General features: G+C 65.7%; 62 protein-coding genes, 1 tRNA gene and 2 pseudogenes (1 of these 65 running past the window's edge). 40 read left to right on the plus strand and 25 right to left on the minus strand.

Features of this window, described 5'->3' with window-relative positions; genetic code table 11:
- Nucleotides 1–255: 255 nt before the first annotated feature.
- The 3 genes from ACT53T_RS01905 to ACT53T_RS01915 form a co-directional block, all read right to left on the minus strand.
- Entirely contained in the window at nt 256–2601 is a 2346-nt protein-coding gene (locus tag ACT53T_RS01905; protein ID WP_476159725.1) for a TonB-dependent receptor, read from the minus strand.
- Between the two features lie 229 nt (nt 2602–2830).
- On the minus strand, nt 2831–4135 hold the full coding sequence (locus ACT53T_RS01910; protein ID WP_476159727.1) for a dihydroorotase: 1305 nt from the start codon (nt 4133–4135) through the stop codon (nt 2831–2833).
- Between the two features lie 58 nt (nt 4136–4193).
- Complete coding sequence (locus ACT53T_RS01915; protein ID WP_476159729.1) at nt 4194–4763, minus strand: hypothetical protein; 570 nt, start codon at nt 4761–4763, stop codon at nt 4194–4196.
- A 139-nt stretch (nt 4764–4902) separates the two neighbouring features.
- On the opposite strand from ACT53T_RS01915, the gene ftsE reads away from it, so the two are divergent.
- From ftsE to ACT53T_RS01935, 4 genes are all read left to right on the plus strand, one after another.
- On the plus strand, nt 4903–5565 hold the full coding sequence (gene ftsE, locus ACT53T_RS01920; protein ID WP_018265307.1) for a cell division ATP-binding protein FtsE: 663 nt from the start codon (nt 4903–4905) through the stop codon (nt 5563–5565).
- Complete coding sequence (locus ACT53T_RS01925; RefSeq protein ID WP_476159731.1) at nt 5552–6553, plus strand: cell division protein FtsX; 1002 nt, start codon at nt 5552–5554, stop codon at nt 6551–6553. Before ftsE ends, ACT53T_RS01925 begins: the two co-directional genes overlap by 14 nt.
- Nucleotides 6554–6671: 118 nt before the next feature.
- A complete protein-coding gene (locus tag ACT53T_RS01930; protein WP_476159732.1) occupies nt 6672–7370 on the plus strand; it encodes a YdcF family protein in 699 nt (232 codons plus the stop codon).
- A 122-nt stretch (nt 7371–7492) separates the two neighbouring features.
- A complete protein-coding gene (locus ACT53T_RS01935; RefSeq protein ID WP_476159733.1) occupies nt 7493–8269 on the plus strand; it encodes a lysophospholipid acyltransferase family protein in 777 nt (258 codons plus the stop codon).
- Between the two features lies 1 nt (nt 8270).
- On the opposite strand, the gene thpR is transcribed toward ACT53T_RS01935, so the two are convergent.
- Entirely contained in the window at nt 8271–8855 is a 585-nt protein-coding gene (thpR, locus tag ACT53T_RS01940) for an RNA 2',3'-cyclic phosphodiesterase (protein WP_476159734.1), read from the minus strand.
- 254 nt (nt 8856–9109) lie between these two features.
- Entirely contained in the window at nt 9110–9718 is a 609-nt protein-coding gene (locus ACT53T_RS01945; RefSeq protein ID WP_476159736.1) for an arylesterase, read from the minus strand.
- 172 nt (nt 9719–9890) lie between these two features.
- Between ACT53T_RS01945 and ACT53T_RS01950 the strand changes: the two genes are divergently transcribed.
- From ACT53T_RS01950 to ACT53T_RS01970, 5 genes are all read left to right on the plus strand, one after another.
- Complete coding sequence (locus ACT53T_RS01950) at nt 9891–10577, plus strand: ABC transporter ATP-binding protein (protein ID WP_400767703.1); 687 nt, start codon at nt 9891–9893, stop codon at nt 10575–10577.
- A complete protein-coding gene (locus ACT53T_RS01955) occupies nt 10574–13132 on the plus strand; it encodes an ABC transporter permease (protein WP_476159737.1) in 2559 nt (852 codons plus the stop codon). Before ACT53T_RS01950 ends, ACT53T_RS01955 begins: the two co-directional genes overlap by 4 nt.
- A 165-nt stretch (nt 13133–13297) precedes the next feature.
- Nucleotides 13298–14308, plus strand: a complete 1011-nt coding sequence (locus ACT53T_RS01960) for a DUF2232 domain-containing protein (RefSeq protein ID WP_400767699.1) — start codon at nt 13298–13300, stop codon at nt 14306–14308.
- 44 nt (nt 14309–14352) lie between these two features.
- The gene (rplI, locus tag ACT53T_RS01965; protein WP_400767698.1) at nt 14353–14919 is read left to right on the plus strand and encodes a 50S ribosomal protein L9; all 567 of its coding nucleotides are present in this window, start codon (nt 14353–14355) and stop codon (nt 14917–14919) included.
- 422 nt (nt 14920–15341) lie between these two features.
- On the plus strand, nt 15342–16832 hold the full coding sequence (locus ACT53T_RS01970; protein ID WP_476159739.1) for a replicative DNA helicase: 1491 nt from the start codon (nt 15342–15344) through the stop codon (nt 16830–16832).
- 116 nt (nt 16833–16948) lie between these two features.
- Here the strand turns inward: ACT53T_RS01970 and ACT53T_RS01975 are convergent, their stop codons facing one another.
- The gene (locus ACT53T_RS01975) at nt 16949–17542 is read right to left on the minus strand and encodes a glutathione S-transferase N-terminal domain-containing protein (RefSeq protein ID WP_476159740.1); all 594 of its coding nucleotides are present in this window, start codon (nt 17540–17542) and stop codon (nt 16949–16951) included.
- Nucleotides 17543–17593: 51 nt separating this feature from the next.
- Between ACT53T_RS01975 and ACT53T_RS01980 the strand changes: the two genes are divergently transcribed.
- Nucleotides 17594–18253 (plus strand): class I SAM-dependent methyltransferase, encoded by a 660-nt coding sequence (locus ACT53T_RS01980; RefSeq protein ID WP_476159742.1) that lies wholly within the window; start codon nt 17594–17596, stop codon nt 18251–18253.
- Nucleotides 18254–18292: 39 nt separating this feature from the next.
- Here the strand turns inward: ACT53T_RS01980 and ACT53T_RS01985 are convergent, their stop codons facing one another.
- The 4 genes from ACT53T_RS01985 to ACT53T_RS02000 form a co-directional block, all read right to left on the minus strand.
- The gene (locus ACT53T_RS01985; RefSeq protein ID WP_476159743.1) at nt 18293–18628 is read right to left on the minus strand and encodes a hypothetical protein; all 336 of its coding nucleotides are present in this window, start codon (nt 18626–18628) and stop codon (nt 18293–18295) included.
- Between the two features lie 183 nt (nt 18629–18811).
- Nucleotides 18812–19447 (minus strand): glutathione S-transferase family protein, encoded by a 636-nt coding sequence (locus ACT53T_RS01990; RefSeq protein ID WP_476159744.1) that lies wholly within the window; start codon nt 19445–19447, stop codon nt 18812–18814.
- A gap of 188 nt (nt 19448–19635) precedes the next feature.
- Nucleotides 19636–22383 (minus strand): DNA gyrase subunit A, encoded by a 2748-nt coding sequence (gene gyrA / locus ACT53T_RS01995; protein ID WP_476159746.1) that lies wholly within the window; start codon nt 22381–22383, stop codon nt 19636–19638.
- Between the two features lie 372 nt (nt 22384–22755).
- Nucleotides 22756–23973 (minus strand): hypothetical protein, encoded by a 1218-nt coding sequence (locus ACT53T_RS02000; protein WP_476159748.1) that lies wholly within the window; start codon nt 23971–23973, stop codon nt 22756–22758.
- 174 nt (nt 23974–24147) lie between these two features.
- Between ACT53T_RS02000 and ACT53T_RS02005 the strand changes: the two are divergent.
- The 3 genes and pseudogenes from ACT53T_RS02005 to ACT53T_RS02015 all read left to right on the plus strand — a co-directional run.
- A pseudogene (locus tag ACT53T_RS02005) lies at nt 24148–24411 on the plus strand (GCG_CRPN prefix-to-repeats domain-containing protein); the annotation flags it as partial.
- Nucleotides 24412–24438: 27 nt separating this feature from the next.
- Nucleotides 24439–24498 (plus strand): annotated as a pseudogene (locus ACT53T_RS02010) (GCG_CRPN prefix-to-repeats domain-containing protein); the annotation flags it as partial.
- 158 nt (nt 24499–24656) lie between these two features.
- Nucleotides 24657–24730 (plus strand) — tRNA-Cys (locus ACT53T_RS02015).
- Between the two features lie 4 nt (nt 24731–24734).
- On the opposite strand, the gene ACT53T_RS02020 is transcribed toward ACT53T_RS02015, so the two are convergent.
- The 14 genes from ACT53T_RS02020 to ACT53T_RS02085 form a co-directional block, all read right to left on the minus strand.
- Nucleotides 24735–25673: a tyrosine-type recombinase/integrase gene (locus tag ACT53T_RS02020; protein WP_476159749.1), complete on the minus strand. Its 939-nt coding sequence runs from the start codon at nt 25671–25673 to the stop codon at nt 24735–24737.
- Nucleotides 25674–25902: 229 nt separating this feature from the next.
- Nucleotides 25903–26160 (minus strand): helix-turn-helix transcriptional regulator, encoded by a 258-nt coding sequence (locus tag ACT53T_RS02025; RefSeq protein ID WP_476159750.1) that lies wholly within the window; start codon nt 26158–26160, stop codon nt 25903–25905.
- On the minus strand, nt 26157–26600 hold the full coding sequence (locus ACT53T_RS02030; RefSeq protein ID WP_476159751.1) for a hypothetical protein: 444 nt from the start codon (nt 26598–26600) through the stop codon (nt 26157–26159). Before ACT53T_RS02030 ends, ACT53T_RS02025 begins: the two co-directional genes overlap by 4 nt.
- A gap of 21 nt (nt 26601–26621) precedes the next feature.
- Entirely contained in the window at nt 26622–26864 is a 243-nt protein-coding gene (locus ACT53T_RS02035) for a hypothetical protein (protein ID WP_476159752.1), read from the minus strand.
- Nucleotides 26861–27604, minus strand: coding sequence for a twin-arginine translocation signal domain-containing protein (locus ACT53T_RS02040; protein WP_476159754.1), 744 nt, complete (start codon nt 27602–27604; stop codon nt 26861–26863). The genes ACT53T_RS02035 and ACT53T_RS02040 overlap by 4 nt, the downstream gene beginning before the upstream one ends.
- An 11-nt stretch (nt 27605–27615) precedes the next feature.
- On the minus strand, nt 27616–28434 hold the full coding sequence (locus ACT53T_RS02045) for a hypothetical protein (RefSeq protein ID WP_476159755.1): 819 nt from the start codon (nt 28432–28434) through the stop codon (nt 27616–27618).
- Entirely contained in the window at nt 28431–28754 is a 324-nt protein-coding gene (locus ACT53T_RS02050) for a hypothetical protein (protein ID WP_476159756.1), read from the minus strand. Before ACT53T_RS02050 ends, ACT53T_RS02045 begins: the two co-directional genes overlap by 4 nt.
- Nucleotides 28751–31015 (minus strand): ParB/RepB/Spo0J family partition protein, encoded by a 2265-nt coding sequence (locus ACT53T_RS02055; RefSeq protein WP_476159757.1) that lies wholly within the window; start codon nt 31013–31015, stop codon nt 28751–28753. Before ACT53T_RS02055 ends, ACT53T_RS02050 begins: the two co-directional genes overlap by 4 nt.
- The gene (locus tag ACT53T_RS02060) at nt 31012–31251 is read right to left on the minus strand and encodes a hypothetical protein (RefSeq protein WP_476159758.1); all 240 of its coding nucleotides are present in this window, start codon (nt 31249–31251) and stop codon (nt 31012–31014) included. The genes ACT53T_RS02055 and ACT53T_RS02060 overlap by 4 nt, the downstream gene beginning before the upstream one ends.
- Nucleotides 31248–31529: a hypothetical protein gene (locus ACT53T_RS02065; RefSeq protein ID WP_476159759.1), complete on the minus strand. Its 282-nt coding sequence runs from the start codon at nt 31527–31529 to the stop codon at nt 31248–31250. Before ACT53T_RS02065 ends, ACT53T_RS02060 begins: the two co-directional genes overlap by 4 nt.
- A gap of 15 nt (nt 31530–31544) precedes the next feature.
- On the minus strand, nt 31545–32279 hold the full coding sequence (locus tag ACT53T_RS02070; protein ID WP_476159760.1) for a hypothetical protein: 735 nt from the start codon (nt 32277–32279) through the stop codon (nt 31545–31547).
- Nucleotides 32276–32740: a hypothetical protein gene (locus ACT53T_RS02075; protein WP_476159762.1), complete on the minus strand. Its 465-nt coding sequence runs from the start codon at nt 32738–32740 to the stop codon at nt 32276–32278. Before ACT53T_RS02075 ends, ACT53T_RS02070 begins: the two co-directional genes overlap by 4 nt.
- Nucleotides 32741–32845: 105 nt before the next feature.
- Entirely contained in the window at nt 32846–33787 is a 942-nt protein-coding gene (locus ACT53T_RS02080; RefSeq protein WP_476159763.1) for a restriction endonuclease, read from the minus strand.
- Nucleotides 33788–33809: 22 nt separating this feature from the next.
- Nucleotides 33810–34313 (minus strand): hypothetical protein, encoded by a 504-nt coding sequence (locus ACT53T_RS02085; RefSeq protein WP_476159765.1) that lies wholly within the window; start codon nt 34311–34313, stop codon nt 33810–33812.
- A gap of 103 nt (nt 34314–34416) precedes the next feature.
- On the opposite strand from ACT53T_RS02085, the gene ACT53T_RS02090 reads away from it, so the two are divergent.
- Together ACT53T_RS02090 and ACT53T_RS02095 are read left to right on the plus strand one after the other, a co-directional pair.
- Nucleotides 34417–34782, plus strand: coding sequence for a hypothetical protein (locus ACT53T_RS02090; protein ID WP_476159766.1), 366 nt, complete (start codon nt 34417–34419; stop codon nt 34780–34782).
- The gene (locus ACT53T_RS02095; RefSeq protein WP_476159768.1) at nt 34779–34991 is read left to right on the plus strand and encodes a hypothetical protein; all 213 of its coding nucleotides are present in this window, start codon (nt 34779–34781) and stop codon (nt 34989–34991) included. The genes ACT53T_RS02090 and ACT53T_RS02095 overlap by 4 nt, the downstream gene beginning before the upstream one ends.
- 63 nt (nt 34992–35054) lie before the next feature.
- Here the strand turns inward: ACT53T_RS02095 and ACT53T_RS02100 are convergent, their stop codons facing one another.
- Nucleotides 35055–35327: a hypothetical protein gene (locus tag ACT53T_RS02100; RefSeq protein WP_476159769.1), complete on the minus strand. Its 273-nt coding sequence runs from the start codon at nt 35325–35327 to the stop codon at nt 35055–35057.
- A 362-nt stretch (nt 35328–35689) separates the two neighbouring features.
- Here ACT53T_RS02100 and ACT53T_RS02105 point away from each other — a divergent pair, with 362 nt between their 5' ends.
- From ACT53T_RS02105 to ACT53T_RS02225, 25 genes are all read left to right on the plus strand, one after another.
- Nucleotides 35690–36136, plus strand: coding sequence for a hypothetical protein (locus tag ACT53T_RS02105; protein WP_476159770.1), 447 nt, complete (start codon nt 35690–35692; stop codon nt 36134–36136).
- A gap of 38 nt (nt 36137–36174) precedes the next feature.
- Nucleotides 36175–36510: a hypothetical protein gene (locus ACT53T_RS02110; protein WP_476159772.1), complete on the plus strand. Its 336-nt coding sequence runs from the start codon at nt 36175–36177 to the stop codon at nt 36508–36510.
- 8 nt (nt 36511–36518) lie between these two features.
- A complete protein-coding gene (locus ACT53T_RS02115; RefSeq protein ID WP_476159806.1) occupies nt 36519–36797 on the plus strand; it encodes a DUF2312 domain-containing protein in 279 nt (92 codons plus the stop codon).
- Nucleotides 36790–37041 carry a hypothetical protein gene (locus ACT53T_RS02120; protein WP_476159774.1) on the plus strand — a complete coding sequence of 84 codons (252 nt, stop codon included), beginning with the start codon at nt 36790–36792 and terminating at the stop codon, nt 37039–37041. The genes ACT53T_RS02115 and ACT53T_RS02120 overlap by 8 nt, the downstream gene beginning before the upstream one ends.
- Nucleotides 37038–38027 carry an MT-A70 family methyltransferase gene (locus ACT53T_RS02125; RefSeq protein WP_476159776.1) on the plus strand — a complete coding sequence of 330 codons (990 nt, stop codon included), beginning with the start codon at nt 37038–37040 and terminating at the stop codon, nt 38025–38027. Before ACT53T_RS02120 ends, ACT53T_RS02125 begins: the two co-directional genes overlap by 4 nt.
- Complete coding sequence (locus tag ACT53T_RS02130; RefSeq protein ID WP_476159777.1) at nt 38024–38563, plus strand: hypothetical protein; 540 nt, start codon at nt 38024–38026, stop codon at nt 38561–38563. Before ACT53T_RS02125 ends, ACT53T_RS02130 begins: the two co-directional genes overlap by 4 nt.
- Nucleotides 38560–39561, plus strand: a complete 1002-nt coding sequence (locus ACT53T_RS02135) for a helix-turn-helix domain-containing protein (protein WP_476159778.1) — start codon at nt 38560–38562, stop codon at nt 39559–39561. The genes ACT53T_RS02130 and ACT53T_RS02135 overlap by 4 nt, the downstream gene beginning before the upstream one ends.
- 42 nt (nt 39562–39603) lie before the next feature.
- Nucleotides 39604–40137 (plus strand): transcription termination/antitermination protein NusG, encoded by a 534-nt coding sequence (nusG, locus tag ACT53T_RS02140; protein WP_476159779.1) that lies wholly within the window; start codon nt 39604–39606, stop codon nt 40135–40137.
- A 192-nt stretch (nt 40138–40329) separates the two neighbouring features.
- On the plus strand, nt 40330–40683 hold the full coding sequence (locus ACT53T_RS02145) for an HNH endonuclease (RefSeq protein WP_476159780.1): 354 nt from the start codon (nt 40330–40332) through the stop codon (nt 40681–40683).
- A gap of 152 nt (nt 40684–40835) precedes the next feature.
- Nucleotides 40836–41453: a P27 family phage terminase small subunit gene (locus ACT53T_RS02150; protein WP_476159782.1), complete on the plus strand. Its 618-nt coding sequence runs from the start codon at nt 40836–40838 to the stop codon at nt 41451–41453.
- 6 nt (nt 41454–41459) lie between these two features.
- Nucleotides 41460–43247, plus strand: coding sequence for a terminase large subunit (locus ACT53T_RS02155; RefSeq protein WP_476159783.1), 1788 nt, complete (start codon nt 41460–41462; stop codon nt 43245–43247).
- 45 nt (nt 43248–43292) lie between these two features.
- Entirely contained in the window at nt 43293–44642 is a 1350-nt protein-coding gene (locus ACT53T_RS02160) for a phage portal protein (protein ID WP_476159785.1), read from the plus strand.
- Between the two features lie 4 nt (nt 44643–44646).
- A complete protein-coding gene (locus tag ACT53T_RS02165) occupies nt 44647–45435 on the plus strand; it encodes a head maturation protease, ClpP-related (RefSeq protein WP_476159786.1) in 789 nt (262 codons plus the stop codon).
- A 72-nt stretch (nt 45436–45507) separates the two neighbouring features.
- A complete protein-coding gene (locus ACT53T_RS02170) occupies nt 45508–46797 on the plus strand; it encodes a phage major capsid protein (RefSeq protein WP_476159787.1) in 1290 nt (429 codons plus the stop codon).
- Between the two features lie 70 nt (nt 46798–46867).
- Entirely contained in the window at nt 46868–47389 is a 522-nt protein-coding gene (locus ACT53T_RS02175) for a hypothetical protein (protein ID WP_476159788.1), read from the plus strand.
- A 19-nt stretch (nt 47390–47408) separates the two neighbouring features.
- Nucleotides 47409–47678: a ubiquitination-like system serine protease family protein gene (locus tag ACT53T_RS02180; protein ID WP_476159790.1), complete on the plus strand. Its 270-nt coding sequence runs from the start codon at nt 47409–47411 to the stop codon at nt 47676–47678.
- Nucleotides 47679–47687: 9 nt separating this feature from the next.
- On the plus strand, nt 47688–48329 hold the full coding sequence (locus tag ACT53T_RS02185; RefSeq protein WP_476159791.1) for a head-tail connector protein: 642 nt from the start codon (nt 47688–47690) through the stop codon (nt 48327–48329).
- 10 nt (nt 48330–48339) lie between these two features.
- Nucleotides 48340–48675, plus strand: a complete 336-nt coding sequence (locus tag ACT53T_RS02190; protein WP_476159793.1) for a phage head completion protein — start codon at nt 48340–48342, stop codon at nt 48673–48675.
- Between the two features lies 1 nt (nt 48676).
- The gene (locus tag ACT53T_RS02195; RefSeq protein ID WP_476159795.1) at nt 48677–49282 is read left to right on the plus strand and encodes a hypothetical protein; all 606 of its coding nucleotides are present in this window, start codon (nt 48677–48679) and stop codon (nt 49280–49282) included.
- Nucleotides 49279–49704 carry a DUF3168 domain-containing protein gene (locus ACT53T_RS02200; protein WP_476159796.1) on the plus strand — a complete coding sequence of 142 codons (426 nt, stop codon included), beginning with the start codon at nt 49279–49281 and terminating at the stop codon, nt 49702–49704. Before ACT53T_RS02195 ends, ACT53T_RS02200 begins: the two co-directional genes overlap by 4 nt.
- A gap of 11 nt (nt 49705–49715) precedes the next feature.
- On the plus strand, nt 49716–50165 hold the full coding sequence (locus ACT53T_RS02205) for a phage tail tube protein (protein WP_476159797.1): 450 nt from the start codon (nt 49716–49718) through the stop codon (nt 50163–50165).
- Nucleotides 50166–50167: 2 nt separating this feature from the next.
- Entirely contained in the window at nt 50168–50593 is a 426-nt protein-coding gene (locus ACT53T_RS02210; protein ID WP_476159799.1) for a gene transfer agent family protein, read from the plus strand.
- 26 nt (nt 50594–50619) lie between these two features.
- Nucleotides 50620–50742 carry a hypothetical protein gene (locus tag ACT53T_RS02215; protein WP_280949684.1) on the plus strand — a complete coding sequence of 41 codons (123 nt, stop codon included), beginning with the start codon at nt 50620–50622 and terminating at the stop codon, nt 50740–50742.
- A gap of 1 nt (nt 50743) precedes the next feature.
- Nucleotides 50744–52930, plus strand: a complete 2187-nt coding sequence (locus ACT53T_RS02220; RefSeq protein WP_476159800.1) for a hypothetical protein — start codon at nt 50744–50746, stop codon at nt 52928–52930.
- On the plus strand, nt 52930–53546 hold the 5' portion of the coding sequence (locus ACT53T_RS02225) for a hypothetical protein (protein WP_476159802.1). Its footprint extends 124 nt past the window's final position; 617 of the gene's 741 nt are visible here — the first part of the coding sequence; it begins with the start codon at nt 52930–52932; the stop codon falls past the right edge of the window. The genes ACT53T_RS02220 and ACT53T_RS02225 overlap by 1 nt, the downstream gene beginning before the upstream one ends.

The following is a 53546-nucleotide window of genomic DNA, read 5'->3' on the forward strand; positions in this document are numbered from 1 at the left end:
TCTTGCCATGGTCCACGTGACCGATCGTGCCGATGTTGCAATGCGGCTTCGTGCGTGAGAATTTTTCCTTGGCCATGCTTTCTGGTTCCCGGTTGCGGCGCGTCTCGCGCGCGCGAGCCTTTAAGGCGGTTGCCGCTTTTCTTCAAGAGCGTTCGCGATTCCGCCCGGCCGCCCAAACAAGATAGGGGAGGCGCCGCTGATCGCCGCCTCCCCTACCGATAAAGAATATTCTCTTTTCTATCTTAGCCTTAGCGCTCAGAACTTGACCTTGACGCCGCCATAGACCGAGACCGGCGCGCCCGGAACATAAGTGCGCGCATTGGTGAAGCCGCCGGCCGAGGCGGTCGCATTGCCGCTGTTGTCGAAATAGGTCCCGAAAGTATAGTAGCGCCGATCGAAGAGGTTCTGCGCGAGCGCATAGACCTCTATATTCTCGGTGACCTTATAGGAGGTCTTCAGATTGACGACGCCCCAGGAGGGCAGCGGCTTGTCGAGATTGGACTCGTCGCCGCGCAGCCGCACCCCGCTGGTGAAGATGTAATCGGCGCCGAACTTCCACTCGGGCGTGATGAAGTAATCGAAGCCGAGCTTCACGCGATGGCGCGGCACGCCCGGCATCACATTGCCCGGCCGTACATGGATGAGGCCATTGGCGTCGGCGTAGGGGTTGTTGCCCGACTCGACGTCGAAGGCGCTGCGGAAGGTGGCGTCGATCAACGCATAATCGGCATAGAGGCTCAGCTGATCGTTGCGCCAGGCGACCCCGGCTTCTAGGCCCTGGCGGCGGGTGGCGCCGACATTGGCGAAATAGCCCCTGCCCTGGATCACATTCGACGGCAGCGAGATGATGTCGTCGTTGTTCACGGCGCGGAAGATATCGACCTTCCACTCGAGCCGGCCATGGTCCGGCCCGATGTCGTGATAGCCGCGGAAGCCGATCTCGCCCGAGCGCGTCACTACCTGCTTCAGCGGCGGATCGGCGACGAGGAAGTTGTCGATGGTGCAGGGATGATTCGCGTCGGCGCAGCCGTTCTCGAGCGCGGTCGGCGCGCGATTGGCCTCAGAATAATTGCCGTAGACCGTGAATTCCGGGATGAAAGTATAGGTGAGGCCCGCGACCGGATTGACGCGCTGATAGCTCTTGTCGCTGTTGAGCCGCACTCCGAGACGATCATAGAGCGTGATTTCCGCGCTGTTGAAGCGCAGGCCTGCGGTGAGGGTGAGCTTGTCGGTCAGATCGAGCGTGTCGAGCGCATAGACGCCGTAATAGAGGTTGCGCGCGAAGACCGACGAGGGCTGGAAGCCGCCTTCTGGAACCGAGTTGAAATATTGCAGCCCGGTCGAGGTCACATTGAAATCGCCCTGCAGAATGCCGAGCTCGGAATAGCCGCGGAAGTCGGTGAACTGGCGATCGAAGGAGCCGCCGACGATGAGCTTGTTCTTGAAGTCGGCGATCTTCTCGTCATAGGTCCCTTGGATCGCGCCGCCATAGGAGCGCGAATGGGTGCGCGAGTAATCGATCGTCGCCGGCAGGCCCCCGGCGAGCACCGAGGACCGAATAAAGGCCCCATTGGGTCCGATCAGGCGCCGCTGCGCATTGGTCGGCACATTGCCGATGAAGGGGTCGTTGTCCTGGCAGACGAAAGCTTTGGCGCTGCAGGTCTCCATATCGGCGATATTGCCGTCGATATGCGCCTGCTGATAGTCACGGTAATAGAAGTTGCCGTTGAGCTTCAGCGCGCTCGAAACGTCATAGGAGCCCTTCAGATTGAGGAAATGCAGCTCATTGGTCGAGCTCTGCGGCGTCGTGTAGACATTGGCGTAGTCGCGTTGGAGGAGCTCCACGGGCGTCGCCGCGGCGGCGCCGAGACGCGTCGTCGCGCCGGTGTAGTTCAAGTGGAATTCCGTCTTGTCGCCCTTATAGCCGAGATCGAGATAGCCGCGCAGCAGTTCCGAGCCGGAGCGCTTGCGCCAGCCGCTGTCGCCGAGCGCCTCGAACGCCGAGTAGATGGCGAAATCGCCGTATTTCTGGCCGACCTGCGCCGCGCCATAGCGACGGCCGAAGGAGCCGCCGCGTCCCTCCAGCTCATAGCCCTGCCAGGTGAAGCCGTTCTTCATCTCCAACGTCAGAGCGCCGCCGAGCGCATTGAGGCCGAACAGCGGATTGCCGCTGACCAGCTCGCTATTGGCGATAGCGACCGTGGGAATGAGATCGAAATTGACGACGTCGCCGAAGGCCTCATTGATGCGCACGCCGTCCTGATAGACGGCGAGCCCCTGCGGCGTGCCGGACACCGGCGAGGCCGAGAAGCCGCGATAGGTGAGATCGGGCTGGAAGGGATTGCCCGCGACATCGACAATGGAGACCGAAGCATTGCGGCGCTGCAGCGTGTCGGTGATGACGAGCGCGCGGTCGCGATCGAGATCGCTACGCTTGGTGGCGATGGGATTGGTCGGGACCTTCGACCTCTCGATTCCCGCGCCCGCCTCCGGGGCCGCCGCGATAATGTCGATGTCCGGCAGCGCCTCCTGGGCGCGCGCCTGCAGCGCAGGCGCCGCGGCGACCATCAGCGCGACGAGGGAAATTCGGGAACCAAGCATCGTTTCTCTTCCACATGACGGCCCGGCCGCTCGGGCGATTTTCTCGTCGAAGGCGGCGCGCCGCGGGAAAACGAACGCAGAATCAGGGATAACGCCCCGCCTTCGGTTTGCGAAAGTTACGGGCAGTTAACCTACGTACCTATTTCAAAGATTCACAATCCACTTGCCGCTTTTTCCCGAAATTGGCGAAATCGCGGCGGGAAGACGCTTTTTTCGTTATGGCGCAGCTCTAGGCGTCCGGCCGCTCGAAGACGGATTCTCCCGCGACGAATGTCGATTTCACCCGACCTTGCAGGCGCGCCGTGTCGAAGGGCGTGTTCTTGCAGCGGGAATGCAATTCGGACGGATCGACGACGAAGGGCTCGTCCGGGTCGAAGCGGATGAGATCGGCCGGCGCGCCCTTGGCGAGACGCCCCTGCTCCAGGCGCAGAATCTCGGCCGGCCGCGTGGACATGGCCCGCAGCAGCGTCGGCAGCGGCACATCGCCCGAATGGACGAGCCGCAGCCCCGCCGCCAGCATGGTCTCGAGGCCGACGGCGCCGGCCTCCGCCTCGGCGAAAGGCAGGCGCTTCATCTCCACATCCTGCGGATCATGGTCGGAGAGAATGACGTCGATGAGCCCGCTCGCCACCGCCTCCACCAGCAGACGGCGCTCGTCCTCATGGCGCAGCGGCGGCCGCAGCTTCAGGAAGGTGCGGTAGTCGCCGATGTCGTTCTCATTGAGCGTCAGATGATTGATCGTGGTCCCGCACGTCACCGGCAGTCCGCGCGCCTTCGCCTCCTGAAGCGCCGCCAGCGACAGGCCATTGGCCACGATGGAGGCGTGGTAGCGCGCGCCGGTCAGCTCGACGAGGCGCAGATCGCGATCGACGATAATGGCCTCCGCCTCCTTGGGCACGCCGGCGAGGCCGAGCCGCGTCGCCAATTCGCCGTCATTCATGACGCCCTCGCCGACGAGATCGCGATCCTCCGGGAAATGGATGATGAGCGCGTCGAAATCGCGGGCGTAGGTCAAAGCCCGGCGCATGGTCTGGGCGTTGCGCAGCGAGCGCTTGCCGTCGCAGAATGCGATGGCGCCGGCCTCGCGCAGCAGGCCGAATTCGGAGATTTCCTTGCCTTCGCGCCCTTTGGTGAGAGCCGCCATGGGCAGGACGCGGACACGGCCGGTGTCGCGGGCGCGGCGCAGGACAAAGTCCACGACCGCCGGATCGTCGATCGGCGGCGAGGTGCCGGGGGCGGCGACAATGGTGGTGACGCCGCCGGCCGCGGCCGCCGCCGTGGCGGTGGCGATGGTCTCGCGATGCTCGGCGCCCGGCTCGCCGAGAAAGGCCTGCATGTCGATGAGTCCGGGCGCGAGCACATCGCCCGCGCAATCGACGATTCGCGCGCCCTGCGGGGCGGACTCGGCCTTCAGAGCCGGGCCGAGATCGGCGATTTTTCCGTCGAGGACGAGGAGCCCTCCGCGCGTCTCCACGCCAGAGGCGGGATCGACGAGGCGGGCGTTCACGAAAAGGAGAGGCGCATGCGTCGGCATGAGGCCTGCTTAGGCCATTTCGCGCGCCAAGGGAACGCGCTGAGGGAACGCGGCGCGGCTATCGCGCCGCTTTCTCCGCATCCTCGAGCGCGGCGAAGCGCACCTGCACATCGGCGCCATCGGCGGGCGGCGAGGCGAGGCGCGCGCGGAACTGCACGCTCTCCCCGGCTGCGAGCCGCATTTTCGGCGCGGCGGCGGTCCAGCTGTAGCGCTCGCGGCCGTCGGCGCCGCGAATGGCCAGCGCCATGGGCGGCACGCGATTGGCGGCGCGCCGCAGATTGACGATCTCGCCCTCGACGGTCAGCACCTTGCGCGTTCCCTCGGTGACGATCTTGGAGGTGACGCCGCGCAGATCGAGCCCGGCGGCGTTGACCTTCAGCCCCATGGCCGAATAGAGCGCGGTCGCGAAGGGCATGACGCGCACGATCTTCTCGCGCATGCCGATCAGCGCCATGGCTCCGAAAACGACGGCGATGATCGCCGCGATCAGCGGCAGCAGGCGCTGGCGCCGCTCGTCGACGAGATCGCTCTCATGCGGCGGCTCCCGCCACAGCGAGCTCTCGTCCAGGTCGTGGGCCTTCGGGGCCGAGCCGACCGGGGAGTTGTGCGGGGCGAGGTCGTTGCGCATGGCCGGTCTCCGAACCGTGGGCGGCCGCTTCGGAATCGGCCGCCGACATGTCGTCGATTAGCCGCCGATATGGTTAATGGGCGGTGAACTGCTAATCTCCCGGCAGCGCGATTCTGAGCCCGCCAATGGATACACGCCTTTGCTGACCTTCGAGAACGTCGGCCTGCGCTATGGAAACGGCAGCGAGATATTGAGCGATCTCGCTTTTTCCATCACGCCGCGCTCGTTCCAATTCCTCACCGGACCCTCGGGCGCCGGCAAGACGACGCTTTTGAAGCTCGTCCTGCTGTCGCTGAAGCCGACGCGCGGGCGAATCACCCTCTTCGGCAAGGATACGGAGACGCTGGACAAGGACTCCGTCACCGACATTCGCCGGCGCATCGGCGTCGTCTTTCAGGACTTCCGCCTGCTGGAGCATCTCAATTTATACGAGAATGTCGCTTTGCCGCTGCGCGTCATCGGCCGCGAGGAGACGAGCTATCGCGCCGAGGTGCTGGAGCTCTTGCGCTGGGTCGGCCTCGACGAGCGCATCGCCAGCCGGCCGAGCGTGCTCTCGGGCGGCGAGAAGCAGCGCGCCGCCATCGCCCGCGCGCTGATCGTGCGGCCGGAGCTGCTGCTCGCCGACGAGCCGACCGGCAATCTCGACCCCACTCTGGCGCGGCGGCTGCTGCGGCTGTTCGTGGAATTGCACAAGAGCGGCACCTCGGTGGTCATCGCCACCCATGATCTCGCTCTGATGGACCAATATGAGAGCGCGCGCCGCCTGGTGCTCGCGGATGGGCGGCTGCATGTCTTCGAATGACGCCAAGCCTCGCCCCGAGCCCCGCCTCGGCCTGCGCCCCGCCGCCGCCCCGGCCAAGGAGGCCGCGCCCGAGGAGGCGCTCGGCCGGGAGACGCCGCTCGTCCCCACCTCCTCCATCGCCGGACGCTCGCTCGTCATCGTCATCGCCATCATGACCTTTCTGGCGGCGCTCTCGGCCGGGGCGGCGCTGATGGTCGCCGACGCCAGCGTCGACTGGCGGCGCGAGGTGGCGCGCGAGGCCAGCGTGCAGATCCGCCCTTTACCCGGCCGCGACATAGAAGCCGACGTCAGCAAGGCGACCTCGGTCCTCGTCGCCGCCGAGGGCGTGCGCGACGTGCGCGTCTATACGAAGGCGGAGTCGGAGGCGCTGCTCGCGCCCTGGCTCGGCCAGGGCCTCGATTTCGCCGAGCTGCCGGCCCCGCGCATGATCGTCGTCAAGCTCGACGACAGCCGCCGCGCCGATCTCGACGCGTTGCGCCGCGAGCTGGCCCAGGCGCTGCCGAGCGCGGCGCTGGACGATCACCGGCTGTGGGTGGAGCGGCTCGGCCAGATGGCGCGCACAGTGGTGGCGGTCGCCGCGCTGGTCTTCGTGCTGATCGTCGTCGCCATGGGCCTCGCCGTCGCCTTCGCCACGCGCGCGGCCATGGTCGGCAATCGCGAGATCATAGAGGTGCTGCATCTCGTCGGTGCGGCGGACAAATATATCGCCCAGCAGTTCCAGCGCCGCTTCCTGGTGCTGGGCCTGCGCGGCGGCCTCATCGGCGGCGCCTCGGCCATGGGCTTTTTTCTCTTCGCCGGCTATCTCGCCAGCCGCTGGACGGCGACGCCGGACGGCGATCAGCTGGAGGCCATGTTCGGCAGCTTCTCGCTGGGGCCGCTCGGCTTCACCGTCGTCGGCCTCATCTCGGCCGCCGCCGGGCTGCTCACCGGCTTCATGTCTCAGGAGATCGTGTTCCGCCAATTGCGGCGGCTGGACGGGGCCGAGTAAACTCTAACCGGGCATAAATTCCGCCCGGCCCTGGACGGCCTCGAGCGCCGCTTCCATCTTGTCGAGGATTCGCGGCCGGGGACGGCGACGAGACGGGGACCGGCGACGAGGTGGACGCTTGCGAGCGCATGCGCGATACGGGAGAGCAGGAGGATGGGCCGCGCCCGGACGCTGGCGCCTCGCGGTCCTCGCTCTCTTCTGCTTTCTGGCCTCCGCCTTCGTGGCCGGCTTCATCGGCTTCGCCCTCTCGCTGGAGCGGACCGAATCGACCCTGACCGTGCAGGCCGATGGCGTCGTCGTGCTGACCGGCGGCTCCGACCGCGTCTATGAGGCGGGCGGGCTCCTGGCGCGCGGCCAGGCGCGCCGGCTGCTCATCACCGGGGTCAATCCGGCGACGCGCGGCCATGAGATCGCCAAGCTGCTGCCGGTCTCGCGGGAACTCTTCGAATGCTGCGTCGATCTCGGCTACCGCGCCCGGGACACGATCGGCAATGCGCGGGAAACGCGCGACTGGGCGCAGGCGCACGGCATCGGCGGAGGCTCGCTCATCATCGTCACCTCCAATTATCATATGCCACGCGCTCTGGCCGAGCTCTCGGCGGCGCTGCCGGGGGCGGAACTCTATCCTTTCGCCGTGGTCAGCGACCATCTTCGCGTCGAGGACTGGCTCGGCGATCTCGCCGTGACGCGGCTCATCGCGGCCGAATATGTCAAATATCTCTATGTCCTGCTGCGCACCCGGCTGCTGGAGCCGGGTCTTTCCGCGACCGCTCTCGCGCCGACCAGGACTGCCGAGGTCACGGCGCGAGCGCGCTGAATCGGCGGGCGCAGCGCCCGAGAAAGCGCGCGCCCGACCGAGCGGCGGTTCCGTTCGACGAAAAAGCGCATTAGAAGGCTTTCGCGTCCCACCCTCCGCGAAACCCGACGGGCGACCAAAGCATGCTCTTCCTGCGCTCGCTGCTGTTCCACATCACTTTCTTCGTCAGCCTCATGACGCTGCAGATCATCTGGCTGCCCGCGCTGCTGATGAAGCGGCACGCCTCCATGACGCTCGGCCGTGTCTGGGGGAGAACGTCGCTCTTCTGGCTCGAGAAGATCGTCGGGCTGAAATTCGAGTTTCGCGGCCTCGAGAATATTCCGAAAGGGCCGGTCATCGTCGCCTGCAAGCATCAGTCGACGTGGGAGACCTTCGTCCTGCCGCTGCATTCGCCGGATTTCTCCTATATTCTCAAGCGCGAGCTGGTGTTCATCCCCTTTTTCGGCTGGTATCTGATGGGCGCGGAGCAGATCGGCATCGATCGCGCCAAGGGCGGAAAGCTGCTGCCGCAGCTGATCGAGAAGACCAAGGCGCTGTTCGCCCAAGGCCGGCAATTGTTCATCTTTCCCGAGGGGACGCGGCGTCCGGCAGGCGCGCCGCCGCTCTATAAGTTCGGCGTCGCGATGCTCTATCGCGAGACCGGCGCGGCCTGCCTGCCGGTGGCGCTGAATTCCGGCCTGTTCTGGGGGCGCCGCGCCTTCATCGTGCGGCCCGGAACCGTGGTCATCGAATATCTGCCGATCATCCCGCCGGGGCTCGAGCCGCGGGACTTCTTCGAGCGCATGCAGAACACGATCGAAAGCGCCTCCGATCGCCTCATCGCGGAGGCGGTGGCGCAAGATCCCTCGCTCGCCGCCGTCGTCGAGCGCGGACGCAAGACTGCGCCGGCGAGCGCCTGAGCTACCGGCCGTAAGCGGTCAGCTCGCGAGCGCCGGCGGAAAGCGCCTTGCGGTCGCGCAGCGGATAGTCGGCCTCGACGATGTAAGGGCCGCCGCCGACCGAATCGCGCGAGGAGAACAGCACGAAGCGCGCCGCCTCGAAGCGCATGGGCGGAAAATAGCCGCGCGCGCCGAGATAGGCCGCGACCGAGGAGCAGGACGCCCCACGCAGGCGCGCGAGCGTCACATGCGGTACGAATTTGCGCGGCTCGGGCGGAATGCCGATGCGCCGCAGCAGGCGCTCCTGCTCCGCCTGCAGCTCGGCCAGCGCCGAATCGGCGCGCGCCTTCACCACAATGGCGCGCGGCTTGTCGCCGCCGAAGCTCGACAGCTCCTCCAGCGTGATCGAGACGGGAGGACGGCGGATGGCGGCCAGCGTCATGGCCGCGTCATGGCCGAGCGCATCGTCCACATCGCCGATGAAGCGCAGCGTGATGTGATAATTTTCCGCGTCGATCCAGCGGGCTCCCGGAACGCCTCCGCGCAGAGCGGCGAGATCGCCGGCGACGAGAGGGGGGATTTCGAGGGCGGTGAACAGTCTGGGCATCGCAGGTCCTCCATCCTGGCCTCACAAGGCGCTCGGGGAGTGGGAAAGGCGAAGTCGCTGTCTGCTCGCTCGGTCCCTGCCCGGCCGCGGATACGGCGGAGCGACGGGGCCGTTGTCGGCGCCTCCTCGCGGATCGACGCGCCCCAATGGCGCGCGCTAAGGATGGTGTCGGCACTATATCGGGAATGCGACGGCTGTAACGAAAATCCGGCGTGTGAACGGATTTTTTCTCACGGCCTCGCTCGCGGCCTCGCTCAGCGCTGCGCGGCGCCCTGACGCGTCGATCGCAGGGAATCGAGGCGCTTCTCCACCAGAGGCGCGACGCCGGCGACGATCCGCGCCACGCCGGCCCGGCTCGGATGCAATCCGTCGACGAGGGTCATGCCCTTCTCGCCGACGACGCCCTCGAGAAAGAAGGGATAGAGCGGCAGGCCGCGCCGCGCCGAGAGATCGGGAAAAATGGCGTCGAAGGCTTTTTTCTGCTCCTCGCCGAAATTGGCGTTGGCCAGCATTCCGGCGAGCAGCACGGCGACGCCCTTCTCCTCGGCGGCGCCGATGATTTTTTCCAGATTGCCGCGCGTCGTCGCCGGATCGAAGCCGAGCAGCATGTCATTGGCGCCGAGCTCGAGAATCATCAGATCGCCGCCGTCGCGCAGCGCATAGGAGACGCGCGCGAGCCCGCCTCTCGTGGTGTCGCCGGAGACGCTGGCGTTGACGACGCGGGCGTCATAGCCGTCATTTTTCAGCCGGGCCTCGAGCTGCGCCGGAAAGGAGGCATCCGCCGGCAGCTGAAAACCGGCGCTGAGACTGTCGCCGAAGGCGATGATGCGCAGCGGCTCGGCCGCGGCAGGCAGAGAGATCATGGTGAGAAGCGCCAAAATCGCGGCGGCGCAGAGCAGCGCCGCCGGGCCGAGCGGACGAAAGCGCGGCCGCGCACTGGAAACCGGCGGCGCCTTCGCATATGTCGGGGCGGGCGTCTTTGCCGGATCGCGAGAGCGGCGGCGGGCGCAGCGGCAAACCATTAGGACCTCCAAAGTGCAGCGGCCGGTCATCGAGCTCGAGGACGTCGATCTCACCCTCGGAGCGGGCGCGGCGCGCGTCCATGTGCTCAAGAACATAAGCCTCGCCGTCGCGCGCGGCGAGGCTGTCGGCCTCGTCGGACCCTCGGGCTCGGGGAAATCCACATTGCTGATGACGCTCGCCGGCCTCGAGCGGCCCGATTCCGGCAAGGTGCTCGTCGACGGCAGCGACCTCGCCCGGCTCGATGAAAATGCGCTGGCGCGGTTCCGTGGAGGGAAGATAGGGGTCGTCTTCCAGTCTTTCCAGCTCATCGCGACGATGACGGCGCTGGAGAATGTCGCCATTCCGCTGGAGCTCGCCGGCCGCGCCGACGCTTTCGAGCGCGCCGCGCAGGAGCTGGAGGCCGTGGGCCTTCGCCATCGCCTCTCCCATTATCCCGCGCAAATGTCCGGCGGCGAGCAGCAGCGCGTCGCCATCGCCAGGGCGCTCGCGCCCGATCCTGTGATTCTCGTCGCCGACGAGCCGACCGGCAATCTCGATTCGGAGACCGGCGCAGCCATCGTCGATCTCATCTTCGCGCAAAAGGCGCGGCGCTCGGCGACGCTGGTGCTGGTGACGCACGACCCCTCCCTCGCCGCCCGCTGCGACCGCGCCGTGCGATTGCGCTCCGGCCGCATAGAGGACGAGGCGCCGGCGTCATGAGGGCGAGATTCATCTCGCGCCTGCCGCTGGCGCTGCGTTTCGCCCTGCGCGACCTCTCCGGCGATCTGCGCGGCTTTTCCGTCTTCATTGCCTGCATCGTCATCGGCGTCGCCGCCATTTCCGGCGTCGGAGCCGTGTCGCGCTCGCTCGCCGACGGCCTCGCCCGCGAGGGACGCACGATTCTGGGCGGCGACGTCTCTGTGGCCACCACAATGCGGCGGCTCTCGCCGCAAGAGCGCGAGTTCTTGGAACGCGACGGCCGCGTCTGCGAGATCGGCTTGATGCGCGCCATGGCCCGCTCGGCGAGCGGCGAGGCCGCGCTGATCGAAATAAAGGCCGTCGATTCGGCCTATCCCGGCCAAGGCGCAGTCGGGCTGACGCCCGCGCAGCCGCTCGCCGAGGCTCTGGCGCCGAGTGAGGCCGGCTTCGGCCTCGTCGCCGACGCCGGACTTATCGCCCGGCTCGGCCTCGAGATCGGCGACTCTGTGAAGATCGGCTCCGGCTCCTTCACGCTCACAGCCGAGCTTTCGAGCGAGCCGGACAAGCTCGCCGGGGCCTTCGGCTTCGGCGCGCGCGTGCTGATGAGCCAGGAGGCGCTGAAGGCGACCGGGCTGACGCAGCCGGGCGCCGTGGTGCGCTGGCTGACGCGCGTCTCGCTCGGCAAGACCGAAGCCGTCGCCAGCGACGCCGAGGTGAAGCGTTTCATCACGGCGCTGACCGCGGCTTTTCCCGACGCCGGCTGGGATTTGCGCGAGCGGGACGCGGTCTCCCCGCAATTCTCGCGCAGTCAGGAACGCTTCACCCAGCTGCTGACGCTGGTGGCGCTGACCGCGCTCGTCGCGGGCGGCGCCGGCGTCGCCAACGCCGTCTCCGGCTTCGTCGCCAGAAAGCGCGACGCTTTCGCAATTTTAAAAGCGCTGGGCGCGCCGGCCTCGCGCGTCTTCGCAATGGCGCTCGTCGAGGTGCTGCTGGTCGCCGGCCTCGCCGTCATCGGCGGCCTCGCCATTGGCGCGACCTTTCCCTATCTCGCCGACCTCTCTCTTTCGGCCTCCATTCCCCTGCCCTTCGCGCCGACGCTCGATGCGCGCTCGCTCGCGGTCGGAGCGGCCTATGGGCTGCTGGTGGCGCTGATCTTCGCGCTGCCGCCGCTCGGCCGCGCCTATGGGACGCCCGTCGCGCGGCTGTTGCGCGACGAGGCCGAGGAGAAAGCCCCTCCCCGCGTCTTTCTGCTCGCAGCGCTCGCCGCCGCGGCTGTTCTCGTGGCCCTGGTCATGCTCACCGCCGCCGACAAGAAGCTCGCGGCGACCTATATCGCCGCCACCGCCACGGCCTTCGTGCTGCTGCGCGGCGTCGCGGCTCTCGTCGTCCGTGCGGCGCGGCGCTTCGCCCATGCGCCCGGCGCGCGGCTGCGCCATGCGATCGGCAATATTCGCCGCCCCAAGAGCCTCGCCGCGACATTGATCGTCTCGCTCGGCGTGACGCAAACGCTTCTCGTCGCGCTGGCGCTGATCGAGGGCTCGATTCACGCGGAATTGTTCCAGGCGCAGAAGAGCCGTACGCCGAGCTTCTATTTCGTCGACGTCGCCAAGGAGCAGGCGGACGAATTCGCCGCCTTCCTCTCCTCCTTCTCCGCCGACGCGCGCATCGAGCATGTGCCGATGATGCGCGGCCGCATCGTCGCCGTGAAGGGCGTGCGCTCCGAGAATCTGAAGCCCCCGGACGATATCGCCTGGGCGCTGGAGGGCGACCGCGGCGTCACCTTCGCCGCGACGCCGCCCAAGGGCTCGGAGATCGTCGCCGGACAATGGTGGGAGGATGGACGCAGCGGCCCGCCCCTCGTCTCGCTGGAGGCGCGCGTCGCCGAAGGGCTCGGCCTCGCTGTCGGCGACGAGATCGTCGTCAATGTGCTCGGCCGCGATCTCACCGTCCGCATCGCCAATCTGCGCCGCGTCGACTGGCGCAGCTATGGCATTAATTTCATGATGGTGTTCTCGCCCGACGCTTTCGCCGACGCGCCCTTCTCGGAGATTTTCACCGTCGCCTTCGCCGATCGCGACGATCCGCAGCGCGACAAAAGGCTGACGCGCGAAGCGGCTACGCGGTTTCCGCAAGTCGCGGCGCTGCGGGTGAAGGATGCGCTGGAGGCGGTGGAGAAGATCGCCGATCAGCTGACCTTCGCGGCGCGGGCGGCCGCCGGCCTCGCCATTGTGACAGCGGCGCTGGCGCTCGGGAGCGCGGTGGCGGCGAGCCAGCGCGGACGCCAGCGCGACGCCATAATATTGAAGACGCTGGGCGCGACGCGCGCTTGGCTGACCGGCGCCTTCGCGCTGGAATTCGCTCTGCTCGGCCTCGTGGCCGGCCTCTTCTCGGTCATCGCGGGCGCCGGCGCTGCGGCCTTCATATTGGAGGCGCTGATGCGGATGGATTTCGTCTTCCGCCCCTGGCCGGTCGCGCTGACGACGCTCGGCGCGCTGGCCTTCGCCGTCGGCCTCGGCCTCTTGGGCAGCTGGCGCGTGCTCGGCGAGAAGCCCGGCCCGGCTCTGCGCCGCCAATAACGGCGAAAAACGCCGCTCCGGCGACGTTTTCGGCTATACGAAGCGGGTTTTTCGCGCTTCCACCCTTGCCGGGAGAGATCGCTCGCCTTAAAAGGCGGGCTTCGCCGGCGTTCAGGGGGCTGGACGCGAGATGATCGCGCTCGCCCTCGAACAAGCGTTGAGCCCATGCCCCAGCTTCTACCCGAACGCAAGAAACTGCCCGTTCCCGACAACGGCGACTTTTCGTTCTCGCAGATCTTCGCCTCCATCGGCGGCGGTCTCGCGGGCGCGGCCGTGTTCGCCGTCCTCACCAAGGGCACTTCGGCGTCGGTTCTGTTCGCCTTTCTCGCGCCGCTGCCGATCTCCATCGTCGCGCTCGGCTTCGGCCTGCGCCATGGCGCGACCGCGGGCCTGATCGCGACGGGCCTGCTGTCGATCTGGCCCAATCCGATCTTCGGCCTCGTCTACGCTTTTCTGGTCGCGCTGCCGGCGCTCGCCGCCGCCTATGTCGTCTCTGGAGCCAATTGGCGCGGCCGCGAGCTGGTGACGTCCCATGCGCCGGCCTGGGCTGTGCTCGCCGCCGGCGGCGCGGTCGCAGCCGCCGTTTCGGCGGCGGTCGCCATAGCGGCGATTCGCTTCGGCAGCCTCGACGAGGCGCTGAACCCGCTGCGGGCGCGCGCCTTCATGGCGATCGAGGATCTCATCCGCACGCAGGACCTCGGCGACAAGCTCGACGCCAGCCAGCTTTCGGCGCTCGTCGTCTTCGCCTTCCCGGCGACGCTCGCCGCGCTCACTCTGTTCAGCCATGCGCTCAATCTCTGGGGCGCAGGCCTGCTCGCCCGCGCCTCCGAGGCGCTGCCGCGGCCCTGGCCCGACATTGCGCAGGAATTCGTGCTGCCGCGCGCGGCGGCCGGAGCCTTTCTCGCCGCCTGCGCCCTCGCCTATCTCGGCGACCTCCCAGGCGAGATCGGTCTGGTGCTCGCGGAGACGCTCGGCCTCGCTCTCGCGATGCAGGGCCTCGCCGTCGTTCACTTTCTGCTGCGCGGCACGCGCATCGGCGGAGTGACGCTCACCGTCATCTATATCGTCATCGGCCTGTTCGCCTGGCCGATCGTCCTATTCACCGTCATCGGCGTCGCCGATGCGGCGTTTTCGTTCCGAAGCCGCAGGCAAGCGGCGCAGGCGCGGCGCGGCTGAGATCGCCGCGGCATCAATTCGAGAGACACGAGGAGAGAGAACCCATGGTCGATGTCATTCTGCTGGAGCGCGTGGCCAAGCTCGGCCAGATGGGCGACACCGTTCGCGTGCGCGACGGCTATGCGCGCAACTTCCTGCTCGCGCGCGGCAAGGCGCTGCGCGCCACGGAAAGCAACAAGAAGCATTTCGAGACGCAGCGCGCTCAGATCGAGGCGCGCAACCTCACCGCCCGCAAGGAGGCCGAGGCCGTCGCCGAGAAGCTCGAGGGTCAGAGCTTCGTCATCATCCGCCAGGCCGGCGAGAGCGGCCATCTCTATGGCTCCGTGGCCCCGCGCGATATTTCCGACGCGGCGACCGCCGGCGGCTTCTCGCTGAGCCGCAATCAGATCGAGCTGCAGCATCCGATCAAGGCGCTCGGCCTGCATAATGTGCCGGTGCAGCTGCATCCCGAGATCGAGGTGAAGATCATCGTCAACGTCGCCCGCTCCGCCGAGGAGGCCGAGCGTCAGGCGCGCGGCGAGGCCGCCGCCGTCCGCGAGGAGACGACGCTGGACGATCTCGGCCTCGAGGTCGGCGCCGCTCTGGCCGAGGCCGGCGACGTCGAGCTCTGATCGCTCGCGACCGATTCGCTCTATCGAAAAAGGCCGGAGACGCCCGCGTCTCCGGCCTTTTTCATGCCTGAGCGATTCGCCGTGACGAAATTGTCACACTCAAAGGATTTCACGCAGATACGCCATAAGCTGCGCTGTAGCATGTGGAAATGACTCACAAAGTCGCTGCGCGCCGTCCGATCGGCCTTCGCGCGATCTTTGTCATTGGCGCCGCTCTCTCCTTCGGGCAAATTCGCCGCCGTTCTCGAGTGCCTGTCGCAACGCGTTCACGAGCATCGAAGACATCCATCAGAGGCAATGAGGCGAAAGGCCGGGCGGACGTTCCCGCGATTCGGGGGAGCAGTCGACCGGCCGCCTATGGCGCTCGACTCCCTCGCGCGGGAGCGGAGCTCCGGTCCTTCGGCGATGTCCTTCGCGTCGTGATGACCATGCTCCGTCCCGTTTCAGAGAGAGAGATGCTCGACCAGCCCGCCTATCGCACGCCGCCGCACAATATCGAAGCCGAGCAGGCGCTGCTCGGCGCCATATTGGTCAATAATGACGCTTTCGATCGCGTCTCCGATTTCCTGCGCTCCGAGCATTTTTCCGAAGAGCTGCACAGGCGCATCTTCGAGGTCGCGTCGCAGATCATTCGCGCCGGCCGCGTCGCCACCGTGGTGACGCTGAAGACGCATCTCGGCGATGTGGAGCTGCCCGGCGGCGTCACCATGCAGGCCTATCTCGCCCGGCTCGCCCGCGAGGCGACGACGATCATCAACGCCGAGGATTATGGCCGCACGATCCATGATCTCGCGGTGCGGCGCGAGCTGATCGTCATCGGCGAGGATATCGTCAATTCCGCCTTCGACGCGCCGGTCGATCAGGCGCCGCGCCAGCAGATCGAGGAAGCCGAGCGCAAGCTCTATGCGGTGGCCGAGACCGGCCGCTATGACGGCGGCTTTCAGCGTTTCGCCGACGCGCTCTCCACCGCCATGGATATGGCGAGCAGCGCCTATCAGCGCGACGGGCATCTCTCCGGCGTCGCCACCGGGCTCGTCGATCTCGACGAGAAGATGGGCGGGCTGCAGAAGTCAGATCTCATCATCGTCGCCGGCCGTCCCGGCATGGGCAAGACGGCGCTCGCCACCAATATCGCCTTCAACATCGCCAAGGCCTATGTGCCGGAGCAGTTGCCGGACGGCTCGATCAAGGCGGCGAATGGCGGCATCGTCGGCTTCTTCTCGCTCGAAATGTCGGCCGAGCAATTGGCGACGCGCGTCATCGCCGAGCAATCCGGCGTGCCCTCCTACAAGATCCGCCGCGGCGACATAAACGAGGATGATTTCCGCCGCATCGCCGAGGCGGCGCGCGAGATGCAGAGCGTGCCCTTCTTCATCGATCAGAGCGGCGGCATTTCCATCGCCCAGCTCACCGCGCGAGCGCGGCGCTTGAAGCGCCAGCGCGGGCTCGATCTGCTCGTCGTAGACTATCTCCAGCTGCTCTCCGGCTCCAAATCGCGCGGCGACAATCGCGTGCAGGAGCTGACCGAGATCACCACGGGCCTCAAAGCGCTGGCCAAAGAGCTGGCGGTGCCGGTCATCGCGCTCTCGCAGCTCTCGCGTCAGGTCGAGAGCCGCGACGACAAGCGCCCGCAGCTCTCCGACCTTCGCGAATCGGGCTCGATCGAGCAGGACGCCGACGTGGTGATGTTCGTCTATCGCGAGGAATATTATCTGCGCAATCGCGAGCCGCGCGAGGGCACGGAGGAGCATATCGCCTGGCAGAACGAGATGGAGCGCGTGCATGGGCGCGCCGAGGCGATCCTCGGCAAGCAGCGTCACGGCCCCACGGGAACGGTGACGCTCGCGTTCGAGGCGGAGGTGACGCGCTTCTCCAATCTCGCCGAGGAGGACAAGCTGCCGGCGCGCATGTGAGGCGCCGGCGGCCTTTAGAGTGTTTTCGAGCGAAGCGGGAGCCGGTTCGCGTGAAGAAAACGCGGCAGAACAAAGAGGTCTAGCGTGATTCCGGTTCAATCTGAGCCCGACTCACGCTAGGCGACGCGCGTCGCCTCGAAGGCCGGAACCTCGCGCGAAAATGCGTCGAGCCAGGCGAGGAGCGCGGGATATTTCGCGCGCCAAGCGCCTTCGAAACGCAGATCGAGATAGCCGAGCGCTGCGGCGACGGCCACATGGCCGATCGTTGTCGGGCCGGCCGGCGGCGCGGCGTCGAGCGCAGCGAGCGCGCGGTCGAGCTTGCCGCTCTGCAAGGCGATCCAATCGGCGGAGCGCAGCGCCTCCGGCCGTGTGATTTCGTAACGGATCAGCAGTGCGGCGTCGTTCATGCCGTCGCCGAGCGCCTGCAGCGTCAGCGCCGCGATTCGCGCGGCGGGATCGTGCGGAATGAGCTTGCCGCCGGCGAGAAGATCGAAATATTCGCAGATCACACGGCTGTCATAGATGGTCTCGCCGCTGTCGAGGATGAGCACGGGCACCTTGCCGAGCGGGTTTTGCGCGCGCAGCGAATCGGCGGGATTTGTCGTGTCGGCGCCGACGAGCTCGACGCTCGCGCCGAAGCCGAGCAGCTCGGCGACGATGCGGCACTTGCGGGCGTAGGGCGAAGCCGCGGAATAGCGTAGAATGGGCATTGGCTCCCTCACGTCGAAAAAGGCGTCGTCGAGCAATAGGACGTAACGAAGATGACCGCCAGTCCCGAAGAGATCGCCGCCGGCCAAGCCGTCTACACGCCCGCGGTTCTGCGGCTCTACGATCTTCTGGTGCTCGGCCTCTCCAACCGCTTCGTCTGGAAATGTCCGACGCCGCGCCTGCGCGCGCTCTATGACGCGCATGTGTCGGGCAATCATCTCGATGTCGGCGTCGGCACGGGATATTACCTCGACCATTGCCGCTTTCCCGCCGCCGCGCCGCGCGTCGCGCTGATGGATTTGAACGCGGATGCTCTGCGCTTCGCGGCGGCGCGCATCGCGCGCTATTCGCCGGAGAGCTATCGGCGCAATGTGCTGGAGCCGATCGCTTTCGACGCGCCGAAATTCGACTCTGTCGGCGTCAATTATCTGCTGCATTGCCTGCCGGGCGCGATAACGGAAAAGGCCGTCGTCTTCGACCATCTGAAGGCGCTGACGAATGAGGGCGCCGTTTTTTTCGGCTCGACCTTGCTGCAAGGCGGCGTCGAGCGTTCCGGCGCGGCGCGGCGGCTGATGGAATTCTACAATCGCAAAGGCGTGTTCTCGAACAGGGACGACGATCTCGTTGGATTGCGCGATGCGTTCCGGGGGCGCTTCCGCAATGTCGAGATCGACATTGTCGGCTGCGCCGCCGTGTTCGTCGCGCATGATTGACGGATCGCGCGAGCCTTTCGGCTCGCGCCTCCGACGCCGTCACTCGTAGATCGCGCTCAGCACCACATGGAACTTCGCGACCGAATTGCCGATATTCTTCACCTCGTAGTGAATCTCGGTCTCGTCCTTGGTGTCGACCGTCTGCGACTGCGGATTCGGCTTGATCTCCGTCACCGTGTAATGACGCCAAACGCGCGTCACCTCGAGCGAGGTGTCCTGGTTGAAGCCGGTCGCCGTGCTGCCGGTGGCGAAAGGCACGGCCTGCGCGTCCCACACGGCGTTGAAGGGCGAGGCGTTGTTCCACCAGCCATGAACGGTCGCGCCCGGCGCGAGGGTGAGCTCGGTCTTGGTGTCGATGAAAAGCACCTTGGACATTTTCAATCTCCTATCTGAAACCGTCGCGTGAAATCATTGCGATCGGATGCGGAGGAGATTAGTCGCGGCGCGTTCTCATCGCCGTGCGCGCGAGCACAGAGCGCGCCACGAACTCTTCGGCAGTCATTTTCGTCTTCGGCGGAACGCTCATGGAAACATCCTCGTCGCCGAGCGCCTTTGGCGTCACCCTTTCAGATCGTCGAAGGGCACCATCACATGCTGGCGATAGGCCGGCCGCTCGCACAGACGCGCATACCAGGCCTCGACATTGGGGAGCGACGGCCGCTCTATGTCGAGCGAGAAATAGCGAAACAGCGTCGTTCCGGCGGGAATATCGGCGAGCGTCGGCTCGTCGCCGGCGAGGAAAGGACGATCCGCCAGCCAGCTGTCGAGGAAGCGATAATGCTGCGCGCAGCGCGCGACGGCCGCGTTGATCGCCGGCCAGTCGCGCTTTTCCTCCGGCGTGCGGTAATAGCCCATGAACACGCCGTCGACGAAAGGCGGCTGCAGAGTCGTCTGCGCCCAATCCATCCAGCGATCGGGGAAGGAGCGCGTCGCCGGATCCGCCGGCCAGAACGCCTCGCCGCCATGGCGCGCGGCGAGATAGCGCAGAATGGCGTGAGACTCCCACACCACCACGCCCTCGTCGTCGATGACGGGGATGCGGCCATGCGGATTTTTCGCGCGAAACTGCGGATCGTCCAGCCCGCCGAAAGCGCCGCCGAGCGGCACATGGGCGTGATCGAGCGCGAGCTCGCCGACGAGCCACATGACCTTCTGCACATTGAAGGAGTTGCGCCGTCCCCAGATCGTGAGCATGCGTTCGTCTCCTTCTTCGGCAATCTCGGCGTTGCGGCAATCTAGCCCGAGGCGCGGGCGTGCGCCATTGACGTGGGGTTGCGTTTATCGAAGCGGCGTCGCTGCGCGCAACGAGAGCAATTCATGAAAGCAAATTGCGTTTCGCCGAAAATCCCCCGGCGAAACGCTTCTTTGGCCGCGACGAAGGCTCAGGCGGTCTCGCCGCCCGCGTCGCCGGCCGCTTCGTCCTCGCCGGCGTCGGCCAAATGCTCGACCGAGACGACGCGCTCGCCCTCCGCCGTGTCGAAGACGATGACGCCCTGCGTGCCGCGGCCCGCAATGCGTATGCCTTCCACCGGACAGCGGATGAGCTGGCCGCCATCCGTCACCAGCATGATCTCATCGCCGCGCCCCACGGGGAAGGAGGCGACGAGCTTGCCGTTGCGGGCGTTCACCGCCATGGCGACAATGCCTTTGCCGCCGCGGCCGGTGATGCGATATTCGAAGGACGAAGAACGCTTGCCATAGCCGTTCTCGGAAACGGTCAGGATGATCTGCTCGGCCTGCTCCATCTCACGATAGCGCGCCTCGGTCAGCTCGATCGCCGTCGAGGCCTCCTCGGCCTCGGCCGCGCCCTCCTCCGCGCCGTCCGCTCCCGCATTGCGGCGCTGCGCCGCGGCGCGCTTGAGATAGGCGGCGCGCTCGTCGCCGACAGCCTCGAAATGCCGCAGGATCGATAGTGAGATCACGCGGTCGTCGCCAGCGAGCGCTATGCCGCGCACGCCCATCGAGGTGCGCCCCTGGAACACGCGCACGTCGCTGACCGGGAAGCGAATGCACTGCCCCTCGCGCGTCGTCAGCAGAATATCCTCCTGCTCCGCCGCTGTGGCGACATCGACGATGGCCTCGCCTTCATCGAGCTTCATGGCGATGATGCCGGAGCGCCGCACATCGGAGAAGTCCGAGAGCTTGTTGCGGCGCACAGTGCCGCCGGTCGTCGCGAAGATAGCGTCGAGCGTCGCCCAGCTCGATTCGTCCTCCGGCAGCGGCATGATTGTGGTGATGCGCTCGTCCTGCTCCAGCGGCAGCAGATTGACCAGCGCCTTGCCGCGCGCCTGCGGCGCCGCCAGCGGCAGACGCCAGACCTTCTCCTTGTACGCCCTGCCGAGCGAGGAGAAGAACAGCACCGGCGTATGCGTCGAGGCGACGAATAGGCGCTGAACGAAATCCTCTTCCTTCGTCTGCATGCCGGAGCGGCCCTTGCCGCCGCGCCGCTGCGCGCGATAGGTGGAGAGCGGCACGCGCTTGATATAGCCCGCGTGCGAGACGGTGACGACCATATCCTCTCGCGCGATGAGGTCCTCGTCCTCCACATCGCCGTCGCCATCGACGATCTGCGTCCGGCGAGGCGTCGCATAGGCCTCCTTGACCGCGATCATCTCGTCCTTGACGATTCCGAACAGCTTTTCACGCGAGCGCAGAATCTCGAGATATTCGGCGATCTCGGCGGCGAGCTTGTTCAGCGCCTCGGCGATCTCCTCGCGGCCGAGCGCGGTGAGGCGCTGCAGGCGCAGTTCGAGAATGGCGCGCGCCTGCGCCTCGGAGAGGCGAATGGTTCCGTCCTCGGCGAGCACATGGCGCGGATCGGCGATCAGCGCCACCAGCGGCGCCATATCCTTGGCCGGCCAAGCGCGCTCCATAAGCGCCTCGCGCGCGGCGGCGGCGTCGGCCGATGTGCGGATGAGGCGAATGACCTCGTCGATATTGGCGACGGCGATGGCGAGGCCGACCTGCAGATGCGCCGCGTCGCGCGCCTTGGCGAGGCGGAATTTGGTGCGCCGCGTGACGACGCTCTCGCGGAAATCCACGAAGGCGACGAGAACGTCCTTCAGCGTCAGCAGCTCGGGCCGGCCGCCATTGAGCGCGATCATATTGACCGGGAAGCTCGATTGCAGAGCGGTATGCCGCCAGAGCTGGTTCAGCACCACATCCGCCACCGCGTCGCGCTTCAGCTCGACGACGATGCGCATGCCTTGGCGATCGGATTCGTCGCGGAGATCGGAGATGCCCTCGATCTTCTTCTCGCGGACCAGCTCCGCGATGCGCTCGATCAGCGCGGCCTTGTTCACCTGATAGGGAATCTCGGTGAAGATGATCGCCTCGCGCTCCTTGCGGAGCGTCTCGATCTCGGCCTTGGCGCGCATGATGATCGAGCCGCGCCCGGTCGTATAGGCGTTGCGAATGCCGCCGCGGCCGAGAATCGTCGCCGCCGTCGGGAAGTCCGGCCCCGGCACGATCTCCATCAGCTCGGCGACGCCCATGTCGGGCCGGTCGATCAGCGCTATGGCGGCGTCGATCACCTCGCCGAGATTATGCGGCGGAATATTCGTCGCCATGCCGACGGCGATGCCGCCCGCGCCATTGACGAGGAGATTCGGGAAGCGCGCCGGCAGGACCGTCGGCTCCATCTCCTTGTCGTCATAGTTGGGCTTGAAGTCGACCGTGCCTTCGTCGATGTCCTCGAGCAGTGCCAAAGCCGGCTTGGCGAGGCGCGACTCGGTATAGCGCATGGCCGCCGGCGGGTCGTTGTCGACCGAGCCGAAATTACCCTGGCCGTCGATGAGCGGCAGCCGCATGGAGAAGGGCTGCGCCATGCGCACCAGCGCGTCATAGATCGCGGCGTCGCCATGCGGGTGATATTTACCCATGACGTCGCCGACGATGCGCGCCGATTTCACGTAAGGCTTATCGGGCGTATGGCCGTTCTCGTGCATGGAGAACATGATGCGGCGATGCACGGGCTTCAGCCCGTCGCGCACATCGGGCAGCGCGCGGCTCACGATCACGCTCATCGCGTAATCGAGATAGCTGCGCTTCATCTCGTCGGCGATCGAGACCGGGCGAATGTCTGAGCCGTGCGTCGGAGGCTGCGTGTCGTCTGTGTCGTTCTCGGCCAATGGCTCGCCAATCCGCTTCGATCGTCCCGCGCTCCGCGGCGAAATCCTGCCGCGGCAATGTTGCGCCGGCTCTGGGGAAGAGCGCTTCTCGTCGTCGTCCCGTCTCGCCGACAAAGGCGAGGCGGCTTCAGAGTCCGCCGCCTGGGAGAGCGGCGGGACGCGGAGATCGCGCTCGCGGGACGTTTCGAGCGAAGCGCGCCGAGGCAGGCCTGGCGGCAGCCGTCGGCGACGCTCGAAACCGCCGTTTTTCTATAGGCGATTCTCGGCGGCGACGCCAGTTCGCCCCGGCGCGCCGCGTCGCGGTTCTGCTCGAAGAAACACGGGTTTAGAAAAGCTCTTCAAATCTCTTTCGATTCATTTTCGATTCCGGCGTCAGCTCTGCGCCGCGCGCAGCCTGCGTCGCGCGTTCATGACGATCGTCCGCGCGCTGGCGTCGCCGGGCTCCAGCAGCTCCAGCCCGTCGTCCTCGCTCGACTCCCAGGAGTCGGCCACACGTCCCCGAGCCTCCGAATCGACGAGCGCGATCACGCGATTGGACTGCGCCGCCGCCGGCTCTCCCGCGGCCTTGCCGCCGCCGAATCGCGCGCGCAGAGCGGCCGCGACCTCGGTCCAGTCCATCGTCTTCGGCTTTTTGGACGCCGCCTTCTTGGCCGCTTCCTTTGGCGCAGCTTCGGCCTGGGGCGCGGTTTCCGCGGCCTTCTTGGCGCGCAGCGCGGCGAATTTCGTGAGGAGCGGCTCGAGTTTCGCGCGTGCGGCTGCAAGCACGATGGCGAAGCGGCCAGCCGGCGCCGCTTCGACCTCTTGCGGGGCGACGGCTTTGGAGGCGGCCGGCTCGGCCGCCTTGGCGACTGCGGGACCACGCCGCAGATATTTCATCACGAGCAGGCCGGCGAGCGCGACTGCCGCGACCAACGCCTGCCAGAGGGCGAGCGGCGATTCGCTTTCCTCCTGGGCGGGCGGCGCCGCTTCGGCGATCGGCGCCGGAACGGCCTCTGCGGTCGGCGCGTCGCCCTTGGACGTAGCCGCGTCGGACGCATCGGCTTTGGGCGCCTCGACGCCGGCCTCGGGCGCGACAGCTCGCTCGGCCGAAGGCTCCGCCTGGGGCGCGACGGCGGGCTCCTCTGCCGCGACGGGCGCCGCGATCCGAGCCGTCGGCGCGGCGGCGCTTTCCGCCTGGGGCGCTGCAGCGGGAGCCGGCTCGGGAGCCTTCGCGGAGACCGGCTCGCTGTCCAAGATCGGAAGCGGCTCGCGCAGGAAGACCGGAACGGCCGGCGCCGGCTTCGCCGATTCGGCCGGGGCCGCGACAGCGATCTTGGACGCCTCGACGGCTGGAGTGGGAGCCGCGGGCCGTTCGGCCGGACGCGCCTCTTTCCCGGGCTTCGCGGCGACGAGCGGCGCGAGATTCACGATGATGTCGTCATAGCCTTTGCCGCTGGGAGCGCCCAGCTCCTCGATTCGCGTGGCTTCGGGCGCAGGGCGCGCATGGGAGCGGCGCGGCTCGGCGGCGGCGCATCCGATATCGGCGGCCGCGGCCGCCAGCATCAGGCCGCCGGCCGAAAGGCGCGTGAACGGCGTGAAATTCGACCTCATCTGCGAGCTCCGCTGGAATGACGAGGCTTCAGCTTGCCTCGCGGAGTTGAACAAAGCCTTAGCATTGCGATTAACAAAGGGTTGCCGCGCTCATTTTGCGACTCGTTCACGACTGGTTCACTGGCTTTCGCCAATGCTCTCGTCCTCGCTTCGCATTCCGACAGGAGGAAACAAATGAAGCTGAAGCTCGCTTTCATCGCCGTGCTGGCGCTCGCCGGCGTCGCCGCGCCGGCCGCCATGGCCATGCCGCTCGCGCCGCTGTCCGAGGGCGTCGCCGCCGCCCCGCTGACCCAGGAGGCCGGCTGGCGCTGCGGCCCCGGCTGGCATGCGGATCCCTGGGGCCGTTGCGTGCCGAATCGTCGCCCGCCGCCGCCCGCCTATGGCCCGCGTCCCGGATACTATCCGCCGGCCTATGGTCCGCGTCCGGGACACCATCCGCCGGGCTATGGTCCGCGTCCGGGATTCCGCTGCGGCCCTGGCGCGCATCCCAATCAATGGGGCCGCTGCGTTCCGAACCGCTGGTGACCCGCCGCGGCGCGCAGCGCAAGAAAGCATTCACCAGCCTCTTGCCGCGCGCCGCGCGAGGTCTTCCCGTCTCATGCGCAAAGTCTTGCCGTTCGTCGGCAAGTCCTGTATGAGCGGCCTTCTCACGTCGACGTCGAGCTTTCGGCGCCGACGTTCGGGGCCTCGTGGCGGAGTGGCTACGCAGAGGACTGCAAATCCTTGTACGGGGGTTCGATTCCCTCCGAGGCCTCCAGCAGTCAACTCGCTTCCAAGAATTTCAGCAGCTTATGTCTGCCATTTCCCTCACCAGCGGCTTGGCTGCTCGAAAGTGAGGGATTTTTCGGCGGCGGCACGATCAGGTGCATCGCCGCGCGCGCCAGCTTTTTCTGACGCGCCTTGCGCACATATTCTGCGGCCTGCTCAGCCCTCCGCCATCCGAAAATCGCCATGAGCTGATACTCGGTCGCGCCATTCTCGGCGGCGATCGTCGCTCCCGCCTTGCGCAGGCCATGCGCGGAGCAGTGGGGGAGCTTCGCCTCGTCGCACCAATCGCGGAACTTATTGCCGAGGCCCTTGATAGAAAAAGGCTTTTTATATTCCGTTTCAAGAAACGCCGCCGTTCCGACCTCCGGCGTCTGCATCAACGCCTCCGAGAGCGGCTCCAGAATGGGCAGCTCGAGGGAAACCGGGTCTCGGCCTCGATTTTTCACCTGCGTCAGGCGGAGGACCGGGAGGCCCTCTCCATCCTCCCCCACGTTGCGGCGGCCGAACCGGGCGATATCCGAGATGCGTTGCCCAGAAAACAGCAGCAGGGCGAGCGCTAGATAGGCCTTCGAGCCGAGGGGGTGACGGCGCGCAAAATCCGCGACCTCATCAACGGTCCAGGTATGATGACCCTCAGAGCCGGTCCTGAACTTGGCCACATCCCGCGCGGGATTGGTCTCCATCCGCTTCTCCGAGATCGCCCATTTGAAAAGCGGCCCGAGCGTCTTTAGCCGGTGATTGGCGGCCTCCGGCGCGTCGGCCTTTCGATCGCGCAGCAACTTGACGTGCGCCGGAGAAATCTCGCTCACGGGAACATCCGCGAAAATATCCTCGCTCTCCCGGTTCAGCCGCTCGCCGAGCATCGATTCGAGCACGCGCCGGCGCTGCGCCCTGGTCGCATGATTGAGCCGGGTAAAATCGACGGACACCATATAATCGACCACGAGGGCTCGGAACGTTCCCGGCTGGGGTTTGCGGTCGCGGCGCGGCGCCTCGGGCGCATGGCCCGCCGCGCAGAGCGCATATTGTCGCCAAAACTCCTCGGTTCCAGGCCGGGCTGTGATCCGAATGCGCGGCCCATGACCCTTGCGATAATAGACCCTGACATTCCCATGGCGGTCGGGCTCTTCATAGACGTGGCGCGGCAGGGCGTCCCCGTGCCTAGAGTTGGAGCTTTTTCCAGCGGCCATTGTCATTAGACTCTTTCGACTCCTTCACGGCTTTCCGCGGCAGGCGCCGCATCGCCTCGGCGATCTCATCGGCGTCCCAAATGAGCCGGCCTCCGAGCTTACGCGGAATGGGCATGGACCCGTCGTCGACCGCCCTTTGAAAAAGCTCTGGGCTTACCCCGATAAAGGCAGCCGCGCTCTCGACGGAAAGCCCGATCGGATCGCGGGGGCAATGGCGCGCGCGGGTCATGCCGCGCCTCGCAAAAAGGCCTTCGCCTCGGCGTCGAAGCTCCAAACCTCGTCGTGATAGGTGAAATAGGAGACGACATGCTCGCCGGGGCCGAGATCTCCGCCGCAGTTTTTCACCAGCTCGGCGATCGATCCGGAGAGCGTCTCCGAGTCGTAGGGGACGTAGAGCTGGTCCGCTCCTGGCGGCATATCGCGATCAACGGTATAGGAGCTGTCGTCGCGAATGGTGAGCATCGCCTCGCCGAAATCCTCGAGCCGCTCGAAGCGATAGGGCTTCCCATTCTCCAGGGGGAAGGTCGTCGAATCTTTGTCTGCATGGGGGATATCGCTCTCGTCGAGATAGAAGGCGCCGTTGATCTCGACAATCCAATCGTCCGGGCTCTTGCGCGGCGGCGGGGTGTCCTCGTCGCAGAATTCTTGCGGAACATAGCCTTCAGTCATCGTGTCTCCTTTCGGATACGGCTAATTCTGTGGTGATGAGGCTGGCGAGGTCTCTTCGGTGAGATGAGCGACGCCCTCCTCCGAAAGACCTGTCATCTCGACGATTTCAGCGAGCTCGAAGCCAGCGGCGATCAGACGGGCGGCCCTATCGCGCTTTTTCACGTGTTCGGTAAGGCGAGCGGCGATTTGCTCGGCGTAGAAGAGAAATCTCTCTTCCTCGGCCCTTGCCGCACAATGCGGACACGCGATGCGGCGCCGCTTCATGGGATTTGCGCGCCTTCGAAAACCAGATGATCGATGCTGACGCCGCCGGAGCGGCCTTCGATCATCACCACGACGGCGCCATGGCCGAGCGCCCACGCTTCAGAGCGAATGCGCGTATGCTCGGCTTCGCTTTGAGCGAAAGGCCTGATCGGATAATAGATGCATGGCGTTCCGATCGGGGCGCGGACGGAGAAACTCCGCGCAAGTTCTTTGGGCGAAAGATCGACCTTCGCAGGCTCTCCGCCCTCTTCGTCAAGCGGGACATTCTGGAGGTCCTCTGTTGCCGCAAAGCTCCATGCCGTCATGTCGATCTTGTGCTTGTCGGCCCATGCGCGGAGCGTCGCGGCGATCATCTGCTCTAAGTCAGCTTCGGCCTCGGGTGAAAAGCTCGGGAATTCAGCTTCGCCGATCTTTTCTTCGTTGACGACGACGAGCATTTCACGAATTCGCCAGCCTGGAATTTCGAGGTCGTAGTCTTGCTGCTGGCAGCGGGCGATATGCGAATAGCCTTCGCGCTTCGCGTTGGCGATCGCCTCCTCGATTGTATCGCAGGGGTCGTAGTAGGTTTCCTGGTCGTAGGTGCTCCAAAAGCGCCAAGGGTGCTCGGCGCGTGGTGCGATCGTCCCAGCGAGGCCAGCGATCGACGCGATCTGTTCGCCGGCGGCCGCTGTCGGAATAGCTGCGGCTCCGGCTGCCGCCGCTGCTGTTCTGAGAAAGGAACGTCGCGAAACGTCGCTCATTGACTCTGCTCCTATGTGGCGGGCTGCTCGGCGCGACGAATGAAATCGGGCAAGTCCGGCGGAACATCGAAGGCGCGGAGCGGCATGATCGCGCCGACGAATTCCGGGAGCGCCTCGACCTTCACGATCGCCGGCGCGACGCCGTCGCCGAATTTCAGCGCAAGGCTCGGCAGAATGCCGTTGAGCGCGAGCGAAGCGAGTTCGCGAAATGGGCCAAAGACAGAGAAAAGCGACGGCGATAGAAACGCATGCGGAACTATGTCTGCTCTCTTCTCCGAGAACGGCCGTCGCCAGTCCAGCAAGTCGCGATCGTCGAGGCGATAATCTTCCGTTTTCCAATTCTCGTCGGTCGCGGCGCGCACATTTGCGAGCGCCGGCGCATCGAAGTCATCGCTGATGTCGGGATGGTTCATTTGCGGGAACAGGACGGCGCAGCTGTCGAAAAGATGAACGTCTCCGGGCTGCGCCCATTCCGGCAGCTCGATCGTATCTTCGCCTTCATCGAAAATTTCGAGCGGCTTCGCCGGCGCGCAGCGTTCGCGAAAGCGCTTCGGAACCAATGCGCGGAAGGGCTGGCTCGCGCGCCCGTTCGCGTCATGGATGACCGCGAGAGCGCGGCCATCTGTTGCGATCAGCAAGGCTCCGCCGCCCGGCGCTGGCTCGATCAACAGGCCGACACCGCGCGTGAGGCTTCCCTCATCGGCGTCGTCCAGGATGAAGCGCAGAGCGTGGAGATATTTTGCCTTGAAGCGCGCCGTGAGGGGCTTGCGCTTTTCGCGAGCGATTGCCGCGTCAGCCGCCGCGGCGGCCTGTCCGATTGTTCTGGTCACTTCGCATTCTCCGACTTTGCGCGCGAAACCTTCTTGATGACCGCCGCGGCCAATTCGCGATGACGCCGCGCATCGCTCACGAAGCGCGCGGCGGCGTCGAATTGCGGCGCGACGATCGCAATCGATGCTCGGCGTTGCGCCGAGGTAAAAAATTCGGGCGAGAGGATGTGTCCGCTCTCGGCCGGCGCCCTGCTCTCCTTCGCGAAGCGCACGAACATCGGCATGAATTCAGCGAGCATGCGCTCCGCCAAAGTGATCGCGGCGAGAGCATGGTCCAGCGTCTCCAGCCGCATCTTCGGGGTTTCGTGGATGCGTGTCATTCCGCTGCATCTCTCGCCTTGTCGCCGATTTCTCGCCAGGCGAGGCCGAGAAGCACATAGCCGCTCTTCACCTTGCGCTTCGCAGTGACGCCGAGGTCGAAGAGCACGGCGTCTTGCTCATGCGCATCGATGTGAAAATCGGGATTGATGCTCTGGCCGAAGGCCTGCAGATCGGATCGGAAATCCGAGACTGCGTAATTTGCGGCGCCCTCGCTCGGATAGCAGCGCTCGATCAGAAAGCGCGACATGATATGCAGCCCGCGCGTCGCGATGCAGGCCAGCTCGACCTCGCGCGCCCAATTGCGCGCGGCGACGAAGGCCCCGGCGTCGGCCGCGCCCTCCTCCGCCTCCCGCTTATCCGCTTGCGCCTCCTCGGCCGCGACCTCCGCGTAAATCGCCTCGGCCGTCTGGCTTTCCTCATCCGCCTCGATCGCCTCGACCATGGCCTGCGCCGTCGAGCGCGTATCTTGCGCCTCCCTTTCGCAGAGCTTCTCCAGCGCCTCGGGAAGCCATTTGCGGTCCTTGGCGAGGATGGCCGCGCGCTCGACGATCTTCGGCTTGCGCAGCTTGGCGGCGTCCAGCGCGGCGGCCTCTCCGTCGATCGCGCGGATCGCGTCGAGCGCATCCTCTCGCGAAAGGGCTTGGAACAGCGCCTTATAGTCGAGCGCCTCGGCGACGTCGGCTCGCACCGCCCCTAAGCGCTGCGCGAGCGTGGCGAAATTCTGCAGCTGCGCAGGCTTCACATCGGCAAAGCAAATCGTGCGCGCCACCAGCTCGGCGAAGGCGGCGGTGAGATCGGCGAGCGGGCTCGTCGCGACAATGGCGAGCGCGGTCGAAAAATGCGAGGGCTCGAGGCGCTGTAGCAGATCATGGCGCGGCGGCTCCGGCGGATCATCGAATGTCGTGCGCAGCCCAACTCCGACGCAGCCATGCGAGCAGCCGAGCGCGGCCGTGGCGAGCGCCAGCGCTAAATAAGGATTGCGCGCCGTCGATCGCGCGAGGCCGCCGCCGAGCGCATCGCGGATGATCTCTTCCGCTTCCTTGCCGCCGGGCGGCGGCGGGATCGCCGGCGGCTCCGGCTCGCCGCGCTCTCGCGTCTTCGCAATCTCGCCGTCCTTCGTGCGCGAGAACGTCGGCGCGGCGCTCTCCTCCTCCTCGAGCTCCTCCTCGGGCTCCGCCTGGGGGACGGCGCGGATGATCTCGAGGCGGCCTTCGCTGTCCAGCTCGGCGCGCACGCCGAGCGTCGCGCGCTGCTTCTTCGACACGGCGCGGAGAAACGCGCGAAGGTCGATATCTTCGGCTTCCTTATCGAGCGCGAGGCGACGATCGCCGTCCGCGCACTCGCGACATTCGGCGCGAATGGCGTCGATGCGGCGCTCTTCCTTGGCTGTGTAGTCGGGCTCGATCGGGAGAGGATCGGGATCGGCGCCGCCCTCGATCTCCGCGCGGCCCCAGCCCTCTTGTTGCATGATCTCTTCGGCGGCCTCGAGCAAATAGCCGTCGGCGTAATTCCTCGCGATCGTGCGGTCGAGCAAGATCGTCTCTTCCGAGAATAGACTCTCTTCGATGCGCCCGCCCAAAAGCTCGTAGCTGGCGCGCCGCGCCGGCTCGCCGAGAATGAATTTCGCGAGCGCCTCATGCGCGCCGACGCCCTCGCGCCGCAGCGCCTTGCGCACGAAATAGAGCTGCGGCGCGTCATTGCAGCCGTCGAGAACGGCGTCCTGCGCCTCGATCGTGCCGCCCGTGAAGACCTCCGCGAGATCGCGGCTGATTTTGCCGTCGCGCCACAGAGCGCGGACGCGCGGGCTCAAGCGCCCGAGCGCGAGGCGTTGCCTCACATGTCGATCGGTCAAGGCGAAGTCGCGCGCGATCGTCGGAATATCGAAGCCGGCCTTTTCGAGGTCCGCAAAGGCCTCGAACTCTTCGACGGGGTGAAGGGGCTTTTGGCCAACGGCTTCGGCGAGCGCGGCCTCGCGCGCCTCCGCGTCCGAGCCTTTGAAGACCCGGACGCGCACGATGCGCACGTATGCGGGCGCATTCGACTCGAGCAGGCGCAGAGCGCGCCATCGACGGCCCCCGGCCAAGACTGCATAGGTGCTTTCATACGGGACCGGGCAAACGAGGATCGGATGCAAGAGCCCGCACGCGTGGATCGTCGCCGCGAGCGTCGAGACGTCGCTGTCCATGTCCTGGCGCGGATTGAGCGGCGACAGGCGCGTGATGAGGGATAGCGGCAGCTCTTCGTCAATGATCTCGCTCATCGGACGTCCTTTTCCAAAAAGGCCAGGCGGGGCAGAGAGACCGTGACGGTGGGCGTTCCGTCATATCGACGGCTCGTGCACAGCGCGTCCGGACGCTCCTTGGAGATCGCGCGGATTTCCGGCACGGGGCGCGCGGCGCAGGAAATCTTGGCGCGGCGTCGCGCCGGGCTGGCGGCGGCGAGGCGCTCGCGCGGGCCGTGCGGGCGCGGCGGCTTGGTGAAATCATCCGGGCTCATGCGGCGCTCCTCTGCTCGACGATGGCGCGCGGCCGCGGCGCGGCGGCCTGCTCCGGCTGGCCGAGGGCGAGCGCATCGGCGAGCCCAAAAACGCGAGCGTGGCGCGCCAAATGGCGGATGCGCGGCGCGAGACGGATGGCCTCGCGAAGCGATAGAGTGTGATCGGCGATGAGATGGCGGAGCAGAGCCGCCTCGTCGTCGAGGTCCAGCGTCGCGGGGATGGAAGCGACGGCGCATCGGATGATGATGAAATCGCTATCAGGGGGAATGTCGCGCATGGCGAGCCTCGAGGGCTAAAGGGGCAAATGGTCGCGAAGCGACGCAGTGACGTGATGATGGTCGACGCGATTGCGATCGCGCTGCGACAGCTTGGAAAAATGAAGCATCATCTCGACGCCTGCGGCCTGAAGATCGGCGCAATGACGCTGGTAATTGTCGATGGTCGCGCGATGCGTCGCGTTGAGGCGCTGAAGTTCTTCCGTCGCGGCGTTGGCGAGCGCGAGATCATGCGCGAGCTTCGCCTCGCGCTCTCCCGCTGCGGCGAGCTGCGCATTGCGCTGCTCGGCGTCGCGCTGTGCGGACTCGTAATATTCACGATATTGGAGCAGCGTTTCGTCGCGCTTCGTCAGCTCGATCTGCAGGGCTTCGATCAGCTCATGATCCTCGGCCGATCCGGCCCATGAGCGCAGCTCGTCGCGCAAGGTCGCGAGGATCGCATCGCGCAGCGCGACGTAGCTTTTATGCTTGTCGTGGTTGCTGGCGCGCAGCCTATCGACCTCGAGGTTCAGCTCGGCGATGCGAGCGTCAGCGGCGCGCTGGTCCGCGCGACGCTCGTCCAGCTCGTCGCGCCAGATCGTCTGATTTTTTGCGAACTCGGCGCGCTCGGCCTCGCGCTCGACGCGGCGCGTCTCCATTTCTTCGGCAAAGACGGCGCGAATGGCGATGCCGTGATTGTATTTGTCCAGCAGCTCAGGGCGAAGCTCGTTGAAAAGCGCTTGGTATAGCTCCGTGTAGATCGCGCCCTTCATCGCAGAACCCCGTCGGTCGCGATCTCGGCGCCGCCGGAACGCAGGATATGCGAGCGTTCGAGGGTGTTGGCGATGTTGCGGGATTTGGCGGCGGCGCGAAGGCTCGAGCCATTGGCGTGATTGGAAATCGCCGTCTCGACGACGACGGCGCGGAGCAGCTCCACCTCCTGCTCGGCGTTGCAACACTCGGCGAGGGCGCGGCCGAGACGGCGGGCCAGGTCGGCGTTTTCGCGCATCGCCTCGGCGATCGAGGCTTCCAGCGCCGCGATGCGAGCGGCCTGCGCCTGCGTGCTGGTTTCCGCGAGCGAGCGCTCGGCCGTGTCGAGCGCCTCCGCCATTTTCGCGACGCGGCGGCGGCGCGCCGATGCGCCGGATTTGCGGCGCTTCGTCGCGCGCCGCGCGGACGCGGCTGCGGTTTCGGGCGCGGCTGTCTGGGGTTTGGATTTGGGCGGTCGGGACATATCGGCTCCATCGTCCGCCCCGAAGCGGGGGCGTGGCGATGAAGATTGCGGTAATATTACCGACTGTCAATAGCGAACAAGGTAAAATTACCTACATCGTCCGAATTAGATCGAAAGCCCCTTGTCGTGCCAATGGAGAAGGTCGTCCATTGCCGCGAGCGCCAGCTTGCCATTCGAGGCCGCGGCAGCCTCGCGCGCCTCGGTCGTGAAGCGCGACGTCGTGACGAATATCCCGCGCCAGGCGCGGAACTGCTCGATCGCGCCCCAAAACTGCTGGACCTCCCGGCGCCCTACCGCATTTTCGACAGCGTAGCGCTTGCACTGCACGACGATCGCCCCCGCCGGATGACGAGCGACGCCGTCAATGCCCATGTCGCCGGAACGGCGCGTTACGAAAGAGACCATGCCGGCGTCGCGAAAAAACGACATGACATGACTTTCAAAGGCGTAAGGGTCCATCGATAGCAAAGCGCTCGCCACTGCGTCGGCCTCGTCCGGCATGGCGGCGCGCCTCGGCTCTTCCGGCGCCGACTGTTCGCCGCGGGCGATGGCCGAGCGGATCGCCTCCATGACGTCATCGCGGGCGAGAAACTCCGCCACCGAAACGAGATACGCGCTCGCCGGGCGGCCTCTCGTCAGCGCATCGATGATCGAGGTGACGCCCGCCGAGCCGAGGAAAATCAGGACGATGACGGGAACGCCGATCGCGCTGCCGAAGGCGGCGACGCCTGCGCCCTGCAATCCCACAAAAGGGGCGGCGATCAGGGTCGCCGGCAGCGCGAGTCGCACGGGAAGCGGCAAGTCGCGATAGGTTTTCGCGCCCGCGAGCGCCGAGTCGAAAGCGAGCGCCAGAATGCGCTTTCCTTCGATCATCTTATAAATCTCGGCGAATTTCGATGCTGTCGCTCGATCTGAGGCCAGAATATCTCGGCAGCGCCCGAGCCATCCTATAATTTCCGAGCGTTCCGTCTCGCCCGCGATGGCGGCGATCGCTTTGGCGATGCGCTCGGCGAGCTGGCGGCGCGTCTGGTCTATGCTGGCGAACATCGAAACTCCGAAGCGACAAAAATCAATGAAATCCGGGCGTCATCTCTCGAACGCGCGCCGCCCATAGAATCGCCACGTCATAGATGGGCGGCTCGGTGTTCGACAAAAGAGTATGCTTTCCCGGCAGCTGCCCGCGGATGATCTTCTTGACCAGCACGCGACCATCGTCGAGCCCGACAATGCAGAGCCGATTGATGAGGTCCGCGTCGACCGCTTCCCGGCGTCCGTCGCAGAACAAAAACCAGCGATCGAAAAGCGGTCCGAGCGAATCGCCTTGGATTTCGACCGCGAATGTATGCGAGTCGAACGGCGGCGGCGGCTCTATCCATCTGTCGCCATCCTGCCCGTCGGCATAGAGGATCGCCGCCGAGCCTGCGCGCACGACGCCGGCAAGCCGAATCTGCGCGCTGGCCTCGACGTCCTCGGGGCCGGTTTCGTCGGCGAGCCATGCGACAGTCGTTCGCAAAACCGGCGCGAGCGCGGCGAGCGTTGTCGTGGTGATCCCACTACGTTTGCCGTCTTTCACCGCCCTTTGCAGATTCCGAATGGCGTCAGGCTTCCCCGCACGCTTGGAGGCCGCCGACGGGGATAGGTCGACTGCCTTCAGGCGCCGCTCGATCCGGCGAAGTATGGCCTTCAAATCCATACGGTATTTTTACCTGACTCGCGAAATTGGGACGATCGGTAATTTAACCGTTGCAAACTGCGGTATAATTACCTATGGCTGCGCTATGGCCACGGAACACGACCTCATTGCCCTAGCCGACGCCTATGCCGCCCTAACGGGCACAAGCGAGACGACGATCAGCTGTCGCGTGTTCGGCGACAGTAAGAAGCTGGCGGCTATCCGGCGCGGAAAAGACATAACCCTTCGGCGGTTCAACGCGGCGGTCCAATGGTTTGCCGACAATTGGCCGGCTGAGGCGGAATGGCCAAACGGCGCTCTGCTTCCAAATCGCTCCCCCTCCCCTTTTCCCGCCGAGGCCGACGCATGATCTCGGAAATGTCGCCATTAAGTAGCCAGCTGGTCGCCGTCGAGCGCGGCATGCAGCAATCCGTTCTGCTCGCTTTCGACGTCGAGGGCGGCAAGCGGCTAGCGCTGCGCCTGTCGATCGAGGACGCCCACGCCCTGCTCGAAGCCGTCGGCCATGTCGCCGACGGCCGCGCCCTGCGCTCGTCCGTCAAGCGCGAAAGCGAGGGGTGAGTGCAATGAGCCTTTTCACCGGGCCGCCTTCGTCGGAAATCTGCCGAGCTACCACAGGGGAGGTTATTCTCTCGCCTCGCCAGCAGGCCGAAGTCTCCCGGCTACTCCATCGTGAAACAGCCGTATGTCGGTCTCGATCATATCGTAGAATTTTCGATTTGCTTCGATCTCCTGGCCTGCTGCGCGCGAAAGTCCAGCGATCACCTGTTCGAAAAACAGGAATGCTGCGCCTCGTGGGTCTGGCGATGTCGCAAATCCTTCGGCTAACACGCTGCGCAGGATCATCTCTATCGCTTTTATTTGCGCTAATAGCTGCAAATATCTCTCGTCATCCATGGGCCGTCTCCAAATTGCGCATACCCACGAGATATGGCCGCGCCCTGCATTCCTTCGTCAAGCGCGAAGGCGGCGGCACATGACGGGCATGTCGCGTCCTTATCGCGCCTCGGCGCTTCCCTCTTCGCGCGGGTCCCCCGCTCTTTCCTGCGCGTTGCGACCGGCCGCCGTAAGCGGCCGCGTAGCCCTCCTTGGGCGTTTCCTCCCTAACTCCCCCGAGGCTTCGGCCTCGGGGCCTTTTGCGTCTCGCGTTCATTGCGTTCCCCGGCGCGCGCCAACGCGCCGTCTCGTTTCGTCTCGTCACAAATTCAGGCCGATGCGGCGCGCCAACGCCGCGGCGGCGATCTAGGGCCTCGGGCAAGATGCGAATTCTCGACGACTTCTCCATCTCCCCAACCCCCTCGATGCATGCAGCATCGGGGGGTTCAGTGAGAAGAGATTCGTCGAGAAGTGGAAAGTTTTCTCGTGATGCGCGCCGCTTTTCCCGCGCGCTCGACGGCGCCGCGCGCGACCGTGTGAGCGACTTTCTGCGCCAAGCGCATCCGTCGAAAACCGGCGAGTGGGTCGAGGATCGCACGGGCGGCGCGGTCTCCGCCATGCGTGTCCGCAAATGGCTCGCGGGCGCGTCGGCGCCCGACTTTTTCGCGTTGCTGCACCTGATCCGCGCTTATGGCGCGGATTTTCTCGTCTTCGTCATTGGCGATGCGCCCGAGAGTCTACTCGAGGCCGCGATCGCTGAACGGCGTGCGCGTTACCTCGAGAGCGTTCGAAAGCTCGAGGAAGAGTTCGAGTCACTGTCCAGTCGGTAGTTCCGAGTTCGGCTCACTCGAACACTGAGAGACTTCTCATGCGCAAATTCTGGCTGCGCGCGGCTCTTGCCGCGTCGCTTTTGCGCGGCCTGTGCTTTGGCTGCGCCTTTGCCGTGTCCCGGCCGTTTCGCGCCGTGGGACGCAAGGCCGATCGCATCGTCATCGCTTGCCACGCGCGGGCCGCGGCGATCTCCCGCGCCGATTTGCCGCTCGCCTCCGCGTCGATTTGGAGTGTCGATAGCGTTCAGCAGCTCTCGCCGGACGAACTTCGCCGCTATCGTGAGGCGACGACGCGCCGCTATCGCGAGACCGCGATCGGCCCGGCGCCGCGCGACGACGTCGCCGCGCAATATATCGACGCGAGGTCGCTGTGAAGTCGGCGCTGCTAAGCGTCGATGGCGGGAGATTGCGCGATTTCATCATGCGGATCGAACGGCTGAACGAAGAAAAGACCGCGATCGGCGACGATATCAAAGACGTCTATGGCGAGGTCAAATCGGTCGGCTTCGATCCGAAGATCGTGCGCAAGATCGTCGCGCTGCGCCGCGTCGACAAGAACGAGCGCGACGAAGAGGCCGAGATTCTCGACCTCTATCTGAACGCGCTCGGCGATTTCATGGACACGCCGCTCGGCGAAGCCGCGAGCCGCGACGATGAGTGATCTCTTCGGCGACGCCGCGCCGGCGCGAAGTCGATTTTTGCGGCCAGCCAGTCGGGCGGAAAAATCGACTCCGGCGATGACGCGCGCGGAGATCGTCGAGAAATTCGGCGTCTCCGACCTCAAATCCCCGCGCGCTCATCTCTGCTTTCGCTGCGGCGCGTCGACGGGGCTCGGTTTCGGCAGCCTGCATCGGGGCGTGAAAATCGTCTTCGCGTGCAAAGAGCATTTCGGGGAGCTGCAATGACCGATCTCGCTCTCTATGACGAGATCATTCGCGATCTCGCGCGCATCACCACGGCGGCCGAGGCCAAGAGCGAGCGCGACAAGGCGGCGGCGCTCGAGGTCTTCGCACGGCATTCGCGCGATAAGGAGCTGGTGGCGCGGGCGGTTCGCTATAAGCGGCTCGCGGCGCGACGGCTCGGCGAGCTGCTCATCGAACTGGCGGAGGCCGGCGAAAGAGCGACGCGCGGTCGGCCGAAAATGTCGCAGCCTGCGACATTTTCTCTGGAGTCGCTCAATCTCACCCGCTCCGATTCGAGCCGCTGCCAAGAGCTGGCGCGCCTGCCGCCCGAGCAATTCGAAATATCTGTCGACGCCGCCGTGAGCGAGTCCGTGCAAGCGTGCTCAATGACGCGCGCCGAGCGGCAAATGGAGAAGCGCCAGCGGCGCGCGGCGCGGGAAAGAGAGTTGGGCGCGAAGATCGCGGCATGGCCGACGAAGCGATATGGCGTCATCTACTGCGACCCGGCTTGGAAATTCGAGACGCATTCCGAAGCGGGCCTCGATCGCGCGGCCGACAATCATTATCCGACGATGACGCTCGACGCGATCATGGCGCTCGATGTGCCGAGCATCGCCGCCGATGATTGCGTGCTCTTCATGTGGGTGACGCGGCCCTTTCTGATGAAGGGCGGCGTCGTCTGCGAGGCTTGGGGCTTCGAATACAAGAGCTGCTTCGTCTGGGACAAGATCGTCGCCGGGAATGGCTATTGGAATCTCGACGACGCGGAAATCCTGCTCATCGCGACGCGCGGCAATGTCCCCTGCCCGGCGCATGGCGATCTCAAATTCAACGCGATGCAACATGAGCTAAAGTCGGCGCATAGCGCAAAGCCGGATCGCTTCGCCGAGATCATCGAAGCCTATTTCCCGAGCCTGCCGAAGATCGAATTGAACCGCCGCGGTCCGCCGCGTCCCGGCTGGGACGCCTGGGGGAATGAGGCGTCATGAGCGGACGGCGAATCTCGATCTCCGAGCGAATGATGGCGGTAGAGCGCGCGCATGCGGTTTTCACCGGGGCCGAAAAGCTGCCGAGCCGTCCGAAAGAGCGCGAATATTTCGCCGAATGTCTCGTCGGCGCCTATTCGCTGTTGCATATGTTCTCCGAGAATGAGGCCGATCTGCGCGCCTACATCGCCTGCCGCAAAGCGGCGCGTGAGCGCGGCGCGATCGGCGAGGCTGCTCCCCCGGCGCCGCAGGATGCGCCGGCGCAAGCGCCGAAGAGCAGCAAGACGCCTTGCGAATTCCCACTCGCGCGGCGCGCGGCGATGCGCTGCGCCGAGGGCGCGTTTCAAAAATTCTTGGGCGTCGAGACGGCGGAGGCCGCGGCCGATGAGCTGCGCCGGCGATGCGAGATCGCCAGCCGGAAGGATTTCGATCTCGACGCGGCGGCGCGCGAGCGCTGGCGCGCGCTCGACGTGGAATTCGGCGCATGGCTGCGTTGCGCGGATGACGGTGACGACGCTAGAAAGGAGCGCAGCGCGTGAGCCTGCAAGCCATGACATGGGCGCTCTCGCGTGAGACCGGCTCGCCCTCGGCGAAGGTGGTGCTGCTCGCCCTCGCCAATTACGCCGATACGCGCGGCTGCGCATTCCCGTCGCATAAGAGGCTCTCCTCGGAAACAGAGCAGTCCGAGGATGTCATCGCCAAGCGTCTCGCCGAGCTGGCGCGCGCGGGGCTCATATTTCGCACGCGGCGTTATTCGACCGGCGACAAAGGCGGGCGGCGGACGAATGAATATGTCGTGCTGCATGATGAGGCGGCGCGCGATTATGCGCGCTCGCTCGGATGGGAGGAACTCGCCTGCGCCGACGCCGCGGCCGATCGGGACGCGGCCGAGGCGCTCGAGGAAACCGATGACGCGCCTCCGCCTGTGGATGGCGAGGGGTTAACCCGCGATTTGCGGGTTAACCCTCCCGAGGTTAACCCGCGATCTGGCCCCCCCTTAACCCGCGCTGTAGCGGGTTATCATATAGAGCTTGAACCCAAACCTAGAACCTTTACCCCCCCTCCCCCCAAGGGGGGCGCGGGGCGCGCTTCGCGGTTCGATTTGGAATTCAGGCCGATTTGGCCTTGGGATCATCGCGACCTCGTCGAGCCGGCGCGCATCCGGTTTCTCCGGCTCTCCGATGACGAGCAAACGCTCGCCGTGCGCTTCGCGCCGAGCTTCCTTTCGGCGCATCGCGGCCCGGCGCATTGCCGGCTGAAGGCCGAAGATTGGCTGAAGAAAAAGGGCTGGCAGGCGTTTCAGAACAAGCCGGCCGAACCACCGAGCGCAGCCTGCGTCTTCATCGAACGCGGCTCGCCGCAATGGATGGCCTGGCAGGCGTGGTGCGCGGCGAATGAGCCCTCGGCGCTGCGTGGCGACCAGCTCGTCGCGTTTCAATCTCGCCACACCGGCAAGTGGGGCCGCTCGATGCGCGGCGAATGGCCGCCGGCTGGGGGCGCGACGGCGCGCGACGGGCCGAGGCCTGCGGCCGAGTGAGCGCGTTTGGTTGCATGGCGTGGATGAGTTCGGCGGATGGCGATGAGGCTGGCTATGGGCGATTGGTTCGTTCTCGAATGCGTGGCGGGAAAGGATTTCGACGTGACGCGCAAGCTCGCGGCGGCGGGCTATGCGGTGTGGCGTCCGCTTGTGCGCGTGACGTCCACCGTGCGCGAATCGGGAGCGCGCAAGCGCAAGCCGCAATGGAAGCCGCGCTTCGGCCGCTATCTGTTCCTGGAAATGGCGGGTTCGGAATCGATGATCTGGTCGATATCCACAACCGAAGGCGTGCATCGGTTTCTCGCGCGCGCCGGCTCCGATCGGCCTGCGATCGTGCCGCAGGAATGGATGGATTTCCTGCGCGGCGCTTCAGCTTTGCCGGATCGTCGTGGGATCATATTCACGCCTGGAATGCGCGTGCGCGTGTCCGCTGGGCCGTTCATGGGAAGCGTCGGGCGCGTCATGGGCGTTGACTCTTGCGGCTCGGTGCACATAGAGATTCACGCATTCGGGCGCTGGATAGAGATACCTCTCGACTCCGGCTATCTCGATCGCTTGGAGCAATGCGCCGCGTGAGGCGCGTCCGATAGCGGCGAGAGACACAGCCAGAACGATTAGGCCCTCCGGCGCCCATGCGCACGAAAGCCGGAGACGCGAGCCCTGGTGCAATGCCGCAAGGCGTCCGAGGGGCAGACGTGCAAGACCCGCAAAGCGGGCAAGTGCGAAGCATGCGCAAATCTATCCGGCTTAGAATGGTGGCTAGAGCCAATGGCCAAGGCCCCTCGCCTCGCCGGTCGGCGAGGCGCTCTTCCCGTTTCCGCCGCCGCAGCGCGTCCGCAGAGCGACGCGGACTATGAGCGCCGACGTCGTGACGCTGCGCCGTGGCGCGCATGGTATGGGCTCGCACGATGGCGCGCCATCCGTGCGCAGCAGTTGGCGAGCGAGCCCATATGCCGCATGTGCCTCGCCGATGGCGTCGTGACCGCGGCGAGCGTCTGCGACCACGTTGAGCCGCATCGCGGCGACGCGCACAAGTTCTGGAACGGCCCCTTTCAATCGCTGTGCGAGTTCCACCACAACCGCGACAAGCAGCGCGAAGAGGCGGAGACGCGTCGCGGCTGACGCCGCCGAGCGCCGCTCGCCGATCGCGAACAGCCCCCAGGGTGGGGGGCGGTAAAACCTCCCGGCCCGCCTGCCCGCGACCGGTTGCTCAAGCTCCGGCAAATCGCCGCAAAATCCGCGGAAATGTTTTTTTGGAGCGTCGAGAGGAACTTATGGGACGTCGTCGCGATCCGCCGGAACTGCAAGCGGCGAAGGCCTATCCCGGCAAGCGGCGGTCGAAGACCGATCGTCAGATCGCCGACGCCGAGTCGCTCGCGTTGCTGCTCGCGGCGGCCCCCGCCGAATCGGATGACACGCTCGCGCCGCCGGCGCTGCTCAATGATGACCGTCTTCTCCCGGCGCTCACGATCTGGCGCGAATACGCGCCCCGCCTCGCGAAGCTGAACCTCTTCGCGCCGCTCGACCGGCATTCCTTCGCGATTTTCTGCGTCTATTACGCGGACTTCGTCGCCGCGCAGGCCGACATAAACAAAAACGGCTTCTCTCGGCTCGTCAAAACCGTCTCCGGCGACCGCATGCCGCGCAACAATCCCGCCGTCGATCGCCGCGACACGGCGGTCAAATTCATCCTCGAATTCTCGAAACGGTTCGGCCTCACGCCGCTCGACCGCCTCGACCTCATCGGCAAGCAGGCCGGCGGCCTCGGCGGCGGCCTCTTCGATCAGCCCGGCGCCCCAAAGCAGCCGTCGAAAGACGCGCCGCAGGCGGAAGACGGGATCGTCGGCCTCGCCAATCGCTTCGATTCGCCGCCGCCCGGCACCTATCAGTAAGCGCGCATGGACGTCGCGCTCCCGGCCGGCGACGCCTCGGCCGCGGCGCTCACCTGCGTCGCGGGCGACGCCTTCGCGCCCGAGCCGGAATGGATCGTCAAGGCATCCGCCCTCGGCTGGGAATGGCCGAGCATCACATGGCGCCGCGCCGCCCGCGTTCCCGGCGCGTGGTTCGATGCGGCGAAGGCCGATGCGATCGTCGAGCTATGGCCGAAAATATTCCGTCTCACGGATGACCGCTTCGCCGGCGTTCGCTTCCGTCTTGCCTTCTGGCAGGAAATCACGGTCCGCCTGCTCGTCGGGTGGAAGGTGCCCGTCGAGGTCCTCGACCCGCAAACGCATGAAAAGAGTTTCGAGCATGTCCGGCTGTTCCGCCGTCTCATGCTGTGGATTCCGCGCAAGAACGGCAAGAGCGAGTTTCTCGCCGCCCTCGCGCTGCTCTTTTGGGTGCTAGAGGGCGTCGTCGGCGGCCAGGGCTTCGTCTTCGCGCGAAACGAAGATCAAGCGAAGATCATCTTCGACAAGATGAAGGCGATCGTCGTTCAAAACGACAGCCTGAAATCGTCGATCGGCATTTTCCGCAAATCCCTATGGATTCCCGAATGTCGCGCGAGTTTCCAGCTTCTTCCGGGCAAGGTCGAAGGAAAGCACGGCCGCTCACCGACCGTCTCGGTCGGCGACGAAATGCACGAATGGATTTCGCGCGAGCTGGCGACGACGCTGCGGCAGGGCATGGGCGCGCGTTTGCAACCGATAGAGCTGTTCGCGTCGACGGCGGGCTTGAAGAGCGCGCTCACGGGCTGGGAACTCTTCGATGAGAGTCAAAAAATTCTCGCCGGCCCGATCGCGCCGCCGACCGCCGAGGCCGACGAAGGCGCCGGCATTTACGAGCCGTCGACGCTCGTCGTCATGTTCGCAGCCGGCGAGGATGATGACTGGCAAGACGAGGAAGTCTGGCGCCGCGTCAATCCGAACCTCGGCCTTTCGCCGACGCTCGACTTTCTGCGCGGCGAGGCGCGCATTGCGAAAGGCAATCCCCGCGCCGAGTCGCATTTCCGCCGCTACCATCTCAATCAATGGGTCGAGGCGATCTCGCGATGGCTTCCGATCAAGAAATGGGACGCCTGCGGCGAAAAGGACGGCTGGCGCCGCTTTTCGAAAGAGCTACGCGGAAAGGCCTGCGTCGGCGGCTTCGACATATCGTCGACCACCGATATCACCGCGCTCATCTGGTGGTTTCTGCCGGAAGAGCCCGGCGTCAAGGTCCGCCTCGTCGCGCGCTTCTGGGTTCCGGCGGACAATATCGACGTCCGCTCGAAACGCGACCGCGTCAATTACGACCGCTGGCTCCAAATGGGCGCCATCGAAGCGACGCCCGGCGATTACGTCGATCAGTCCTATGTGCAAGCCGCGATCGTCGAGGGCCTCGAGCTCTATGACGTGCGCCGGATCGGCTATGACCCGTGGAACGCCACGAAGCTCTACACGGATCTTCAAAACGAAGGCGTCGACGCCGAGCTGTTCTTGAAGGTCCGCCAAGGAATCCCCAGCCTCGGCGAAGCGTCGAAGGATTTCGAGCGTCTCGTCTTCGCCGGACTGCTCGACCATGGCGGCCATCCCGTCTTGCGATGGATGGCGCAAAACGCGCTCGTTCGATTCGATCGCAACATGAATTTCTCGCCCGACAAGGCGGCCTCGCGCGAGAAAATCGACGGCATAGCCGCCGCGATAACCGCCAATGTCGCCGCGCTCAACGGCGCGCCCGCCGCAGGCTCCGGCTTCCTCGACTATTGAAGGCTCCGAATGGGCAAGCGCTCACGCCTACGCCGCGAAATCGAAATGTTGCGGCTCAAAAAAGAGCTGCGCGACCTACGCGGCGCCGTCGAAAATTCGGGAACGACCGCGACCTATCCGCTCTCCGATCCGCTCGCCTTCGAAAAGCTGTTCGGACCGCAGACGAACAATGTTTCCGCCGATAAGGCGCTCACGCATAGCGCTGTCTATGGCTGCGTCCGGCTGATCGCCGGTTGCGTGTCCATGCTTCCCTTCGCGCTGTTCAATGAGCATGACGATGGCCATCGTGTCCGCGAGCGCAAATCGCCGCTCGCGAAAATGCTCGACAAGCGGCCCAACGCAAGGCTTTCGGCCTCCATGTTCTGGCGCTCTGTCGTCGCCGACATGCTGCTCAACGGCAACGGAATCGCTTGGATAGAGCGCAAATCCTTCCGTTCGGCCGAGCCTTATGAGCTGCATTTCGTGCCATGGTCGCGGACCGGCATTCGCCTCGACCGCATCGAAGGGCGGCCCGTCCAGGTCTATACGATGACGCTCGACGACGGGCGTTTGATCGTCGCGCCACAAGACGACGTGCTGCATATTCCGGGCTCGCCGATCTGGCAGATTTTTCGCGCCATGTCGCCGCTCACGGCCTATGCGATGAGTGTCGGGATCGGCATTTCCGCCGACGAATTCGCAAAGGCCTATTTCGACAACAGCTCGTCGCCGGACGGCTACATCAGCTATCCGGCCGGCTCGAGCGTCGCGAAAGATCAGCCCGACGAAATCCGCAAGCATTGGATGAGCAAGCATGGCGCGGACAATCGCTTCTCGGGTCCAGCCGTGCTCACAGGTGGCGGCGAGTTCAAAGAGCTGCGCATCAATGCCGCGGACGCGCAATTGCTCGACACGCGCCGCTTCAGCGTTGAGGATATCGCGACGCGCATCTTCGGCGTGCCGGCGCATCTCGCCGGACTGACCGACAAGGCCACATCCTTCGGCAAGGGCCTCGAGGAACAGACGCAAGCCTTCGTCGATTTCACGCTCGGCCCGCATCTCTGCGCCATCGAAGACGAGGTCAATGAGAAGCTCGTTCCCGATGGAAAGGTCGCTGAATTCGACCGCGAAGGCTTCGTGCGCGGCGATATGAAGACGCGCATGGAAGCTTTCCAGATCGCGCTCGGCGGCAATAACGGCCCCGGCGTGATGACGGCGAATGAGGTCCGACAAAAGCTCAACATGGGGCCGTCGAAAGATCCGAGCGCCGACAAGCTCGTCACCTGGGAACGCAAAGCGCCGCAGATCGGCCATAACGGCGGTCCGCCGCTCGAGGAAGGCGTGAAGCACGAGCCGCCGCCGCCCGAGCCGCCGCAGCAATCTTCATCCCGCACGTCGCGAAAGCCGAGGAAGTGACGCCATGCCCATGCGCCGACTCTTGAAATTGCTGGCCTCGAACGGTCCCGGCCGCAAGCCGAAGATCGTCAGAGGTTATGATCCCGATTGGGATGGCGACGACGATAGCAATCCCGCCTTCGACCCGGATCGCGACGGCGATGAAGCCTCGATCTATGTCTATGACGTGATCGGCGGTTGGGATCAGCCGACGACCGAGGAAATCGTGCGCGGCGTGCGCGGGCTGGCGGCGAAGACGATTCATCTACGCATCAATTCCCCCGGCGGCCTCGTCTTCGAAGCGACGGCGATCAAGACGGCGCTCGAGCAGCATCCGGCGCGTGTCATCGCCCATATCGACGGAATGGCCGCCTCGGCCGCGTCGACGCTCATGCTCGCCGGGGACGAGATCGAAATCGCGCCCGGCGGCTTCGTGATGATCCACAATCCCGAGTCGATGGCCTGGGGCGACGCGGACGAAATGCGGAGCTGCGCCGACATGCTCGACGCCATCCGCGATTCGATCGCGAGCCAATATGCGACCCGCGCGAGCCTTTCGGTCGAAGAGCTGACGGCCATGATGAAAGCCGAGACCTGGCTCTCGGCGGAACAGGCTGTCGAAATGAAATTCTGCGACCGCGTCGCCGCCCGCACGCCCCCGGCGAGCAATCTGCGCCGCTTCGATCTCTCGGCTTACGACCATCCGCCGAAGCCGCTGCTCGCGCCGCCGCAGGCCGATCCCGTCGCCGCCTATCTCAAAACCTCGCAAGAGCGTCACGCGCGCATGCTGCGGCTGTTCGAACGCGCCGCCTGATCTCGCCCGCCTTCCCTCACGGGAAATCGCCCCTTCACGGGGTCTCACACTCCGCCAAAGGAGCAATCTGCGATGTCGTCCCTGAAAAATCTGCGCGAAGAGCGCGCCCGCAAGGTGACGGAATATAAGAGCCTCGTCGAGTCCAAGGCCTATACCAAAGAAATCGAGGCCAAGGCCGACGCTGTCTTGATCGAAATCGAGCTGATCGATGGCCAGATCAGCCGCGTTCAGAATTCCCTGACGCTCTCCGCCGATGACGCGACCGATTTCAACGCCCGCGTCGCGAGCAATGAGAACGGCAAGAGCGTCGACGAAAACGCGCATCGCGTGAAGCAGGCCCGCGCCGCCTTCGCCAAGGCGCTGGCGCGCGGCGTCGCCGCGCTCACGCCCGAGGAAGCCGCGCTCGTTTCCGCGAGCGACCCGCGCAATGTGGGCCGCGTCATGAATGTCGCCGAGGGCTCTTCGGCGACCGGCGGCGTGCTTGTTCCGACGCTCATCATGCCGACTCTGCTCGAATTCCTGAAGGCATATGGCGGCATGCGCCTCGTCGCATGGATTCTCGCCACGGCCGGCGGCCAGCCCTTCACCTGGGGCACGATGGACGATACGGCCGCGGAAGGCGAACTCGTCGCCGAGGGCGTTCCGGCCTCCGACGACGATCTCGCCTTCGGCTCCGTCAGCGTCGGCGCCTTTAAATTTTCGTCGCATACCATCCCGGTCTCGATGGAAATTCTTCAGGACGCGGCGGTGAATGTCGAATCCGTCGTGTTGCGCGCGCTCGCGACGCGCGTCGCCCGCGGACAGAACCGCTATTTCACGACCGGCACGGGCACGGGCCAGCCGCAGGGCGTCGTGACCGCGGCCTCGGTCGGCTATCAGGCCCCAACCGGAAACACGACGTCGCTCGCCTATGACTTCTTCATGGAACTCTATCATTCCGTCGATCCGGCCTACCGCTCCTCGGCGAGCTGCGCATGGATGATGAACGATAAGACGTGGAAGACCGTCAAAAAGCTCAAGGACGCCAATAATCGTCCGCTCTTCCTGCCCTCGCTCGAGGCGGCTTTCGCGGGCGGCGAGTCGACCGGCTATCAGATCGAAGGAAAGCCGATCGTCATCAATCAGCATATGGCGGACCTCGCGGCCAATTCCAAATCGATCGCCTTCGGCGATTTCTCGAAATACATGATCCGCGACGTCATGGATGTTCTCATCCTGCGGTTCACCGACTCCGCCTATGCGAAGAAAGGACAGGTGGGATTCTTGGCCTGGGCGCGCGCCGACGGCCGCATGATCGACGCCAAGAATACGACGACGTCGCAGTGGGAATCGATCCGCACCTTGCAGCAATCCGCCACCTGATCGCGCCGCGCCCGGCCGCGCGGCCGGGCGTCTCATCCCTCGCGGAATTGAAGCCGAGGAATCAGCACCGATGCAAATCAAGCTGCTCACGTCGATCGCCGGCGCACATCAAACGGACCTGCCCGGCGATATCATCAACAAGCCCGACGACGTCGCGCGCGAGTGGATCAAAGTAGGCCTCGCGATCGAAGCGCCGGAGCAAGAAATCGCCGCCGCGCGCGTCGCCGATCTGTCCAAGGCGCTCGACGCCGTGACCGCCGAGCGCGAAGGGCTGGTCAAGCAGGCCGCGGACCTCGCCGGCAAGCTCGCATCCGCCGTGAAGGAAAAGGCCGGCGCCGTCGCCGAGGCCGATGTCCATCGCAAGGCGGCGGATGCGGCGCGGACGCAGCGAGACGCCGTCGTCGAAACTTTCGAAAAATACAAGGTTGCCGCGTCCATGCGGCTGAAGGCCGCCGAGGATGAGCGCGACGACTTCAAGCGCCAGGCGGAAGCGCTGGCCGAGCAGCTCTCGACCAAGCTCGCCGAGCTGGCCGAGCAGCCTCCCGCGAAGCCCGGCGAGGCGACGCAGCCGCCCGCCGCTCCGCCCTCTTGATCCGAGACGCGGGGCCGAAATGAAGGTGAACAAGTATGGCGAACATTTGTTCGCGATTATGTGCCCGGCCTGCGGCTATGAGCATCCGTTCACGGTTGGGTCGACGACGAGGCCGAACTGGACGTTCAACGGAAATTTCGAGCGTCCGACGTTTTCGCCGAGCATGCTCTGCATGCCGGATGGTCCGAACCGCTGTCACTCGTTTGTCGAAGATGGAATGATCCGCTTTTTGCCGGACAGTTGGCATGGGCGAAGCGATACCGTTCCGCTCCCTGACGTCGAAGAATAGGTTTGAGCTATGACCGGCGTCTATAATCTCGTCTCGTCGTCGACGACGCCGATCGTCTCGCTCGCCGAGGCCAAGCGGCAAACGAACACGGCCGACTTCGGCGACGACGACGCATTGCTGACGGCGCTGCTCGACGTGGCGACACAGCATTTCGACCTAGAGAGCGGAATCATCGGCCGTCCGCTGCTCACGCAAGTCTGGGAATATGCGGCGCCGTCTCCGCCGCAGAACAATGGCCGCTCCGATCCACGCTTGCGCGGCCTTCCGCCGGCGACGGGCTTCGTCATCGACCGCGCGCCGCTCCAATCCGTCGACAAGGTCGAGTATCTGCAAGACGGCGCCTATCAGACGCTCGCGAGCGGGCAATGGGTGAAGCGGAAGATTTCGAAGGAGCTGACCTTCGTGCGCCTCGCCAAAGGCGTCGCATGGCCGCGCGTCGACGATGACGAGGCCGCGTGGAAAATCACCATGTCGCTCGGCTATGGGGCGACGCCCGATCTCGTCCCCGCGCCGATCCGTCACGCGGCGCTGCTCATGATCTCGCATCTCTATCAAAATCGCGAGGCTGTGACCGGCTTCGGCGCCGCATTGCAGGAAACGCCGCTCGCCGTCACTGCGCTCGTCGCGCCCTTCCGCTCGCCGAATTTCTGAAAGGCTCCCGATGCTCGCCGGACGCATGCGCTATTCGGTCACGATTCTGCGTCGCGCCGTCATCATGGGAGACCCCGGCGGCGCTCCGCGTGGCGATTTCTCGGACGCCTTCGCGACGCGCGCATCCTTCAAGCAGGCCTCGGGCGCAAAGGCGGTCGAGGCCGGGCTCGCCGAAGACCAGTCGCGCGGGCTGCTCAGAATCTATGACTGCGCCCAAAATCGGACGATCAACGTCGCCGATCGCATCCGCCTCGAAGGGCGCGAATGGGCGGTCGAATCCGTCTCTCTCCCGGATCGCACGCGGCGCTTCATAGAGATTGTCGTCTCTCGCAAGATCGGAGGCTGAAATGCTCGGCTCTCTCATCGTCGGCCAAGCGGCCTTCTCCCTCGGCTCGGGCGCCGTCGATTTCGCGGATCCGCAGACGGGCTCGGGCCTGTTCGGCTGGCCCGATGCGCTGGGCTCGCTCGCGCGCATCGTCACGCGGATGGAGGTCAAGCAGCGTCGCCGCGACAGCGAAGCGCTCGCGCAAATGATAGAGACCGCGCGCGGCCTCGTCCCCGTCGACTCCGGCCGCCTGCTCTCTGGCATAGGCGGCGAGGTTTTCGACGCCTATTGCGAGTTCCGCGCTTCGGCGGTTCATGAGACGGCGAGCGGCAAGGAAGGCGCCGATTACGCGCGCTTCGTCGAGTTCGGCACGCGCTCCGGCGAAGCGAGCGTCGCGGCGCCGATCACCGCGCATGAGGGCTTCTACGCCTCCGATCAGGCCGGCGTGACCGGCATGCGCGGAAACGCGATCGTCCGAGATCGGCGCTCCCGCCGCACCCATGGCGGAGCGGCGGCGCAGCCCTTCTTCTTTCCCGCGGCCAATGAGGTCCTTGCGAAGCGCGAGAGCGTCGCCGAGGCCCTCCCCTACGAAGAGGCCTCGGCCGAAGGCTGGGAGATCGGCGCATGATAATTCCCGCCGACGAATTCAAGACCGCGCTCATCGAAGCGCTGAAGGCCGATTCCGGCGTCGCCGCCATTCTCGGCGCGCGTCTCTATGACGAGGTCCCGCGCGACAGCCGCAGCAATGCGTCGGACGTCGCGAGCCCCTACGCCTATCTCGGCCCGATCGCCGCGAGCCGCGTCGAAAGCGATTGCGGCCCCGGCTGGTTATTGCGCCTGCGGCTCTATGTGGCCTCGACCGCCTTCGGGCGCCGAGAGGCCTGGCAGGCGATGAACGCCATGGTGGCGGCGATCGAAGGCGAGACCTTCACGCTCGCCTCGCCCGCCGTCCAAGCGCAGGCGCTCTACACATTGCTCGGCGGCGACGTCGTCGAGCCGATCAGCCCCAAGCTCGTCTATGTCGACATAGCGGCGATCGTCGCCGGCTAAAGGAGAGAGACATGTCCTTTCCCAATCTGCAACGCGGAACCGCATTCAAGATCGCCATGGGCGATGGCGCGACGCCGACAGAGGCATTCACTCTGCTCTGCATCGCGACGACGAAGAGCTTCAAGCGCACGATCGACACCGAGGACCATATGGAGGTCGACGCGACAAATCCCGACAATATCCCGGCCAATGTCAGCGTCGCCAAAGGGCAGGCCTGGGAGCTGTCCATTTCTGGCCGCACGGATTACGTCAAATATGCCGTGCTGCAAGGCTGGCTCGACGGCGGCGCGCATAATGTGAAGCTCACCCTCGCCGGCACGGGGGCGAATGGCGGCGGAACCTACACGGGCGCCATTGTGCTGAAGGAGCTCGATCTCTCCAGCAGCGACGGCGGCACGGTGACGTTCTCGGCGACGCTCAAGGGCCAGGGCGCTATTCCCACCTTCGTCGCGGCGGCTTGACGGTGGAGACGTCCGAGACCCGCGCCGCGACCACCGTGCATTATGCGGTGTTCGGTGGCCGTCGCCGGCGCTTCTGCCTGCGCATCGGCGAGATTGGCGAGCTGGAGGACCTTTGCTCCGCCGGCGTCGGCGCGATCTGGCGCCGGCTCGCGCTGCTCGAGTTCCGCCACGCGGACATTCGCGAGACCATTCGCCTCGGCCTCGTCGGCGGCGGCGAGATGCAGCCGGGCGCCGCGGAGGCGCTCGTCTCGCGCCTCGTCGACGCGCGGCCTCTGGCGGAGAGCGTCGATCTCGCCGTCGCCGTCATGCGCGCGCTCATTGAAGGCGTCACGGAAGAGGCGAAGCGCGCGCCGGGAAAAGAGACGGCGGAGAGCGCGCCCGACGCGCCGGAGACCTCTCCGCCTATATCGTCGCCGGCGCAGTCCTAGGCCTCTCCCCGCGCGAGACGCGCGAAATGAGCTATCCCGATTTTTGGGCCGCCATGCGCGGCCTCGCCGCGCGCAATGGCGCGGACCAGGTCGACGCGCCGAGCGAGCGTGAATGGTTCGACGCTCTCCTCGAGGAAGAGGGTTTCTGACATGGCAGATACGAGCCGCGCGCTCATCCTGCGCTTCGGCGCGGATACGGGCGCATTGCGCGGCGCGCTCTCCGCCCTCGCGGCGGAGGCGCCGCGCCATTTGACGGCGATCGGTCAAGCCGCCGTCGTCAATTCCTCGCTATTGCGCAACAGCCTCATCTCGGCGGGCGCGGAGGGAACACGCACAGTCTCGGCGCAGCTGCTCGGCCTCGCCCGCGACACGGATCATCTTCGCCTCGCGGCCAATCTCGCCGGCGAAGGCCTGAAGACGGCGTTCGCGCTGCATCATCCCGTTCTCGCGATCGGGCTGAAGCTGCTCTCCGATTACAAGATTCAGCTGGGCCTCATCGCCGCGGGCGCCATCACCGCGCATGAGGCCTTCAAGATCATGGGCGATCAGTTCGACCGCGTGAATCAGATCATCGAAGGCTCGATGAAGGCGGGTGTCTCGTCGACCGTCTTTCAGGCATGGACGGATCAGGCGGCGCGCTTCGGCCTCACGGCGCAAGAGGCTGCGGCTGCGCTCGAGCATGTCGGGTCGGTCGCGCGCAAAGAAATTTCAGCCGAGCAAATCGGCCCCCTCATGCGAGCGGCGGATGAATTGCAGAACGGGCTCAACCGCCCGACTGCGGCCTATGGCCTTATTCGCGAGGCGACGACGTCCGACGACATACATCATGCGGCTCTCGTGCTGGTCGAGGATTATCTGAAGGCCGCCGACGCAATGCGCGGCGCCGGGCAGGAAGCGAAAGGCGTGCGGCTCGAGATCGAGGCGGGCAATATCGCGGCGCAGGCATGGGGCGACAACGCATACAAGGTCGTCGATGCGATCAAGAGCGGCCGCGCCGATATCGAGCATTATGTCCAGACCTCGCGAGACGCCGGCTATGTCTGGGGCGAAGATATCGTCAATGCGCAAAAGGAATCGAATGAGATGCTGCGCATCGCGCAAGAGCGCCTCTCTAACGAGATGGCGCCGACGATGCGCGGCCTCGCCGACGCGGCGATCGGATTCCAGAATATCTGGGTGAAGATTGTCGAGAAAATCGCCGATGCGGCCGCGTGGGTCAATAAGATCGAATCCATGCTCGGCACAGCGAAGGTCATCCAGCCGTTCAATGAGGAAACCTTCAACGCGCTCGGCGATCCGAAGAAATTTCCGCTCACGGCCGGGCTGAGAAATCTCGCGGCTGAGAATGCGCCGGGCGAGCCTGGGCCGCGATATCTCGCCGTCGACGCGCCTTCGCCGCCCCGGCGCCCGTCGCAGCGACAGCTCGAAGCCCCGACGCTCGGACATGAACACGCGGGCGCTGGCGGCTCGACTGCGGCGGAATCGCTCGATCAGGTCGATCGGCTCATCCAATCGCTCGAGAAAGAAAGCGCGGCATTACAGGGCGAGGCCGACGCGATCGGCAAGTCCAAAGTCGAACGCGAGAAATCCATCGATCTCGCCAAGGCCGAGGAAGCCGCGAAAGAGCGCGGCTCGGCGCTCACCGAGGAAGAGCGCGGCCGCGTGCTCGCTCTCGCCGAGGCGCACGCCACGCTGCGGCAAAAGGTCGATGAGGCGACGAAGGCGCAGGAAGCGGCCGACGCCGCCCGCAAGCAATTCGCGGACATGGGCGAGTCCTCGGTCGAGCGCCTCATCGTCGAGCATCAAAAGCTCGCCGATGTGCTGAAGGAAGTCGTCAAGGAGCTCGAAAAAATGGCGCTGAAGGCCGTGCTCACGGGCCAAGGCCCGCTCGCCGGCCTATTCGGAACCGCGGGCCAGAATGGCGGCGTCGGCGGGCTCTTCGGGCTGCTCGCCAGCGGCGGCGGCTCGGGAGGGTCGAGCGGCGGCGGCTTCGGCGGCGGCCTGCTCGGGCTTCTCGGCGGCCTCTTCAAATTCGCGGATGGCGGCCTCATCACCATGGCGCACCTACCCCGCTACGCCGGCGGCGGCCCCGTCGCGCCGGACGGCGGCTTCCCGATCCTCGCGCATCCCGGCGAGGTCGTCCTCAACGCCGCGCAACAGCGCAATGTCGCCGGCGCGATCGGCGGCCAAGGGTCGAAGATCGTCTTCGAAAATCACGCCCCCGGCGTCACCGTCCAGCCGCTCTACGCCACCCATGGCGAGGTCCGCTACATGATTCAGAGCGAGGTCGCCGCCAATAATGAGCGCCAGTCGTTGGCGCCTTTGCAGGCCTGGTGATGGCTTATGACCCGTCAATTCCCCATTGGCCGCGCAAGCTGCTCCCACAGAGCTGGGGTGGCGGCGTGGCCAATGGCCAGCTGCTCGGCCCGCTTCCCTTCGTCGGGCCGCCGCAGAGCAATGTCTCGCCCTCCGGCGCCCTCTCCTTCCGGCTCGACGATATCCGCCTCTTCGATCCGCCGCGCGGTCCGGCGCCGGCGACGGCCGCGCCGCGTTCCGGCCGCGTGCATCTCTTTCGCGCGCTCTATTCGCGTCTCGACAAGGGCGGCGCCGTCTATATGCCGGTCATGGATTGGAGCCGCGGCCCGCGCGCCCGCGCCGGCCTGCCGCTCTTCGGCCCGCTCTCGACACATTCGGACAGTTCCACATTCTCGGACGGCTCCTCCTATTCACAGGGCGCCGGCGACGCCACCATCGCTCTCGCGGCCGCGGCGCAGAGCTGGCGCGTGACCATCGACGTCGCCTCGACCATCGTTCCCGAGGCCGGCGATTGGATGACGCTCGGCGACCGCGCCTATCTGCTCGAGGGCGTCTGGCCGAGCGACTCCGTGGCGCGTCGTTACGAGGTCCTCCTCGATCGCTGGCTCCGCGAGAGCGTGGCGATCGGCGACGTCGT

Source organism: Methylosinus sp. DMC45, from assembly GCF_056313885.1.

Coding starts and splice junctions, on each gene's coding strand:
- ACT53T_RS02070 (WP_476159760.1), bottom strand. CDS start 32,279: ATGAAGGGCGCGATCTACACGGAGCTATACCAAGCGCTTTTCAACGAG.
- ACT53T_RS01910 (WP_476159727.1), bottom strand. CDS start 4,135: ATGCCGACGCATGCGCCTCTCCTTTTCGTGAACGCCCGCCTCGTCGAT.
- ACT53T_RS01925 (WP_476159731.1), top strand. CDS start 5,552: ATGTCTTCGAATGACGCCAAGCCTCGCCCCGAGCCCCGCCTCGGCCTG.
- ACT53T_RS01915 (WP_476159729.1), bottom strand. CDS start 4,763: ATGCGCAACGACCTCGCCCCGCACAACTCCCCGGTCGGCTCGGCCCCG.
- ACT53T_RS02090 (WP_476159766.1), top strand. CDS start 34,417: ATGGCCTTCAAATCCATACGGTATTTTTACCTGACTCGCGAAATTGGG.
- ACT53T_RS02060 (WP_476159758.1), bottom strand. CDS start 31,251: ATGAGCCCGGATGATTTCACCAAGCCGCCGCGCCCGCACGGCCCGCGC.
- ACT53T_RS02105 (WP_476159770.1), top strand. CDS start 35,690: ATGCGAATTCTCGACGACTTCTCCATCTCCCCAACCCCCTCGATGCAT.
- ACT53T_RS02020 (WP_476159749.1), bottom strand. CDS start 25,673: ATGGTGTCCGTCGATTTTACCCGGCTCAATCATGCGACCAGGGCGCAG.
- ACT53T_RS01955 (WP_476159737.1), top strand. CDS start 10,574: ATGAGGGCGAGATTCATCTCGCGCCTGCCGCTGGCGCTGCGTTTCGCC.
- ACT53T_RS02145 (WP_476159780.1), top strand. CDS start 40,330: ATGGCCAAGGCCCCTCGCCTCGCCGGTCGGCGAGGCGCTCTTCCCGTT.
- ACT53T_RS02025 (WP_476159750.1), bottom strand. CDS start 26,160: ATGACCCGCGCGCGCCATTGCCCCCGCGATCCGATCGGGCTTTCCGTC.
- ACT53T_RS02150 (WP_476159782.1), top strand. CDS start 40,836: ATGGGACGTCGTCGCGATCCGCCGGAACTGCAAGCGGCGAAGGCCTAT.
- thpR (WP_476159734.1), bottom strand. CDS start 8,855: ATGCCCAGACTGTTCACCGCCCTCGAAATCCCCCCTCTCGTCGCCGGC.
- ACT53T_RS02160 (WP_476159785.1), top strand. CDS start 43,293: ATGTTGCGGCTCAAAAAAGAGCTGCGCGACCTACGCGGCGCCGTCGAA.
- ACT53T_RS02155 (WP_476159783.1), top strand. CDS start 41,460: ATGGACGTCGCGCTCCCGGCCGGCGACGCCTCGGCCGCGGCGCTCACC.
- ACT53T_RS02200 (WP_476159796.1), top strand. CDS start 49,279: ATGATAATTCCCGCCGACGAATTCAAGACCGCGCTCATCGAAGCGCTG.
- ACT53T_RS02130 (WP_476159777.1), top strand. CDS start 38,024: ATGAGCGGACGGCGAATCTCGATCTCCGAGCGAATGATGGCGGTAGAG.
- ACT53T_RS02215 (WP_280949684.1), top strand. CDS start 50,620: ATGAGCTATCCCGATTTTTGGGCCGCCATGCGCGGCCTCGCCGCGCGC.
- ACT53T_RS01935 (WP_476159733.1), top strand. CDS start 7,493: ATGCTCTTCCTGCGCTCGCTGCTGTTCCACATCACTTTCTTCGTCAGC.
- ACT53T_RS02035 (WP_476159752.1), bottom strand. CDS start 26,864: ATGAAGCGGCGCCGCATCGCGTGTCCGCATTGTGCGGCAAGGGCCGAG.
- ACT53T_RS01980 (WP_476159742.1), top strand. CDS start 17,594: ATGACCGCCAGTCCCGAAGAGATCGCCGCCGGCCAAGCCGTCTACACG.
- ACT53T_RS01960 (WP_400767699.1), top strand. CDS start 13,298: ATGCCCCAGCTTCTACCCGAACGCAAGAAACTGCCCGTTCCCGACAAC.
- ACT53T_RS02095 (WP_476159768.1), top strand. CDS start 34,779: ATGATCTCGGAAATGTCGCCATTAAGTAGCCAGCTGGTCGCCGTCGAG.
- ACT53T_RS01985 (WP_476159743.1), bottom strand. CDS start 18,628: ATGTCCAAGGTGCTTTTCATCGACACCAAGACCGAGCTCACCCTCGCG.
- ACT53T_RS02170 (WP_476159787.1), top strand. CDS start 45,508: ATGTCGTCCCTGAAAAATCTGCGCGAAGAGCGCGCCCGCAAGGTGACG.
- ACT53T_RS02180 (WP_476159790.1), top strand. CDS start 47,409: ATGAAGGTGAACAAGTATGGCGAACATTTGTTCGCGATTATGTGCCCG.
- ACT53T_RS02100 (WP_476159769.1), bottom strand. CDS start 35,327: ATGGATGACGAGAGATATTTGCAGCTATTAGCGCAAATAAAAGCGATA.
- ACT53T_RS02220 (WP_476159800.1), top strand. CDS start 50,744: ATGGCAGATACGAGCCGCGCGCTCATCCTGCGCTTCGGCGCGGATACG.
- ACT53T_RS02040 (WP_476159754.1), bottom strand. CDS start 27,604: ATGAGCGACGTTTCGCGACGTTCCTTTCTCAGAACAGCAGCGGCGGCA.
- ACT53T_RS02185 (WP_476159791.1), top strand. CDS start 47,688: ATGACCGGCGTCTATAATCTCGTCTCGTCGTCGACGACGCCGATCGTC.
- ACT53T_RS02110 (WP_476159772.1), top strand. CDS start 36,175: ATGCGCAAATTCTGGCTGCGCGCGGCTCTTGCCGCGTCGCTTTTGCGC.
- ACT53T_RS02165 (WP_476159786.1), top strand. CDS start 44,647: ATGCCCATGCGCCGACTCTTGAAATTGCTGGCCTCGAACGGTCCCGGC.
- ACT53T_RS02080 (WP_476159763.1), bottom strand. CDS start 33,787: ATGTTCGCCAGCATAGACCAGACGCGCCGCCAGCTCGCCGAGCGCATC.
- ACT53T_RS02050 (WP_476159756.1), bottom strand. CDS start 28,754: ATGACACGCATCCACGAAACCCCGAAGATGCGGCTGGAGACGCTGGAC.
- nusG (WP_476159779.1), top strand. CDS start 39,604: ATGAGGCTGGCTATGGGCGATTGGTTCGTTCTCGAATGCGTGGCGGGA.
- ACT53T_RS02075 (WP_476159762.1), bottom strand. CDS start 32,740: ATGTCCCGACCGCCCAAATCCAAACCCCAGACAGCCGCGCCCGAAACC.
- ACT53T_RS01975 (WP_476159740.1), bottom strand. CDS start 17,542: ATGCCCATTCTACGCTATTCCGCGGCTTCGCCCTACGCCCGCAAGTGC.
- ACT53T_RS02195 (WP_476159795.1), top strand. CDS start 48,677: ATGCTCGGCTCTCTCATCGTCGGCCAAGCGGCCTTCTCCCTCGGCTCG.
- ACT53T_RS02205 (WP_476159797.1), top strand. CDS start 49,716: ATGTCCTTTCCCAATCTGCAACGCGGAACCGCATTCAAGATCGCCATG.
- ACT53T_RS02190 (WP_476159793.1), top strand. CDS start 48,340: ATGCTCGCCGGACGCATGCGCTATTCGGTCACGATTCTGCGTCGCGCC.
- ACT53T_RS02120 (WP_476159774.1), top strand. CDS start 36,790: ATGAGTGATCTCTTCGGCGACGCCGCGCCGGCGCGAAGTCGATTTTTG.
- ACT53T_RS02055 (WP_476159757.1), bottom strand. CDS start 31,015: ATGAGCGAGATCATTGACGAAGAGCTGCCGCTATCCCTCATCACGCGC.
- ACT53T_RS01905 (WP_476159725.1), bottom strand. CDS start 2,601: ATGCTTGGTTCCCGAATTTCCCTCGTCGCGCTGATGGTCGCCGCGGCG.
- ACT53T_RS02065 (WP_476159759.1), bottom strand. CDS start 31,529: ATGCGCGACATTCCCCCTGATAGCGATTTCATCATCATCCGATGCGCC.
- rplI (WP_400767698.1), top strand. CDS start 14,353: ATGGTCGATGTCATTCTGCTGGAGCGCGTGGCCAAGCTCGGCCAGATG.
- ACT53T_RS02000 (WP_476159748.1), bottom strand. CDS start 23,973: ATGAGGTCGAATTTCACGCCGTTCACGCGCCTTTCGGCCGGCGGCCTG.
- ACT53T_RS01945 (WP_476159736.1), bottom strand. CDS start 9,718: ATGATCTCTCTGCCTGCCGCGGCCGAGCCGCTGCGCATCATCGCCTTC.
- ACT53T_RS02175 (WP_476159788.1), top strand. CDS start 46,868: ATGCAAATCAAGCTGCTCACGTCGATCGCCGGCGCACATCAAACGGAC.
- ACT53T_RS01990 (WP_476159744.1), bottom strand. CDS start 19,447: ATGCTCACGATCTGGGGACGGCGCAACTCCTTCAATGTGCAGAAGGTC.
- ACT53T_RS02125 (WP_476159776.1), top strand. CDS start 37,038: ATGACCGATCTCGCTCTCTATGACGAGATCATTCGCGATCTCGCGCGC.
- ACT53T_RS02030 (WP_476159751.1), bottom strand. CDS start 26,600: ATGACTGAAGGCTATGTTCCGCAAGAATTCTGCGACGAGGACACCCCG.
- ACT53T_RS01970 (WP_476159739.1), top strand. CDS start 15,342: ATGACCATGCTCCGTCCCGTTTCAGAGAGAGAGATGCTCGACCAGCCC.